General features: G+C 60.9%; 49 protein-coding genes (1 of these 49 running past the window's edge). 18 read left to right on the top strand and 31 right to left on the bottom strand.

Annotation, left to right across the window (positions count from 1 at the left end):
• The 4 genes from G4923_RS12485 to G4923_RS12470 all read right to left on the bottom strand — a co-directional run.
• A protein-coding gene (locus G4923_RS12485) for an MFS transporter (RefSeq protein ID WP_163137250.1) crosses the window boundary here: on the bottom strand, nt 1–984 show its 5' portion. Its footprint begins 342 nt before the window's first position; only the first 984 of its 1,326 coding nucleotides appear in the window; the start codon lies at nt 982–984; its stop codon lies off the left edge, out of view.
• Nucleotides 985–1,174: 190 nt separating this feature from the next.
• Complete coding sequence (locus G4923_RS12480; RefSeq protein WP_163137249.1) at nt 1,175–2,227, bottom strand: beta-keto acid cleavage family enzyme; 1,053 nt, start codon at nt 2,225–2,227, stop codon at nt 1,175–1,177.
• An 81-nt stretch (nt 2,228–2,308) separates the two neighbouring features.
• A complete protein-coding gene (locus G4923_RS12475) occupies nt 2,309–3,157 on the bottom strand; it encodes a TauD/TfdA dioxygenase family protein (RefSeq protein ID WP_163137248.1) in 849 nt (282 codons plus the stop codon).
• Nucleotides 3,158–3,230: 73 nt separating this feature from the next.
• The gene (locus tag G4923_RS12470) at nt 3,231–4,211 is read right to left on the bottom strand and encodes a quinone oxidoreductase family protein (protein WP_111911516.1); all 981 of its coding nucleotides are present in this window, start codon (nt 4,209–4,211) and stop codon (nt 3,231–3,233) included.
• A gap of 368 nt (nt 4,212–4,579) precedes the next feature.
• Between G4923_RS12470 and prpB the strand changes: the two genes are divergently transcribed.
• The 5 genes from prpB to prpF all read left to right on the top strand — a co-directional run bounded on the left by prpB (nt 4,580) and on the right by prpF (nt 10,843).
• Nucleotides 4,580–5,479 carry a methylisocitrate lyase gene (prpB, locus tag G4923_RS12465; protein WP_163137247.1) on the top strand — a complete coding sequence of 300 codons (900 nt, stop codon included), beginning with the start codon at nt 4,580–4,582 and terminating at the stop codon, nt 5,477–5,479.
• Between the two features lie 64 nt (nt 5,480–5,543).
• Nucleotides 5,544–6,704 (top strand): bifunctional 2-methylcitrate synthase/citrate synthase, encoded by a 1,161-nt coding sequence (prpC, locus tag G4923_RS12460; protein WP_111911520.1) that lies wholly within the window; start codon nt 5,544–5,546, stop codon nt 6,702–6,704.
• Nucleotides 6,704–6,856, top strand: coding sequence for a hypothetical protein (locus G4923_RS12455; protein ID WP_163137246.1), 153 nt, complete (start codon nt 6,704–6,706; stop codon nt 6,854–6,856). Before prpC ends, G4923_RS12455 begins: the two co-directional genes overlap by 1 nt.
• Nucleotides 6,856–9,486 carry a Fe/S-dependent 2-methylisocitrate dehydratase AcnD gene (acnD, locus tag G4923_RS12450; RefSeq protein ID WP_163137245.1) on the top strand — a complete coding sequence of 877 codons (2,631 nt, stop codon included), beginning with the start codon at nt 6,856–6,858 and terminating at the stop codon, nt 9,484–9,486. Before G4923_RS12455 ends, acnD begins: the two co-directional genes overlap by 1 nt.
• 154 nt (nt 9,487–9,640) lie before the next feature.
• On the top strand, nt 9,641–10,843 hold the full coding sequence (gene prpF, locus G4923_RS12445; RefSeq protein WP_163137244.1) for a 2-methylaconitate cis-trans isomerase PrpF: 1,203 nt from the start codon (nt 9,641–9,643) through the stop codon (nt 10,841–10,843).
• Nucleotides 10,844–10,976: 133 nt separating this feature from the next.
• Here the strand turns inward: prpF and G4923_RS12440 are convergent, their stop codons facing one another.
• From G4923_RS12440 to G4923_RS21150, 11 genes are all read right to left on the bottom strand, one after another.
• Complete coding sequence (locus tag G4923_RS12440) at nt 10,977–11,231, bottom strand: DUF6719 family protein (RefSeq protein WP_163137243.1); 255 nt, start codon at nt 11,229–11,231, stop codon at nt 10,977–10,979.
• 365 nt (nt 11,232–11,596) lie between these two features.
• Entirely contained in the window at nt 11,597–14,956 is a 3,360-nt protein-coding gene (locus G4923_RS12435; RefSeq protein ID WP_163137242.1) for an Ig-like domain-containing protein, read from the bottom strand.
• A 276-nt stretch (nt 14,957–15,232) separates the two neighbouring features.
• A complete protein-coding gene (locus G4923_RS12430) occupies nt 15,233–15,754 on the bottom strand; it encodes a fimbrial protein (RefSeq protein ID WP_106886499.1) in 522 nt (173 codons plus the stop codon).
• Nucleotides 15,755–15,764: 10 nt separating this feature from the next.
• On the bottom strand, nt 15,765–16,874 hold the full coding sequence (locus tag G4923_RS12425) for a fimbrial protein (RefSeq protein ID WP_163137241.1): 1,110 nt from the start codon (nt 16,872–16,874) through the stop codon (nt 15,765–15,767).
• 68 nt (nt 16,875–16,942) lie between these two features.
• Nucleotides 16,943–19,504: a fimbrial biogenesis usher protein gene (locus G4923_RS12420; protein ID WP_205597079.1), complete on the bottom strand. Its 2,562-nt coding sequence runs from the start codon at nt 19,502–19,504 to the stop codon at nt 16,943–16,945.
• 12 nt (nt 19,505–19,516) lie between these two features.
• Complete coding sequence (locus G4923_RS12415; RefSeq protein ID WP_204356796.1) at nt 19,517–20,209, bottom strand: fimbrial biogenesis chaperone; 693 nt, start codon at nt 20,207–20,209, stop codon at nt 19,517–19,519.
• 9 nt (nt 20,210–20,218) lie between these two features.
• Complete coding sequence (locus G4923_RS12410; protein ID WP_111911534.1) at nt 20,219–20,713, bottom strand: fimbrial protein; 495 nt, start codon at nt 20,711–20,713, stop codon at nt 20,219–20,221.
• A gap of 358 nt (nt 20,714–21,071) precedes the next feature.
• Nucleotides 21,072–21,626 (bottom strand): fimbrial protein, encoded by a 555-nt coding sequence (locus G4923_RS12405; RefSeq protein WP_111911536.1) that lies wholly within the window; start codon nt 21,624–21,626, stop codon nt 21,072–21,074.
• 331 nt (nt 21,627–21,957) lie between these two features.
• On the bottom strand, nt 21,958–22,248 hold the full coding sequence (locus G4923_RS12400) for a FaeA/PapI family transcriptional regulator (protein ID WP_204356798.1): 291 nt from the start codon (nt 22,246–22,248) through the stop codon (nt 21,958–21,960).
• A gap of 85 nt (nt 22,249–22,333) precedes the next feature.
• On the bottom strand, nt 22,334–22,837 hold the full coding sequence (locus tag G4923_RS21460) for a transcription termination/antitermination NusG family protein (protein WP_163137239.1): 504 nt from the start codon (nt 22,835–22,837) through the stop codon (nt 22,334–22,336).
• Nucleotides 22,838–23,925: 1,088 nt separating this feature from the next.
• Nucleotides 23,926–24,474: a hypothetical protein gene (locus tag G4923_RS21150; RefSeq protein ID WP_240455330.1), complete on the bottom strand. Its 549-nt coding sequence runs from the start codon at nt 24,472–24,474 to the stop codon at nt 23,926–23,928.
• Here G4923_RS21150 and G4923_RS21275 point away from each other — a divergent pair.
• The 5 genes from G4923_RS21275 to G4923_RS12370 all read left to right on the top strand — a co-directional run bounded on the left by G4923_RS21275 (nt 24,433) and on the right by G4923_RS12370 (nt 28,425).
• Complete coding sequence (locus G4923_RS21275) at nt 24,433–24,561, top strand: helix-turn-helix domain-containing protein (protein ID WP_338120463.1); 129 nt, start codon at nt 24,433–24,435, stop codon at nt 24,559–24,561. The two genes, G4923_RS21150 and G4923_RS21275, sit on opposite strands and share 42 nt — an antisense overlap.
• Nucleotides 24,562–24,788: 227 nt before the next feature.
• Nucleotides 24,789–25,445: a Bax inhibitor-1/YccA family protein gene (locus tag G4923_RS12385; protein WP_111911540.1), complete on the top strand. Its 657-nt coding sequence runs from the start codon at nt 24,789–24,791 to the stop codon at nt 25,443–25,445.
• Nucleotides 25,446–25,609: 164 nt separating this feature from the next.
• Nucleotides 25,610–25,777, top strand: coding sequence for a hypothetical protein (locus tag G4923_RS12380; RefSeq protein ID WP_163137237.1), 168 nt, complete (start codon nt 25,610–25,612; stop codon nt 25,775–25,777).
• Nucleotide 25,778: 1 nt separating this feature from the next.
• Complete coding sequence (gene yccS, locus G4923_RS12375; protein WP_163137236.1) at nt 25,779–27,914, top strand: YccS family putative transporter; 2,136 nt, start codon at nt 25,779–25,781, stop codon at nt 27,912–27,914.
• Between the two features lie 154 nt (nt 27,915–28,068).
• Complete coding sequence (locus tag G4923_RS12370) at nt 28,069–28,425, top strand: TusE/DsrC/DsvC family sulfur relay protein (RefSeq protein ID WP_043132186.1); 357 nt, start codon at nt 28,069–28,071, stop codon at nt 28,423–28,425.
• Between the two features lie 111 nt (nt 28,426–28,536).
• Here G4923_RS12370 and dedD read toward each other — a convergent pair whose 3' ends face one another.
• From dedD to G4923_RS12335, 7 genes are all read right to left on the bottom strand, one after another.
• Nucleotides 28,537–29,304 (bottom strand): cell division protein DedD, encoded by a 768-nt coding sequence (gene dedD, locus G4923_RS12365; RefSeq protein WP_163137235.1) that lies wholly within the window; start codon nt 29,302–29,304, stop codon nt 28,537–28,539.
• Nucleotides 29,305–29,481: 177 nt separating this feature from the next.
• Nucleotides 29,482–30,738 (bottom strand): bifunctional tetrahydrofolate synthase/dihydrofolate synthase, encoded by a 1,257-nt coding sequence (gene folC / locus G4923_RS12360; RefSeq protein ID WP_163137234.1) that lies wholly within the window; start codon nt 30,736–30,738, stop codon nt 29,482–29,484.
• A 2-nt stretch (nt 30,739–30,740) separates the two neighbouring features.
• Nucleotides 30,741–31,604 (bottom strand): acetyl-CoA carboxylase, carboxyltransferase subunit beta, encoded by an 864-nt coding sequence (gene accD, locus G4923_RS12355; RefSeq protein WP_025327347.1) that lies wholly within the window; start codon nt 31,602–31,604, stop codon nt 30,741–30,743.
• A 118-nt stretch (nt 31,605–31,722) separates the two neighbouring features.
• Nucleotides 31,723–32,532 (bottom strand): tRNA pseudouridine(38-40) synthase TruA, encoded by an 810-nt coding sequence (gene truA, locus G4923_RS12350; RefSeq protein WP_163137233.1) that lies wholly within the window; start codon nt 32,530–32,532, stop codon nt 31,723–31,725.
• A 148-nt stretch (nt 32,533–32,680) separates the two neighbouring features.
• A complete protein-coding gene (locus tag G4923_RS12345) occupies nt 32,681–34,780 on the bottom strand; it encodes a FimV/HubP family polar landmark protein (RefSeq protein WP_163137232.1) in 2,100 nt (699 codons plus the stop codon).
• Between the two features lie 315 nt (nt 34,781–35,095).
• A complete protein-coding gene (locus tag G4923_RS12340; RefSeq protein ID WP_111911552.1) occupies nt 35,096–36,112 on the bottom strand; it encodes an aspartate-semialdehyde dehydrogenase in 1,017 nt (338 codons plus the stop codon).
• A gap of 153 nt (nt 36,113–36,265) precedes the next feature.
• Nucleotides 36,266–37,387: a 4-phosphoerythronate dehydrogenase gene (locus G4923_RS12335; RefSeq protein ID WP_163137231.1), complete on the bottom strand. Its 1,122-nt coding sequence runs from the start codon at nt 37,385–37,387 to the stop codon at nt 36,266–36,268.
• A 292-nt stretch (nt 37,388–37,679) separates the two neighbouring features.
• Between G4923_RS12335 and G4923_RS12330 the strand changes: the two genes are divergently transcribed.
• Nucleotides 37,680–38,402 (top strand): phosphatase PAP2 family protein, encoded by a 723-nt coding sequence (locus G4923_RS12330; RefSeq protein WP_163137230.1) that lies wholly within the window; start codon nt 37,680–37,682, stop codon nt 38,400–38,402.
• A gap of 83 nt (nt 38,403–38,485) precedes the next feature.
• On the opposite strand, the gene G4923_RS12325 is transcribed toward G4923_RS12330, so the two are convergent.
• Entirely contained in the window at nt 38,486–39,307 is an 822-nt protein-coding gene (locus G4923_RS12325) for a MetQ/NlpA family ABC transporter substrate-binding protein (RefSeq protein ID WP_163137229.1), read from the bottom strand.
• A gap of 336 nt (nt 39,308–39,643) precedes the next feature.
• Here G4923_RS12325 and G4923_RS12320 point away from each other — a divergent pair, with 336 nt between their 5' ends.
• The 3 genes from G4923_RS12320 (at nt 39,644) to G4923_RS12310 (ending at nt 40,860) form a co-directional block, all read left to right on the top strand.
• Nucleotides 39,644–40,030, top strand: a complete 387-nt coding sequence (locus tag G4923_RS12320; protein WP_163137228.1) for a VOC family protein — start codon at nt 39,644–39,646, stop codon at nt 40,028–40,030.
• An 84-nt stretch (nt 40,031–40,114) separates the two neighbouring features.
• Nucleotides 40,115–40,654, top strand: a complete 540-nt coding sequence (locus G4923_RS12315; protein ID WP_163137227.1) for an isochorismatase family protein — start codon at nt 40,115–40,117, stop codon at nt 40,652–40,654.
• Nucleotides 40,655–40,716: 62 nt separating this feature from the next.
• Nucleotides 40,717–40,860, top strand: a complete 144-nt coding sequence (locus tag G4923_RS12310) for a hypothetical protein (protein ID WP_240455322.1) — start codon at nt 40,717–40,719, stop codon at nt 40,858–40,860.
• 22 nt (nt 40,861–40,882) lie between these two features.
• On the opposite strand, the gene modF is transcribed toward G4923_RS12310, so the two are convergent.
• On the bottom strand, nt 40,883–42,349 hold the full coding sequence (gene modF, locus G4923_RS12305; RefSeq protein ID WP_163137225.1) for a molybdate ABC transporter ATP-binding protein ModF: 1,467 nt from the start codon (nt 42,347–42,349) through the stop codon (nt 40,883–40,885).
• Between the two features lie 303 nt (nt 42,350–42,652).
• On the opposite strand from modF, the gene asp reads away from it, so the two are divergent.
• Together asp and G4923_RS12295 are read left to right on the top strand one after the other, a co-directional pair.
• Entirely contained in the window at nt 42,653–44,530 is a 1,878-nt protein-coding gene (asp, locus tag G4923_RS12300) for a serine protease Asp (RefSeq protein ID WP_163137224.1), read from the top strand.
• 18 nt (nt 44,531–44,548) lie between these two features.
• The gene (locus tag G4923_RS12295; protein WP_163137223.1) at nt 44,549–45,010 is read left to right on the top strand and encodes a serine protease chaperone; all 462 of its coding nucleotides are present in this window, start codon (nt 44,549–44,551) and stop codon (nt 45,008–45,010) included.
• A gap of 167 nt (nt 45,011–45,177) precedes the next feature.
• Here G4923_RS12295 and G4923_RS12290 read toward each other — a convergent pair whose 3' ends face one another.
• From G4923_RS12290 to ppsA, 3 genes are all read right to left on the bottom strand, one after another.
• Entirely contained in the window at nt 45,178–45,873 is a 696-nt protein-coding gene (locus tag G4923_RS12290) for an EAL domain-containing protein (protein WP_163137222.1), read from the bottom strand.
• Nucleotides 45,863–46,264, bottom strand: a complete 402-nt coding sequence (locus G4923_RS12285) for a winged helix-turn-helix domain-containing protein (protein ID WP_163137221.1) — start codon at nt 46,262–46,264, stop codon at nt 45,863–45,865. Before G4923_RS12285 ends, G4923_RS12290 begins: the two co-directional genes overlap by 11 nt.
• Before the next feature lie 793 nt (nt 46,265–47,057).
• Nucleotides 47,058–49,430: a phosphoenolpyruvate synthase gene (ppsA, locus tag G4923_RS12280; RefSeq protein WP_163137220.1), complete on the bottom strand. Its 2,373-nt coding sequence runs from the start codon at nt 49,428–49,430 to the stop codon at nt 47,058–47,060.
• A 308-nt stretch (nt 49,431–49,738) separates the two neighbouring features.
• On the opposite strand from ppsA, the gene ppsR reads away from it, so the two are divergent.
• Nucleotides 49,739–50,551 carry a posphoenolpyruvate synthetase regulatory kinase/phosphorylase PpsR gene (gene ppsR / locus G4923_RS12275; RefSeq protein ID WP_042649732.1) on the top strand — a complete coding sequence of 271 codons (813 nt, stop codon included), beginning with the start codon at nt 49,739–49,741 and terminating at the stop codon, nt 50,549–50,551.
• Nucleotides 50,552–50,660: 109 nt separating this feature from the next.
• Here the strand turns inward: ppsR and G4923_RS12270 are convergent, their stop codons facing one another.
• Entirely contained in the window at nt 50,661–50,951 is a 291-nt protein-coding gene (locus tag G4923_RS12270; RefSeq protein ID WP_162627291.1) for a hypothetical protein, read from the bottom strand.
• A 358-nt stretch (nt 50,952–51,309) separates the two neighbouring features.
• Here G4923_RS12270 and G4923_RS12265 point away from each other — a divergent pair, with 358 nt between their 5' ends.
• On the top strand, nt 51,310–52,686 hold the full coding sequence (locus G4923_RS12265) for an amino acid permease (protein WP_163137219.1): 1,377 nt from the start codon (nt 51,310–51,312) through the stop codon (nt 52,684–52,686).
• A 227-nt stretch (nt 52,687–52,913) separates the two neighbouring features.
• Here G4923_RS12265 and G4923_RS12260 read toward each other — a convergent pair whose 3' ends face one another.
• From G4923_RS12260 to G4923_RS21365, 3 genes are all read right to left on the bottom strand, one after another.
• Entirely contained in the window at nt 52,914–53,615 is a 702-nt protein-coding gene (locus G4923_RS12260) for an SIMPL domain-containing protein (RefSeq protein WP_163137218.1), read from the bottom strand.
• Nucleotides 53,616–53,671: 56 nt separating this feature from the next.
• Nucleotides 53,672–54,229, bottom strand: coding sequence for a hypothetical protein (locus G4923_RS12255; RefSeq protein WP_139744669.1), 558 nt, complete (start codon nt 54,227–54,229; stop codon nt 53,672–53,674).
• Between the two features lie 87 nt (nt 54,230–54,316).
• Nucleotides 54,317–57,637, bottom strand: coding sequence for a type I secretion C-terminal target domain-containing protein (locus G4923_RS21365; protein WP_205600437.1), 3,321 nt, complete (start codon nt 57,635–57,637; stop codon nt 54,317–54,319).
• Nucleotides 57,638–57,671 lie beyond the last annotated feature (34 nt).

The raw sequence follows: 57,671 nt of genomic DNA, 5'->3' as shown, positions 1-57,671 counted from the left end.
CAACTGGGGCAGACCGAATGGCAGGGCAAACGCCAGCGACAGCAGGGCGCAGCTCCCCAGGCAATAGCCGATGGCCAGGCTTATCTTGCGATCCGGCCGGTTGCGGCACAGCCGATCGCTCAGCATGCCGCAGAGGATCATGCCGGCGCCGCTGCACAGCACTATGATGGCGGCCATGAGCCCCGCCTTGTCCGTGTCCAGCCCGTAGTAGCGGTTGAAATAGCTCGGCATCCAGACGATGACGGTGCCGCCGACGAACAGTTGCAGGCCGCTGCCCACATAGGCCGAGATCACCGAGCGGCTGGAGTAGAGGCTGCGCAGGGGATTGCGGCCCGCCTCCGTGCTCCCCCGTGCCGCCCGGCTGGTCTGGGAGATCCGCGCCTCCTTGACGATGAGGGGATAGATGGCCGCCAGCACCAGGCCGAACAGGGCCATGCCGGCGAAGGCCCAGCGCCAGCCGAGGAAGTGCGCCAGCACGCCCCCGGTGGCCATGCCGAGCACAGAGCCGAACATGCCGCCGGAGATGAAGGCGCCGGATAGGGTGGCCCGCATCTCCCGCGGGAACACTGAGACCACCACGGCGATGCCGACGCTGCCGTAGGCCGCCTCCCCCACCCCCACCAGGAAGCGGGCGACGAACATCTGCTCATAGTCCTGGGCCAGGGCGCAGCCCAGGGTCGCCAGGCTCCAGAGCGCGGCCATCATGGCCAGGCTCTTGACCCGGCCGAAACGATCGGCGAGCAGGGAGAGCGGAAAGGTCAAGAGCCCGACCATGAGTGCCACTATGCCGCTGAGCAGGCCCAGCTGGGTGTCGGATAGCGCCCACTCCCCCTTGAGCATGGGGAAGACGGCGTTGAGCACCTGACGCGACATGTAATCGGAGATGAGCAGACCGAAGGTCAGCGCAAACACTATCCAGGCATAACGACGGGGCACGGCAACCTTGCCGGCCTCTGGGTCGTCATCGATATGATACGTAGCCATACAATCCCTCGCGCTACTGCAAATTGGGTTGGGTTTTTCGGTCAACGGACCGGCGGCAGACGCCCCCGGCCAGACAATATTGATTCATCACTCAGTTACCCTGCGTGCTGCATAGTGCAAGGCGCAAGGCCGTTTGGCAAACAGTGTTGGGGGGTCGCCGCCCCGCTATTTTTGCGGCGACCCATCTGGCTCAGGACCGTTGTGGCACTCCTTTTTGGCCAGGGGTCCGGTTCGGCGCCATGCCGTTGGCCAGCAGCGTCTCCTCCACGCTGTCGTACTGCACGCCGATGCGGTAGATGGCGCGCGCCTCCTTGCCGTTGGCTACCTCGCGACCCAGCTCGTGGGCGACCCGCACGCACTGGCGGATCTGCTCCACCGAGCTCATGCGCTGGCCGTGCTGACCTATGATGGTGTCCTCTATGCCGCAGCGGGGGTGCAGCCCCATGGCCATGGCCATCATGTTGAAGGGCAGCACGTTTTTCAGCAGCGACTCGGCGGTGACGCAGGCACCGTCCGGCGCACGGTGGACGAAGTTCATGAAGTTGAACGGGTTGGGACCGTCAAAGCCGCCGCCGATGCCGATCCAGGTGAGGTTGAGCGGCCCCATGTAGACACCCCGGCGCACCAGCCGCTCCAGGGTCTCGAGGGCGTGCATGCCGGTCAGCTGGAAGTGGGGCTGGATGCCATTCGCCATCAGTCGCTTGAGGTGTTCCGCCACCCAGGCCGGGCCGGCCGGCACCGTCATCTCGCTATAGGCCGCCTGGTAGGCGGGGTTCGCCAGCGAGGTGCCCGACAGGTACTCGGGGTAGAGCAGCTCCATGATGTTCATCTGGGTGGTGTTGATGGCCACAGTGACCTGATCCGGCTTCGGGGTCAGCTCGGCCAGCATGTGACGGGTGTCATCGGAGAGCCACTTGGCCGCCTCCCCCTCCCCTTCCGGGGCGAAGGAGATGGAGCCCCCCACCTGGATGATCATGTCGGGCACCGCCTTGCGCACCCCGGCGATCAGCTCGTTGAACTTGGACAGCCGCTTGGAGCCGGTACCGTCCAGCTCGCGCACGTGCAGGTGCAGCACTGTGGCGCCGGCATCAAAGCACTCCACCGCCTTCTGGACTTGCTCCTCCATGGTCACCGGAATGTCTTCCGGGAAGTCGCCAGGGGCCCACTCTGGGCCGTAGGGGGCCACTGTGATGACCACCTTTTCCATGTTTTCCGGGTGCAGGGAATCGTCAAAAAATTGCATCTGTTCATTCCTTAAATTGGCTGGCCTTCCATGAAGAGCCGGGCGTGGTGATCTCTCCCGGGCGCGGGGCCCGGGGTTTGATCAGAAGGGGGTATCTCCCATGATCCCGGCCCGCTCCATCTTGCGATGGCTGGGGGGGTAGTCCATGGCGGCATAGTGCTGGGTGCTGCGATTGTCCCAGATGGCGATGCTGCCCGGCTGCCAGCGCCAGCGCACCTGATACTCGGGGATATAGGCCTGGCTTATCAGGTAGCGCAGCAGATCGCTGCCCCCCATGCTGTAGTCCTGGCCGACACGCACGTGGGCCGGGGTGTGGAAATTGGTGAGATGGGTGGCGAAGGCGTTGACGAAGAGGATCTTCTCGTCTGTCTCCGGGTGGGTGCGCACCACGGGGTGCTCCGCATCCGGGAACTGGGCCTTCAAGGCCAACCGCTTCTCGATGGGCATGGCCGCCCCGAAGCTCGCCTCTATGCTGTGACGGGCACGCAGGCCGGCGATCTTCTCCTTGATCTCCCCCGGCAGCTGCTCGTAGGCCACCACCATGTTGGCCCAGAGGGTGTCGCCCCCCACGGGCGGACACTCCACGCAGCGCAGCACGCACCCCATGGGCGGTTGGGTGCGCCAGGTGGCGTCGGTGTGCCAGGCATTCTCGTAGCGATCGTTGGGTACCTCCGGGGACTTGTAGATGCGCACCAGGCCGGGATTCTCCGGGTCGCTGCCCGCCACCGGGTGATCCTCCAGCTCGCCGAAGCGGCGGGCGAAGGCCACGTGATCGGCGCGGCTGATATCCTGCTTGCGCAAAAACAGCACCCTGTGCCTGAGCAAGAGGGTACGGATCTCGGCGAACAGCCCCTCATCGTGAACGGCGTCCGCCAGGTTGACACTGCTCAATTCGGCGCCTATGTGGCAGGTCAGTTGTTCTACACGCATGTCTCTCTCCCTGAATGACAAGTCAGTGCTGCAGGCGCCGCCCTCCAGTGCGGGCTGGCCTGGGATCCTTGGCCTAGATGATGAACACGGAGGAGCCCGTGGTCTGGCGCGACTCGAGATCGCGGTGAGCCTGCGCTGCGTCCTGCAGCGCGTAACGCTGATTGATCTCTATCTTGATCCGACCGCTGGCCACGTGATCGAACAGCTCGCCGGCCAGGGCCTCCTTCTCGGCGGGATCGGCGATGTAGTCGGCGAGCGCCGGGCGGGTCAGATAGAGGGAGCCCTTCATGGCCAGCAATTGCGGGTTGAAGCCCTCGATGGGACCGGAGGCGGTGCCGACGCAGACCATGAGGCCGCGGCGTTTGAGGGAATCAAGCGAGCCCATGAAGGTGCTCTTGCCGACGCTGTCAAACACCACGTCGACCCCGGCGCCGCCAGTCAGGGCACGCACCCGGGTGGCCACATCTTCGCGGCTGTAGTCGATGGTGAAGTCGCAGCCGTGGGCACGGGCCAGCTCGGCCTTGGCGTCGCTCGAAACGGTGCCTATCACCGTCAGCCCCAGCAGCTTGGCCCACTGGGCGACGATGAGTCCGACGCCCCCCGCCGCCGCGTGCAGCAAGATGCTGTCACCGGGCTTGAAGTCATGGATGCGGCGCATCAGGTAGGCAGACGTCAGGCCCCGCATTGTCATGGCGGCGGCGGTCTCGCAGCTGATGCTGTCCGGCAGTCTGATGAGGGGGGCGGCCGGGATCAGGCGCTCGGTAGAATAAGCGCCGAGGGTGTTGATAAAGCCGGTGTAGGTGACGCGATCGCCCACCGCCACGTTGCTGACCCCCTCGCCCACCGCCTCCACCACCCCGGCTGCCTCGACACCGAGGCCATTGGGCATGGGGATGGGGTAGGTGCCATTGCGAAAATAGGTGTCGGCATAGTTCAGGCCGACCGCGGCATGGCGCAGGCGCACCTGGCCGGGACCGGGCTCGCCCACCGCCACCTCTTCGTAGCGCAGCACGTCCGGGCCCCCGGTTTCATAAAAGCGTATGGCGTTGGCCATCTCTGTTCTCCAATCCGTTCGTGAATGAAATGCATCGTCCGGATTGAATCTAGGGGGTTGGGTGAATGGCCGCTTTTCATCGGGCGACAGCCACTTTTCATCTCATGACACCCCCCTTCGAATTCGTTGCCCGCCCTCGGGGAAGACGACAGAATCGGCCCTGTTCCCCCATGACGGCGAGGCGACATGGCCGGGCAAGTGTTGGAGCCTGAAGGTATTTAATTGAATTACAGGGATTTATCCAGGAAGCAGCCGCCTTTGCCCGCTCAGTGACGGGCCTTGGACCTAAGCATAATTGACGTTAACGTCAACGTAGTGTGAGATGGTTCTATTCACAGCAAAACATGAGCAGCATGAAAGGAGTCACTATGTCTAACTTGTCCCCCTCGGCCGGGGTGCGTTTTCGCACCGCGCTGGCCAATGAGAAACCCCTGCAGATCGTCGGCACCATCAACGCCTACATGGCGCTGATGGCCGAACGCAGCGGCTTCAAGGCCCTCTATCTGTCCGGTGCCGGGGTGGCCAACGCCTCCTACGGTCTGCCGGATCTCGGCATGACCTCCATGAACGACGTGCTCATCGATGCCGAGCGCATCACCGCCGCCACCCAGGTGCCACTGCTGGTGGACATCGACACCGGCTGGGGCGGCGCCTTCAACATAGCCCGCACCGTCCGTGCCTTCGAGCGCGGCGGGGTCGCTGCCGTTCACATGGAGGATCAGGTCGCCCAGAAACGTTGCGGCCACAGGCCCAACAAGGCGGTGGTGAGCATGGCCGAGATGGTGGATCGCATCAAGGCGGCGGTGGATGCCCGCCAGGACGAGAGCTTCGTCATCATGGCCCGCACCGACGCCCTGGCGGTGGAAGGGCTGGGCTCGGCCCTGGAGCGCGCAGCGGCCTACGCCGCCGCCGGAGCCGACATGATCTTCGCCGAGGCGGTCACCGAACTTCACCAGTACGACAGCTTCAAGCAGGCGGCTGGCGTCCCCATCCTCGCCAACATGACCGAATTCGGCAAGACGGAGCTGTTTGACAAGGAGGCCCTCGCTGCCCACGGCGTCGACATGGTGCTCTACCCCCTGAGCGCCGCCCGCGCCGCCAACCAGGCCGCCCTCAACGTCTATCAGCAGCTTCGCCGCGACGGCCACCAGCGTGCCGTGGTCGACACCATGCAGACCCGAGAGTCCCTCTACGACTTCCTCGGCTACCACCACTACGAGCAGACCCTGGACAGGCTGTTCACCAAGGACCTGTCTACCAAGGAATAACATGCCGACCGGCCGCCTCATGCTGGCCGCCGGCGCTTCAACGGACTGAATGAGGAAACCTGTGATGAGCGCACTTGTGGAAACCACCCCCGGCTTCAAGCCGAAGAAATCCGTCGCCCTCTCCGGCACCGCCGCCGGCAACACCGCCCTCTGTACAGTGGGCCTCTCCGGCAACGATCTGCACTACCGTGGCTATGACATCCTGGATGTGGCCACCAGCTGCGAATTCGAGGAGATTGCCCACCTGCTGGTGCACGGCAAGCTGCCCAATGCCGCAGAGTTAGCCGGCTACAAGGCCAAGCTCAAGTCCCTGCGCGGCCTGCCCGCCGGGGTCAAGGTGGCGCTGGAGCAATTGCCCCCAAGCGCCCATCCCATGGATGTGATGCGCACCGCCACCTCGGTGCTGGGGTGTCTGTCGCCGGAGAAGGAGGATCACAACCACCCGGGGGCCCGGGACATCGCCGACAAGCTGATGGCCTGCCTCGGCTCGGTGCTGCTCTACTGGTACCACTTCAGCCACAACGGCAAGCGCATCCATGTGGAGACCGACGACGACTCCATCGGCGGCCACTTCCTGCACCTGCTGCACGGTGAGAAGCCCCGCGACTCCTGGGTGCGCGCCATGCACACCTCCCTCATTCTCTATGCCGAGCACGAGTTCAACGCCTCCACCTTCACCGGCCGCGTCATCGCCGGCACCGGCTCCGACATGTTCTCCTGCATCACAGGTGCCATAGGTGCCCTGCGCGGGCCCAAGCACGGCGGCGCCAACGAGGTAGCCTTCGAGATCCAGAAGCGTTACGACAATCCGGACGAGGCCGAGGCCGACATCCGCGCCCGCATCGAGAAGAAGGAGGTGGTCATCGGCTTCGGCCACCCCGTCTACACCGTCTCGGATCCCCGCAACAAGGTGATTAAAGAGGTGGCTCGCGAGCTCAGCCTGGAGCAGCACAACACCAAGATGTTCGACATCGCCGAGCGCCTGGAGTCCACCATGTGGGAAGCCAAGAAGATGTTCCCCAACCTCGACTGGTTCAGCGCCGTCAGCTACCACATGATGGGGGTGCCCACCGCCATGTTCACCCCGCTGTTCGTGATCGCCCGCACCTCCGGCTGGTCGGCCCACGTCATCGAGCAGCGCATCGACGGCAAGATCATCCGCCCGAGCGCCAACTACGTGGGCCCGGAGGATCTCAAGTTCGTGCCGCTCAAGGAGCGCAAGTGATGACCAACGCACAATATCGCAAGCCCCTGCCCGGCACTCAGCTTGACTACTTCGACGCCCGGGAGGCGGTCGAGGCCATCGCCCCCGGCGCCTGGGACAGGCTCTCCTGCACAGCCCGCGTCCATGCCGAGCAGAATCAGGAGCACAAGTGATGACCAACGCACAATACCGCAAGCCCCTGCCCGGCACTCAGCTTGACTACTTCGACGCCCGGGAAGCGGTGAACGCCATCGCCCCCGGCGCCTGGGACAGACTCTCCTACACAGCCCGCGTCCACGCCGAAAACCTGGTTCGCAAGTGCGATCCGGCCATCCTCACCGAGTGCCTCGGCCAGATCGCCTTGAATAAGCGCGATCGCGACTTCCCCTGGTTCCCGGCCCGGGTGGTGTGCCACGACATCCTGGGCCAGACCGCCCTGGTGGACTTGGCCGGTCTGCGCGATGCCATCGCCGATCAGGGCGGTGACCCCGCCCAGGTGAACCCTGTGGTGCCGGTGCAGCTCATCGTCGATCATTCCCTGGCCGTGGAGTGCGGCGGCTTCGATCCCGATGCCTTTGCCAAGAACCGCGCCATCGAGGATCGCCGCAACGAGGATCGCTTCCACTTCATCAACTGGACCAAGCAGGCGTTCAAGAACATAGAGGTGATCCAGCCGGGCAACGGCATCATGCACCAGATCAACCTGGAGAAGATGTCGCCGGTCATTCACAGCGACAGGGGCCTCGCCTACCCGGACACCTGTGTCGGCACAGACAGCCACACCCCCCACGTGGACGCCCTCGGGGTGATAGCGGTGGGGGTGGGTGGGCTCGAAGCGGAGAACGTGATGCTGGGGCGCGCCTCCTGGATGCGCCTGCCGGAGATCGTCGGCGTGGAGCTCAGTGGCAAGCCGCAAGCCGGCATCACCGCCACGGATCTGGTGCTGTCGCTGACCGAGTTCCTGCGTCAGCAGAAAGTGGTCGGCGCCTACCTGGAGTTTCATGGGGAAGGCGCCGCCGCCCTCACCCTCGGCGATCGCGCCACCATCTCCAACATGGCGCCTGAGTACGGCGCCACCGCGGCCATGTTCTTCATCGACCAGCAGACCATCGACTACCTGCGCCTCACCGGCCGTGATAGTGAGCAGGTCAAGCTGGTGGAGACCTATGCCAAGGAGGCGGGCCTCTGGGCCGACTGCCTGGCGAGCGCCCAGTACGAACGTGTGCTGCACTTCGATCTCTCAACCGTGGTACGCACCCTGGCGGGCCCCTCCAACCCGCACCGCCGCCTGCCGGTGGCCGATCTTGCCGCGCGCGGCATAGCGGTGGATCTGGACAAGGCCCGCGCCCAGGAGGCCGACGGCCTGCTGCCGGATGGGGCCGTCATCATCGCCGCCATCACCAGCTGCACCAACACCAGCAACCCGCGCAACGTGATTGCGGCAGGTCTCCTGGCGCGCAACGCCAACCAGCTCGGCCTGACCCGCAAACCCTGGGTCAAGTCGTCCCTGGCACCGGGCTCCAAGACGGTGGCCTTGTACCTGAAAGAGGCGGGACTGGACAGCGAGCTGGAGCGGCTGGGCTTTGGCATAGTGGCCTTCGCCTGCACCACCTGCAACGGCATGTCAGGCGCACTGGATCCCGCCATCCAGCAGGAGATCATCGATCGTGATCTCTATGCCACCGCCGTGCTGTCGGGCAACCGCAACTTCGACGGTCGCATCCACCCCTACGCCAAGCAGGCCTTCCTCGCCTCGCCGCCGCTGGTGGTGGCCTACGCCATCGCGGGCACCATGCGCTTCGACATAGAGAAGGATGTGCTGGGAGTGGTGAACGGTAAGGAAATTCGCCTGAAAGACATCTGGCCGTCGGATGACGAGATTGATGCCGTGGTCAGGGCCTCGGTGAAGCCGGAGCAGTTCCGCCAAGTCTATATCCCCATGTTCACCATAGAGGAAGACCATGGCCCCAAAGTGGCGCCCCTGTACGACTGGCGTCCCATGAGCACCTATATCCGTCGCCCGCCTTATTGGGATAAAGAGGGGGAAGGGGCGCTGGCGGGGGAACGAACCCTCAAGGGCATGAGGCCGCTGGCGCTGTTGCCGGACAACATCACCACCGATCACCTCTCCCCCTCCAACGCCATCATGCGCAGCAGCGCGGCCGGTGAGTACCTGCACAAGATGGGCCTGCCGGAAGAGGACTTCAATTCCTACGCCACCCACCGCGGCGATCACCTGACCGCCCAGCGCGCCACCTTCGCCAACCCTCAGCTGGTGAACGAGATGGCGGTGGTGAACGGCGCAGTGAAGAAGGGCTCCCTCGCCCGGGTCGAGCCGGAGGGCCGGGTCATGCGGATGTGGGAAGCCATCGAAACCTACATGGCCCGCAAGCAGCCGCTGATCATAGTGGCGGGCGCCGACTACGGCCAGGGCTCGTCCCGTGACTGGGCGGCGAAAGGCGTGCGACTGGCGGGGGTGGAGGTGATAGCGGCGGAAGGCTTCGAGCGCATTCACCGCACCAACCTGATCGGCATGGGGGTGCTGCCGCTGGAGTTCAAACCGGGCACCAGCCGTTTGACCTTGGGGCTGGATGGCACCGAGACCTATGACGTCAAGGGGGCGCGCACCCCGCGCACCGATCTCGTGCTGGTCATTCACAGGCGCAACGGCGAGACGCTCGAGGTGCCCATGACCTGCCGTCTCGACACCGCCGAGGAGGTCTCGGTCTATGAGGCCGGCGGCGTGCTGCAGCGCTTCGCCCAGGACTTCCTGGAAGCGACCACCCACAAGGCCGCCAGCTGATATATGGTATTCCCCTCCCCTTCACCGGGAGAGGCATGATGTGCTCCCTCTCCCTTTGGGAGAGGGTTGGGGTGAGGGGATCTCCCCTCATCCGCCCTTAGGGCACCTTCTCCCCGAGGAAGAAGGAACCGTCACTCTTTTCAGGACAAGATTCATGGCCCCACTCTCTTCGACTCACACACCTCAAGTCAGGATCCCGGCCACCTATATGCGCGGCGGCACCAGCAAGGGCGTCTTCTTTCGCTTAGGTGATCTGCCAGAACGCTGCCAGCAACCGGGCCCAGCCCGCGACGCGCTCTTCATGCGCGTCATCGGCAGCCCCGATCCCTACTCGGCCCACATGGACGGCATGGGGGGCGCCACCTCCTCCACCTCCAAGTGCGTGATCCTCTCCAAAAGCCAGCAGCCCGATCACGACGTGGACTACCTGTACGGCCAGGTTGCCATCGACAAGCCGTTCGTGGACTGGAGCGGCAACTGCGGCAACCTCTCCACCGCCGCCGGCGCCTTCGCCATCCACGCCGGGCTGGTGGACCCCGCCCGCATTCCCCAAGACGGCACCTGCGTGGTGCGGATCTGGCAGGCCAACATCAGCAAGACCATCATCGCCCATGTGCAGGTGAGCAACGGTCAGGTGCAGGAGACAGGTGACTTCGAGCTGGACGGGGTCAGCTTCCCCGCCGCCGAGGTCGTGCTGGAGTTTCTCGATCCGTCCGACGATGGGGAGGAGGGCGGCGCCCTCTTCCCCACCGGCAACCTCATCGACGATCTCGAGGTGCCAGGCATAGGAAACATCAAGGCCACCCTGATCAGCGCCGGCATCCCCACCGTCTTCGTCAATGCCGAGGAGATCGGTTATCAGGGCACCGAGCTGCGCGAGGCAATCAACACAGACCCCGAGGCACTGGCCCGCTTCGAGGCCATCCGGGTTGCCGGCGCCCTGCGCATGGGGCTCATCAAGACGCCCGCCGAGGCGGCCACCCGCCAGCACACCCCCAAGGTCGCCTTCATCGCGCCGGCCAGGGAGTACCGCACCTCCAGCGGTAAGCAGGTGAAGGCCGATGAGGTCGATCTGCTGGTGCGGGCCCTCTCCATGGGCAAGCTGCACCACGCCATGATGGGCACCTGCGCCGTGGCCATAGGCACAGCGGCGGCCATCCCCGGCACCCTGGTGAACCTGGCGGCCGGTGGCGGCGAGCGCGAGGCGGTGCGCTTCGGCCATCCGTCCGGCACCCTGCGGGTGGGTGCCGAGGCGCGGCAGGTGAATGGCGAGTGGACTGTCACCAAGGCGGTGATGTCGCGCTCCGCCCGCATCCTGATGGAGGGTTGGGTGCGGGTACCTGGGGATGCCTTCTAGCCCGCAGCAAGCCTGCACACCACCAAAATGAAAAGGCCCGGGCAATTGCCCGGGCCTTCTTATGGTGACCTTCGTATTGGGGGCTGACCTCCCCCTCCTCGCACGCAAGGCTACTCCTCTGCTTATCCACCCGTTATTTCGGGCGCGCCACGCACTCCACATGGCGCGGTATGCTCTTCTTCGCATCGCCACCGATCAGCCGCTTCACCTGACCATCCGGGCATTGGCCGTCGTCCACATAGGCAAGCTTCCCATAAGGGAGCTTGCCCGGCGCGGGATCCTGACTCAGATAACTGATGGGGGCCGGCGCGAAATAGGTGCACCCCGACACCAGGCCCACCAGCAGCAACCCCCCTGACAACAGCGCGCTCTTCCATATGACAGCCATAGGCCACTCCCCTGTGTGCGGCGGAATCTGCACCAAGCTGTGCATCCCCTAGTACCGACCCAGGCAGTGTAGTCACCCTTCATGGCTGCCCGATAGCCTCCCCGGGCGGCGCACCGACGGATCCAGACACAACAAAAAGCCCAAGTGACAGGGTCACTCGGGCTTTGTACTCCATTACGTCATAAAGGCAGACAAGCAGGATGCTACCTGTCACATCCTGTCAGGATCTGCGGCTGACACCGTTATGGCACCGAGGCGGACAGCCCATATACCCAGGCTGTCCGCACGCCGGCTGCCGCCAGACTCGCTATCCCTCCTCGCCATGCCCCCTGCGCTTGAGGGTGAGCGTTGGTCACCAGCACAAATTACTCTGCTGCCCGCCGGCACGACACAAAATGGTAGTAAGCGTCGGGAATCGAACTATGGCCGCCATACATAGTGCTGAACGCATAGTGATTGCTGCCACTGCTATAATCGCCCGTCCAGTGATAGGAGCTAGTCGGCCAACCGGCAGCTATCGACAAGTCACCGAACTCCGCAAAGAGTCCCTGGTACTCAGCCAGGGTTGGCAGGCGAAAACCTTGCCCCAGGTAAGTGCAATAGTTGTTTCCGTTAGGCCATGTCATCGTGACGTAGGTCTTTCCATTGTGTTTAATTGTGCCGTCATATGGGATCCCCGCGGCATCCACCTCGCTTTGCAGCGGCGGACAAGTCCATTCGGCACCAAAACTGTCGACCAATATGCCTATAACACAGCCAGTACCATAAGCTGGCAGGGGGTAATACACGGTTAGCTGCGTAGTGGCACTGACCCCTGAACTATCCTGCATCGTCGCAGCAATGGTGGTGGCACCACCAGCAATCCCCGTGGCCAGGCCGTCGCCATTGATGGTGGCAATGGCGCTGTTGCCGCTGCTCCAGGCGACGCTGGCACTCGCATCCACGACGCTCCCATCGGACAGAGTAGCCATGGCGGTGAACTGCTTGGTTTCCCCTATCAGGAACGAGCTATCAGCCGGCGTCACGACCAGGGAGACCGTTGTCGGAGGCAACTTAGCACAGGTCACGTTATCGTAGTTGTTGGCATCGTGTGCCGTACCACCGCTGGTGCCATTCCCCAAATAGAAGCGATAGTGGGAGCCCGCATTAGTCCCCATGGTCGACGACCAGTAGGCTCTCTCGCCCGGCCAGCCCGCATGGTTTTCCAGGCTACCAAACTCGTCGTACAGTCCCTGCAACTCATTCTGGCTCGGCAGGTAATACCCATCCCCCAGGCCGGTGCAGTAGGCGTCTGCCTGCGGCCAATTCAACAGGGCATAGATAATGCCGTTCTCGCTATAGGTCATACCGTAAGCAATACCCTCGGCATCGGCCTTCGACTGGGTCAGCGGACAGGTCCAGGTCTTGCCTGCCCCATCGACCAGAGTATCCGTGGCACAACCGGCCCCCGTCACCGTCAGCTCGGCCGTGTCGCTAAGCGAGGAGCCATCCAGCGTCATCGCCGTGATGGTGCTGCTGCCCACCGCCACCCCGGTCGCCAGGCCGGTGTTGCTGCCGATGGAGGCGAGGGCGAGATCGCCGCTGCTCCAGCTGACCGAGCTGGTCATATCCTGGCTGCTGCCATCGGACAGGGTCGCCGTGGCATCAAACTGCTGATCTTGCCCCACCGAGACGGTCGCTGTCTTGGGGGTCACGGCCAGCGCTGTCATGACGGCACTGGTCACCGTCAGGGCCGCGCTGCCGGACTGGCCGCTGACCATGTCGGTGGCCGTGATAATGGCCTCCCCCACGCTCACCCCGGTCGTCAAGCCACCGATGACGGTAGCGACCCCCGCGGCGTCACTGCCCCAGCTGGCGGAACTGGTGATGTCCTGGGTGCTGTTGTCGGACATCTGGGCGGTGGCGGTGAGCTGCATGCTGAGCCCGGCTGGCACAGTAGCCGGATCCGGCGTGACCTCCACCCCCATCACGGTGGCATCGCCCACCGCCAACGAGGCGCTGTCGCTCAGGAAGCGGCCGTTGACACTGCCTGCGGCGCTGATATAGGCCGAGCCCAACGCCACCCCGGTGGCCAATCCGCTGGTGCCGTCGACTGTGGCCACGCCACTGTCGCTGCTGCTCCAGCTGATATTGCCGTTGCCTGTCATCTCCTGGCTGGAGCCATCCGACAGCCAGGCACGCACAGTGAACGGCTTGCTCAGACCCATAGGTACCGCCTCTATGCCAGGCCTCACCTCCAGGCTGGTCACATCGGCACCGCTCACCGTCAGGGAGGCGCTGTTGCTGACGGTGACGCCATTGACGACGGCGGTGGCACTGATGTCCGTCGTACCCGCCCCCGTCCCGGTGGCCGTGCTTCCATTGAGGATGGCAACAAGGGGATCGCTCACCCAGCTGGCGCTGCTGCTCATCGGCAAACTGGTGCCGTCCGACATCAGTGCCGTGGCTTCATAACGCTGGCTAGTGCCAATAGATACCGAGCCCCTGGCCGGGGTCACCTGCAAGGCGGTGACTGTGGCGTCTGTCACTGTCAGTTGCGCGCTGCCGCTGAAGATCTGGCCGTTGACGCTGGTGCTGGCGTTGAGGGTGGCGGTGCCGGCGTTGGCCCCCGTGGCCAAGCCGGTGACACTGATGGTAGCCATGCCGGGATCGCTGCTGCTCCAGCTGGCATCCAGCACAGGCTGGCTGCTGCCATCAGACAGCATGGCGGTCGCGCTGTACTGCTGGGGCAAACCTATCGGCGCCCTCAGGCTGGGGGGCGTCAGCTGCAGTGCTGTCACTGTGGCATCGCTCACCTTCAACTGAGCCGAGCCAGCGATGGGCTGACCATTGAAGGTGCCAACGGCCGTGATGGTCGTGGTGCCGGCACTCACCCCCTTCGCCAGCCCCCAGAGATCCTGCTCATTGCTGACGGTGGCGGTGGCGCTGTCACCACTGCTCCAGCTCACTATGTCCGTCACCACCTGACTGGTGCCATCTGAGAGCACAGCGGTGGCGATCAGAGGCTGTGCCAGGCCGATCGCCGTCGTGCTCGCTGCCGGGGTCACCTGCAAGGCGGTGACTGTGGCGTCGCTCACCGTGAGCTGCGCCGCGCTACTGACGCTCTTGCCCTGGAAGAGACCGCTCGCACTCAGGCTGGCCACGCCCGACCCTATCCCGGTCGCCAACCCTTGCGCGACTGTGGCGGTGCCCGCATCATCGCTGGCCCAGCTCACCTCAGGGGTCACATCCAGGGTGGTACCGTCGGAGAGCTGCAGGGTGGCGGTAAAGCGCTTGCTCAAGCCCGACGCCACCAGGGTGGCAGGGGGCGCCACCTGCAACCCTATGGCCTGGGCATTGCTGACCTCCAGCTGCGCCCTCGCCTCGACAGGAGTGCCATTGGCCCCCACTCCTGACGCCGTGATGGTGACCTTGCCCGGCGCCACTCCGGTCGCCAGCCCTGTGCTCGTGATGGTCGCGATGGCGCTGTCGCTGCTGCGCCACTGAAGATCGCCGAGCGCCGTCACATCCTGCACCTTGCCATCGCTCATCAGCGCCTGCGCCACATATTGCAGCCCCAGCGCCACAGGTATGCGTCCCTGGGGCGGGGTTACCTGCAGCGAGACTATGGCCGTCGCGCCGCTCCCGGACTCCGGCTGTGATGACGAGTCCTCATCTCCCCCGCCACAGGCGGTCAGCAACAAGGCCGCCATGGACGCGCATATCCACATGAATAGTTGTTTCATCGTATGTCCTAATAAGCTGTTCAACTTGTATACCTTGCCCCCCTGCCCTGTCGTTTTTGCGGCTGGGCAAGCGCCCTATTGCGACCCAGCAGAGGCCAGCCAGAATCACCGGGATCAGGTCATCACAAGGGCACATTAAAACGAGAGAACCGGATTCACCGGGCTATCGAGCAGGGCGAGCTGTGGCTGCCAACGCGGGCATGGGGTCAGACAGAGACCATCAGAGGGCGCGCCATCGCCAGGATTCCTCTGGCCGGATCCGGGCAGCCACCGGGGTTATGGGTATTCCACATTCAAGACGGCCTGGGCGCTGAACACCCCGGGTTGTGGCAGGGCGCCTGTACCCACAGGGGCCGCATAGAAGAGCACTGTCCCCTCCCCATTGAGCAGAGGCACCGACAGTTTTCCGGTATTGGGCACTATCCAGTCACCGCTGTCGGCCACGTCACTCTGGGTCGAGAGAGCCACCCCCAGCCCCGCCTTGCCGGTCTCTATCAGCGCGGGGTTTTCCGCAGAGGCCGCCGCGTTGACACTCAGCGTCACTCCTGTGCCCATGTCCACACAGCTGATGGGCATAGAAACCGTCTGGATCAAACCAGGTTGAGAGGGGGGCGCCCCCAGTCTGATGCTGCTGGACGGGAAGGTGCCGAAGTCCACGATTTCGGCCGCATTGTTGTTGATGACGCAACCCGGCTGGATCAGGGTAGCGCGCACCTCAATAGTCACATCCGCCGCCCCGGCGAAGAAGACGGCGCCGCACAGGGCAAGGCCGATGCTCGCGGCTATCTTGCTGTTCATCACGTCCGCCTCATTGATAGGATAAAGTGACACCCACTAGGGCCGTCGCCGTACCGGCCGTCATCTCCCCGGTCCGGATATAGCGAAAGCCGAGGGGGAAGTTGAATGTGCCACCCTGGGGACCACTCTGCCCCAGCCAGACTTGATTGATGCCGTGGTTGCTGGCGTCATCGGGCCCCAGCGAATAGAACTTGCCGCTCCCTGGATTGACCACTTGAACCCCCAACCCACGGGCGGTACTGTCGGCAGTCAGCTCTACGATGCTGGTTCTGTTGCTCGGGTTGGTCTGATCCGAGAGTGTGAAGTGGATCTCGACATTGGGATCGCACTGCAAGCTGATCATGGTGGGGATAGTGCTGGTGGTACTGCCAACGGCGGAGAAATCACGGGAACTCAGCTCGCCGAAGTCGATGTAGGTATGCGCCGGAGAGGTCACGTCGCACCCCCGGGCGGCGACATTGACAGTAAAGGCCCGCTGCCCGACGCGATCCTGATATGTCCTCCCTTCCTCATCTCGGCAATCAACACCCAAAAACGCCTCCATTTGCGGGATCACATAACTGCCTGCTGGCAACTCACCGGGCATGGCATACAAGACATAACGAAATCTTGCATCAATGGCATCGGTGCCAGGTACTCGTGTTGAATTAGGGGTCGGATACCAGGTCGTGAACGTCCAGGCAAGGGGGACGGCATCACTGTCTGGGGCTGAGGTATCCCTGGTCGGGACTATGACCCCGAAATAGGGATTACCCGTTGACATGAGGGTATGTACTTTTCCATTAAATTCGACGGTATGAGCCGTGGCCGCGGTATAGCTGAAAAAACTCCCCTCTCTATCTTTGACCGTGGGATCACTTGGGTGGCAGACATTGGCGGCTGTCAATCCTGCATTCGCCACCAGATAAGCCTCGGAATTATTCTCTGGTGCCGTTATGGTTATTTGACCACTGGGTGGCCCCAGATATGTCTTGGCCGAGACGGCGGATGCATGAAATACACTCGCCATCATGCTTCCCCATATTCCAGAAATCATGGCCAAACGTATCAACCCGGTGAATGCACTCTTGCCACCCATATAGGCCCACTGGTCACCTGAAAAATAATGACACACCCTCATTACTCACACCTTTCATTTAAATAACAGGAATATTTATCAAGCATTCAGGAGAAACACTGACGATGCGTCTATTTATTCTGATGACAGGCTATGGCTAACCGGGTGATGGGTGCCTGCTTCGCCGGTTCCGGCAGCAGGTAATCAGCCTCGCAGCGCTGATCCTGCCCGGCACCCCATCGGATATCCAGGGATCCTGTGGGAGCCAGACCAGCCAGGTACACCACCCCCTCCTCACTCACAATGCCCGATACGCCCTCCTGCTCGCTGACAACACGCGCGCCAAAGGGAACGGGGTTGCCATCGAAAGTCAGCGCAAACAGCGCTCTGATCCCTTTCCTGGTCTCAAGCGTTGCACGCACCAGGGCGCCATCGGTCGGCACCACCATGGCGACGGCTTCATCCACCTCCACGTCGTCCTGCAACGAATTCACATCCAGCGCGACGCGGTTCAGGCGATAGCTAGAGGCATAAGGGATGACGGCATAGCCATCGGTGTCGGTGACAGTGCCTATGGTGTTCTCAATCTCGACCCCCTCGGCACCCGGTGCCGCCACCAGAATATTGGTGTTGCCAAGTGGCTGGCTGAAGGTCACGCCGCCCGCATGCACCACAACACCGCCAGTTCCGCCATAGGTCACCTGCTGCTTGTCCTCGCTGTAGTTATATCCGAGCTCAATATCGCCTCTGGCGCCTTGATACTGGATCTGTGCATTGCCACTGGATCCCACGTCCTGGTTGGTATATCCCTGCTGAACGCTGTAATTCAGGTTCTTATTTTCCAAGGCGGTCCCGCTCAGCCCAATCCGGTTCGTCGTCCGTCCATCCGCATCGTAGCTGACACCATAATCAGCGTAGGCAGAGGCGTAATCATCCGAGGTTGCCAGCCATCGCCCGACGGGGAGGGAAATATTCAGCGAGATGACCTTGTCTTCTTCAGGTTCAAAGGCGCTCTGGTTATAGCTGTATGCGAGTGAGTAAGTGATGTCTTTCCACACACCGGAATAACCGAGTTGCAGATATCTGTCCTCTTCATCGGTTTCCCAATAATTTTGCACTCGCGCACTCAAATAGACCGACTCGGCATCCCCTATCTGCTGGGATATGCTGCCCTCCAACCTGCCGCGCTTGGCATAATTGAGGTCATAGCGGCTGACTGGCTCATCATCATGGCCAGAATCGTCCGACTCATTATTACCGTCATCCAGATCACCAGACATGGATTTATAGGTGCTATCGGCGAAGGTGTAATATCCCTGCGTAGAATAATGGGCCCCCAGTAGCTGCACATCAGTGCCAAGGTCCACCAGTGATTTGGCATAAAGCAGGCTGAAGGATTGTCCTTGTGTCTCGCTTTCATCCGGCAGTACCGTATTTGCATAGGATAACTCGGCCGAGATGGCACCGAAGTCCCCCATGTTTTTGCCAATCCCCACCGCAAAGGAGTAATAATCCGACGATAATTGTGTTCCGCCAAAGAGCGTCACCGTTTCCTGAACCCCCATGGCGAGGGAACCCTGAATAAACTCAGGCTCTTCCTGCATATCGCTGCCAGAACGATATTTCCCTAACGTCACGTCATATTTCACCCGACCTTCACGGAGCAAGGTTGGAATGGATGCAAAAGGCACAACATAATGGCTGATGCTGCCATCATTCTCCTTCACTTCCACATCAAGGTCGCCGTTGGCCGAGGTCGCAAACAGATCCTCAATCAGAAATGGACCCGGAGGAACATGGGTCTGGTAAATCACATAGCCATTCTGCTTGATGGTGACGCTGGCATTGCTCTTCGCAATGCCATGTACCGTGGGTGCATATCCCTGCAAGCTGCTGGGGTACATCTGTTCATCTGATGCCAGCTGCACGCCACGAAAACCCACGCTGTCAAATATGTCGGACAGGGTGCTGCTATCACCTATGACGAGTTCACTCTTCAATGGGATGATGGCCCGCGTAATATGATTGCTCACACTCTGCAATTCGCTCGATTCATCACCCTTGTTCCAGGTCGAGTAATTTCTAAACCGCCACGCCCCCATATTGATACCGGTGTTGAGTGCAACAAAGCTGTCATCACCTATATCTTCCTTGCCTACGCTGTTGCTGCCACTGAACATGTAGTTCAGCATCAGCGCGTTGATACCTTCATCCCACAGCTCTTCCGAGACTTCACCCAGCACGCGCCGACTCATGGCAGCCTGCGGAATACTCACATCGAGCCGCAAACGCTCAAAGTAGAAGACATAATCGGCACCGGGGATCAGCGCCCGAATATCGACAGGCCCGGCCATCTCCTCCCCCACGGCGGGCTGCCCCTCTGACAGCGCTTGCGCATCGACGCCGAAGGCAACCAGATCATCGACGGAGAGCACTGGCCGCAAACCATCGCCATCCTTTTTGGATGTGCTGACGGCGAACACCACATCTCTGGTATCCACAAACTGATCGTTCAGAAATATATCGACCCGGTAGGTTCCCGGTAGCTGTTCGTTTTGTTCAAATGCAGCCAGATCCGCCACCGAGGACGGATCACCTGACAAGAATGCAGGATTAAACTGGACATCGGCCTGAGCATCAGAGAGCAGGCCCCATCCCGCCAATAATACGGCCAGTGACTTCGAATACGACATGGCTTGCATCCATTACGATTTAGGGCAAATGGACGGCTTGGTTTGAGAACCGTAATCATTGATTGATTGAAATGTCACATCCCCCGTCAAGTTGTCGACGTCGACACGCTCAGTCGCCAATGGTGGGACCATCATGTTGGCGACTCTTGTCTTTCCTACCTGCAGATTGACCATGGTGACAAAATAGGGCGACGGGTTGCGAACCGTCAGCATGCTGCCCTCGAGATTGCAACGCAGCATGGCGGGCGCCTCTATCGGTGGCACGGCCAGCCCTTGGGGTCGATAAAACAACTTGATGACACTCTGGGTGGCAATTTGCAGGGTATTACTATTCTGAGCCGCCTCTGAAACAGCAGGGATGGCCTTGGCATTGAGATAATAAACACTTTCACGATCGGCGGGCAGCGGATTTGCCCCCACATAAATAATTCTTAAGGTGTTCTCTTTTTTCGGCATCAATTTAAACAATGGTGGCGTGACCACAAAGTCATTGCTTTTTTTCCCCTCACTATCCGTGAACCAGGACTGAATCAAAAAAAGCGCCTTCTCATCGGTGTTGGTCACGGCCAACGACACCTGTTTATTGCCTTGAGGATATATAACGCGAGTGGCACCCAGCACCACACCACCCGCATGAATGGCAGTGCTGATGAAATAGAGGGCAGCCCCTATAAAAAGTGAATGCATGCTTTTGTGCGCTATCATAAATACCTCTCAAGGATAGGCGACTAAAAAATATACTGGAACGCTGACCGGTGACTCACTGGACATGGGCACCAAAAATTTGAATTTGGAGTGGAACCGGAATACGGGACCATTTACGAAACGCAAGAGTGTTGGATCATGGGCAACCTGAATGACCACCCGACCATCGGACCAATTCCAGGCCCCCTCTTCAACCTCATTCGATCTCCCGACATCATCTGTGCCCTCATCCTCGACACCGCTAAAACGGACACTCACATTCTGACTGACCGCAGAGGTGCATTCGCTCAGCCGAATATCAAACAACTTGGCATCGGTCCACTCTGTGGACGTGATTCGCCCCTCTTGCCACGATATCAGCTGCGCTGTTTCGGGTGCGCCAATGGCACAGGTTGAATAAACGACGCGCCCCTCAAGGTTCACATCGCCGGCAGTTCGTACTCGCTTGCCCCCCTCTGCCGCGACACCCAATGGCGTCATGGCGACCAGAATGGACAGCGACATCCCTTGCAATGCTCTTAGCACCGACGGCCCCTTCGAAACGATCGATAACAAGGCGATGACCCAATAGATTGCAGAGCCCTACTCACCAAAAAGGTGCCTCGACTCCTGCACCCGGCTCTCTCGACCCCAGACCGTCAACCGACCATGGGCATTCATCAGTCAAGAAGGCTGCCGGTGATACCAGTACCCCATTGCCTTCTCCGAAGACGGAAGTACCGCGGGTAAACAAAAAGAGGAGTGTCATTGCGTGACAGCAAGTGCCTGTACGACTGACCCCCGATACCGAGACACCCTGCAATCTAACGTTGGGACATAACGGAATGGGTGGCTCCGACAAGGAGCCACCCAGCCAATTCCCTTACTCGTAATGCACGTTGAAATTGGCCACGCTGCTGACGGGGCCCGGTGTGACCACAGTGCTGGTGGAGATATAGTCGACCGACAACGGTATGACTGTGGTGCCATCTACGAGGGTCACCTTGCTGGAGGGTACACCGGTATTGATCTCCAGCACCTCGCTGTCCGGCCCCATCAGCACCAGACCCACCCCTTGTGCAGCACCAGAACCCGCCGAGTTGGCCAGCACAGAGGTCTTGCCAGGGGCTGTGGTGCCCGTGAATGACACTGCGGCCGTGGCCTGTACACTCGTATCGCAGTCAACCAGTTTGATTTCGAAATTTTCCGGTTGATTTGCAGGCGCATCCGCCGCGCCGTTAAAGGCGGCAGTGCGTACCTGATCCAGATAAACAGTTTGATCCAGGGAGTCGGAGCTCACCGCGCAGGCCGCATTGACAACCTCACCGTTGAAATAAACGGTACCACCGGTCACGATTGTCGCCGGTTCGGCAGCGAATGCATTCAGGCTCATACCAGAGGAGAGCACAACGGCCATGGCCAACAGGGACTTTTTCATAAAAACCTCAAATGAATGTGTAAATTAATAAGCGCCAAAGTCTATCTCTCAGAAAAATACATCCTGAGCATTGATATACATCTGGCAAGTACCTAGCAGTAAATAAACGTCTATGTCACTGACAAAAGTCACCCTGAAAATATATCTCCCTGATATATCTTGTTTTATTAAACTGTAATCATTATTTTGCTCCATGGCGCCATTAATCAGCGCCACGGCAGTAGGTTATCAATACCAGCAAGAAGCCTCCCTCTCGGGGGGAGAATGAACATATAATGGAGAGTAGAGACATCATCACGGCATCCACATATTGGATGCTGTCATATATGGATCATGCTAGTGGCGTTAGAATGACAGGCTCTATATCAGGCAGTTCGTCCTTGCACAATCTAGGATACCAGCGCAGGGAGTTATTCACGTTTTGATATGAACAATAAACTGCCCCCTCATCTGCCAGTGCCAGCAAGTAGAGCCTCGCTGAATAGATGGTCTCATTGCACGCATCTGCAATTTCCCGCGTCTTGGGCCAGTCATCATAAGGCGGGATATTTCCTTCCACCGCAGGGCATAACGCCAGCAACGCACCATAAATCTTCTGTTTTTTGACGTCACTCTTTTTCACAATATGCTCGATTACCAGGTTCTTGATGGCTGATGTTCTGGGTATAAAATACAGACTCACCTAATCAGCTATATAACTTCAATTGTCAGGGGCAGCATCGACTCGCCTCGACAAATGCATAAAAAAGTGCCGAACGTGTCACCCCATTTTTTTCCGCCATCACCCGCCTTATCTGCCTGCGTTGTGACTCCGTCAAGGCTGGTGCTTTTTGAGCCTGGGGCTCAGGGCTCACGAGCTGCTTTATCGACTCGTCTGCCTCCACATTTACCGTCAACACCAACTGCAGGACCTCATCGACCACGGCCTCGTGCAGAGGATTTATCACCCCGCCAAACCGCACAAGGTGGCTCAAGCCAGGGCAAGCCGACACTTTCGACGTATGGTGTGTCTCAGGATCGAAGTGAATGAAAAGATAGCCTGGAAATAATGGCTCCCAAACGGACCTTATTTGACCAGGGCGATCCAGCCTCGGCTGATGCATGCGAATCTGGGGTATCAGCACCTCAATATTCAGATGTGCCAGAAATGCTTTAACCCTGAGTGCATTATGTTTCCCTGTCTTGTGACAGGCCAGATACCATCGTTCCACAGTGATTCATTCCCATACCCATTATCGATGGATGCGCACCGAAAACTGGCAACAAGGGGGTAAGCTCCGCCAAAATCGTACCCGGTAGCACAATCTAGACGACATGAATTCGGTGACAATATGAGAGTTCCAATTCATGCCCTCACCTCGATTGAAATAACTCCAATCGAGGCTCGTAAACAGCATTAAACTCTGACGTCCACATAATATCCATCAAATAGATGGATTAAAAGACAAGTACACAGATCAAAAAACCACAAGAGCATTAAAAACAGCATTAAAATCCAAATGCATCATTGGCGGCGACAGATAATCCGTTCATGGGAACGATCCCTCGATATATTCGATCGAGATTGGCCGATAAAAAAACGTTTGCGATTATAAAAAAAACTTTTTTTATCAGTAACAACTGAACCCTGACTTAATGAAATTTAAATTAAGATATTCAGAAGCTGGCTCATGGATATAATGATTGGTTTATTATTGATTTACATTTAAATAACACTTTTCCAATATAATTTATCGTTTCAGAATGAGGGAGCATTTGAGGCCTTAATTCGACAGACTCAATAACCTGCACCACCACCCATTTTCCTTTCTCCATCGCTTGCGGCTGTTCTTGTCCTCCATCTCCGGGGCCCGCTGGCGAGTTTCTTCCCAGCATGACGCCATACAGCGGTTCGTACTAAAACGGCTTCAGGCGACATCCACTGGGGGAGCGGTGAGGCGAGATTGGGCGATCGAACGAGCCCATGGCGTGAGAGAGCAGGACCCTCATCGCTCTGCATTTACACGTCGGTTGCACCTGGGTGATGGGCGCCGACAAGAAAAAGGTCCTTTGCGGGTCTGTCGGAGCAGCAGGCCAAGCGGCCTATGCGGGGAGCGGCCGACACAGCAACCTCGGGCAACCTCGGCCAGGTCTATGAGTGAAGCGGCGCCTGTCCTGGCGCCATCCGACAAGACAAGAAGGCCGGATCCCGCGCCCGGTTGCGTGCAAACGGCCACCCGAAAATGGCCGGGCCCAGCCCCGCAGAGCGTCGCTGTCCGCCTCCACTCTTCACCTTCACTCTTCGCCTTCACTCTCCACCTTAACTGCCCGCCTTCATTACCCTTATTGATTGCCCATCCCCTGCCCATTGCCCGTAATAGTGTTCCAGCAGCGCGTCGGCGTCGGCCACGGAGAGCTGCATCTGGGGCCAGCGCTCGCCCTTCTCCCTGATAGTCAGCAGGCTCTCCTTCTGGGGGCGAAGCTGGCTGCCAAGCCGCCGGTTCAGGGCCTCGTAGTGGGCGATGACAGCCTGCCGGCTGAAGAGGCCCGGGGTCAGATCCAGCCGGTAGCCCCGAAACAGCTGCTGCAACCCCTGATAGACCGCCAGGTGATAGACAGAGTGGTGGTCTTCTTCCTCGAAGTAGCGGCTGGTGACGTGCAGGTTGTAACCGGGGCGCGCCGCCACGCTGCGGGCAAACTGCCGCAACTGATCCCGGTGAAACTCGGATCGACCAACTCCCGGCGTGAAGGGGTTGTTGGCCACAGCCACAAACAGCGAGGCGGGGTGCTTGAGCGGGGCAAGCAAGGCCCGCTCGATAAGCGCAGCATCTCCCTGCAGGAGGCCGCCGAGCACGCGGGTTACAGCCATGTCGCGAACTTCATCACGGCGTTTCGCAAGCTGTTTGGCTATTCGCCCAGACAGGTCACCCGGCACGGGCGGGCGCAAACTGAGTAGCCGCCGCAGCCAGCCGGCACCAAGGTCTGCAAATCCATCCGCCCCTTGCCGCTCGTGCTGCTTCATCCTCTTGTTCATGCGCAATACATCTTTGCTCTGGAATAGTAGAGGCCGACACAGTTGGGGGGCGCTTGAAATCAGCGCTCGTCATCCACACATTCAGTGCATACAATGCGTTAACGAAGCGGAATCTGCCGCCTCACCCCGGAAATCAAGAGGACACCAAGATGGATACCCGTTCTATCTACACTGGCACCCAGAGTGCCGCGCGTGACACCAACAAGGTGCTGCGCAACACCTATATGCTGCTCTCCCTCACTCTTGGCTTCTCTGCCGTGGTGGCCGGGGTCGCCACCGTGATGAACATGCCGCCCCTGCACTGGGCCGTGTTCCTCATCGGTGTCTATGGTCTGATGTTCCTGACCGAGAAGAACCGTGACAACGGCATGGGGCTGGTGTTCACCTTCGCCCTGACCGGCCTGCTGGGCTACAGCCTGGGCCCCATCATCAACATGTACATGAACAATGGTGGTGGCGAGATAGTGATGACCGCGCTCGGCGGCACGGCGCTCACCTTCTTCGGTCTGTCGGCCTATGCCCTGACCACCAAGCGTGACCTCTCCTTCATCGGCGGCATGCTGTTCGTCGGTTTCTGGGTGCTGCTGGTGGCCATGGTCGCCAACATCTTCCTGCAGATGAGCGCCCTGAGCCTGGCCCTGTCCGCCATGTTCATGCTGTTCTCCTCCGGTGCCATCCTGCTGACCACCCAGCAGATAGTGCGCGGCGGCGAGACCAACTACATCTCCGCCACCGTGACTCTGTATGTCTCCATCTACAACATCTTCCTGAGTCTGCTGAGCCTGCTTGGCGGCAACCGCAACTGATGAAAAACCCCGCTTCGGCGGGGTTTTTATTGACACCTCTTTCTGTCAGGATAAGTTGCAAATCAAGGATATGAAGCAAAGTGGCCCTGATCCAAATCAGGGCCACTTCGTTGTCGACGGGTTATGCTGTCGCTTTCGTTTCGCTCAAGGGTTGCGTCTATCCCATGCCCATGGATTTCTCCGGCCTGCTGCGCCGCTTGCTAGCCGACAGCCACATCGTTTCCACTTCGCTCAAGGGTGAGCCTGGCATGCCCATGGACTTCTCCAGTTTGCTGCGTCGCCTGCTGACCGACAGCCATATCCATTTCATTTCGCTCAAGGGTGGTGCCTAGCATGCCCATGGACTTCTCCAGTTTGCTGCGCCGTCTGCTGACCGACAGCCACATCTACTTCGCTCTCAAGGTGCTGCTGGCCATCCTGGGGCTGCTCGCCTTCGCCCTGGTCACAGGGGACATCCAGCTCACCGTGCTGCTCTCCCTCGGGGTAGTGGCGGGGGCCATCGCCGAGACAGATGACAGCCTGTGGGGCCGGGTCAAGAACCTCGCCATGACGCTGGTCTGTTTCCTGTTTGCCTCCCTGTGCGTGCAGTACCTCTTCCCCACCCCCTGGCTGTTTGCCCTTGGGCTCGCGGGTTCCACCTTCATCTTCGTGATGGTGGGGGCGCTGGGGCAGCGCTACGCCACCATCAGCTTCGGCTCCCTGCTTATCGCCATCTACACCATGCTGGGGGCCGCCAAGGCGCCGGATCTCTTCTACCAGCCGCTGGCGCTCGGTGCCGGCGCCCTCTGGTACGGCCTGGTGTCGCTGGTCTGGCTCTGGCTGCTGCCCTACAAGACACTGCACGAGCAGCTCGCCCAGAGCTATTTCGCCCTCGGCCGCTACCTGCTGGAAAAATCCCGCTTCTTCCCGGCGGACGAGCACGACGCCCAGGCCATTCGCCACAACCTGGCCCAGCTCAACATCAACCTGGTCAATGCCCTCAACCTGACCAAGACGGCGCTCAACGCCCGCCTCAGTACCCGCCATCAGGCGGCGCCCGAGCTCGCCGGCCTGCTGCGGCTCTACCTGCTGGCACTGGAGATCCAGGAGCGGGCCACCTCCAGCCACTACCCCTACAGCAAGCTGGAGGCCGAGCTCAAGCAGGGCATAGTCCTCGACGGCTTCCAGGAGGTGTTCCTGCAGCTCTCAGAGGCGTGCCAGCGGCTCGGTTACGCCATCCTGGTGCACAAGCCCTATGCCCATCACAAGCGCATCCACTGGACCCTGGAGGCCCTTGGCGACCAGCTGGAGTTCACCCATCTCAAGCAGCACTATCCCAAGACTCTGCTGACGCCGATGAAGTTCCTGCGCCGCAATCTCTCCAGCATCAACGAGCTGCTGGCCAGCGCCGAGGAGCTGCAAAACCCCGCCTCCCCTCCCACCAGCCTGCCGCCCCTGGCGAGGCCTGCCTCCTTGCCGCTGCTGGCCCTGCTCAAGCAGCACCTGACCCCGAACTCCATGGTGTTTCGCCACGCCCTGCGGCTGTCGCTGGGCCTGGTGGTGGGTTACGGCATCTTGCAGGCGTTCAGTCTGGACAAGGGCTACTGGATACTACTGACGGTGCTGTTCGTCTGTCAGCCCAGCTACAGCGCCACCCGGCGCCGTCTGGTGCAGCGGATGCTCGGCACCTTCGCCGGCATCTTGATAGGCGTGCCCGTGCTCTGGCTCTTCCCCGAGCTGCACCTGCAACTGGGGATCATGGGGCTGGCCGCCTTCCTGTTCTTCACCCAGGTGCGCAGTAACTACAGCGCCGCCGTCTGCTTCATCACCCTCTATGTGCTGATGGCGTTCAACCTGCTGGACGGCATCGGCTTCGCCATCCTGGGGCCGCGCCTGCTCGATACCCTGCTCGGCTGCCTGCTCTCCTACGCGCTGGTGGCCTGGCTCTGGCCGGACTGGCAATACAAGCGGCTGCCGACCCTGATTGCCAACTCCCTCTCCGCCAACGCCCGCTACCTGTCGGCTGTGCTCGCCAGCCTGCACCGCCAACGCGACGAGTCCCTCGACTACCGGGTGGCCCGCAAGTGTGCCCACCTGGCCGACAGCGAGCTGGCCATGGCCTGGCAGAGCATGCTGGTGGAGCCGAGCAAGCGCCGCCGCTTCCTCGATCTCTGCTTCACCCTCACCTGGCGCAACCATGCCCTGCTCTCCTACATCTCGGCCCTCGGGGCCCATCGCGACAAACTCGAGCCCATCCCCGAGCTCGACGAGATCAGCCGACACATCAGCCATACCCTGGAGCGGGCCGCCGGCCATTTGGCGGGGGAGATGCCGGCCCAGCTCGAAGGATCATGCCCGGCCATAGCCCCGGACAGCAGCGAGGAGCAGCTGATGCTGACCCAGCAGCTCAATCTCATCAGCCAGCTGGCGGATGAGTTGCTGATGCTGGCCAACGACGGCCAACTGCTCACCCGGCAAGGCAACGCCTGAGGGGTGAAGGAAGACAGCAGTCCAGATAGCGCTCTCCAGGCGGGGCGACGACCCTGCCCGGTGATTTGTGCGCCCAGGCGCGCCTTGGCCGGTTGCTCGCCGAAGATCAAGGCGCTACCATGCCCGCCCAATCCCGACAGCCCGAGGAGCCTCCATGTCCGAGCACCCGTCCGAACACCATCAGCTGCATTTCAACGGCCAACTCATCGAGACCGATGCCAAGGGCTATCTGCGCCACAGCGAAGAGTGGAGCGAGGCGCTGGCGCTGGTATTGGCCGAGCAGGAGGGCATAGTGCTGGAGGAGCCGCACTGGGAAGTGGTGCGCTTCGTGCGGGCCTTCTATCTGGAGTTCAACACCTCCCCCGCCATCCGCGCCCTGGTCAAGGCGATGGAGAAGCAGTACGGCCCCGAGAAGGGCAACAGCCGCTACCTCTACAAGCTGTTCCCCGAGGGGCCTGCCAAGCAGGCCACCAAGATTGCCGGCCTGCCCAAGCCGGTGAAGTGCATCTAAAAACCCGCCCCGCCTCTCACCGAGAGCCCCTGAACGGGTACCAAAAAAATACCGCGCCCATCTGTGAAATGAGGCGCGGTATTTTTTTGTTCGGCGTTCGTCAAACCCGCATCAGGGGTTGTAGGCCACCACTGAGCCGCTCAGCCCCGTCATCTGGCTTATCCTGCTCTGCATGCCCTGCAGCTTAGCCTTGGAGACATCCGGTCCAATAAAGACCCGGTTTATCTGCCCCTGCACCGGGGTTCTCGGCGAGGTCTGGGCCGAGTAGCCGGCCGCCCTCAGCTTGCCCACCAGGGCATTGACGCTGTCAGCATTCTTGAAGGCGCCGAGCTGCAGGATCCAGCTGCCCTGGGCCGGGGCTGCCGCCGCGGGTGCCGGGGTCGCCGCCTGGGTCGTCATCTTGCTCGCAATGAGATCGTCCATGGACTTGATCTGACCCACCTGCGGCTTGCTCTCCACCGGCTTGGGGGGCACCGGCTTGGGCTTGGGTTGCTCCACCGGTTTCTTGGCCACCACCTCGGGCTTGGGCAAGGGTTTGGGCTCAGGCTTGGCTGCAACCTGGGTCGCTGGCTGTGCCTGGGCGGCAGCAGTGGCCTGATTGGCGGCCAGGGTCACCGTATCCCCAATCTCTTCTACCTGCCACTGGGTGGCGGCAGAGGCCTGCTGCTGGCTCGCCAAGTGATCGGCCGGCAGGGTGCTGGCGGCAGAAACCTGCAAGGCGGGCTTGGCTGGCTCAAGCTCAGGGCGCAGTGGGATCTTGGCAAACGCCTCTTCCTTCTGCTCCAGCTTGTTGCCGTCCATCAGGTCCGGCAGAAAGATGACAACCAGGGCGACCAGGATGACGGTCCCCACTAATCTGTTTTGAAACTTCGAAGCCAAGTTAATTTCCACCCATGTTACTTAAACTCAACTGCAATCTTGCGGAGATCCACGATGAACGGTCCCCAGCAGCCATGCTGTTTTGCAACCTCGCAGCCAAGTTAATTTCCACCCATGTCACTTAAACTCAACTGCAATCTTGCGGACATCGACGATGCGAAGAGCAGGTCGGGCAGCTCAGGCGCTCGCCGCCAGCACGTCGGCGACAGTGTAAAACGAACCAAAGACGATGACCATATCATCAGGACTCGATGCGGCCAGGGCAGCCCGATAAGCCGCGCTCACGCCGTCAAAGGTCGCCGCCGGGCCCTGCCCGTCCCCGAGAGCGGCGACAAGCTGCTCTGCAGTGGCGGCGCGCGGACCAGTGAGGCTTGCCAGGAACCACTGGTCGATGAGGCCATCGAGTTCGGCGAGCGACCCCGCCATGTCCTTGTCTTTCAGCATGCCGACCACGGCGCGGCGCTTGCCCTTGCCGGGGATCTGGCGCAGCTGGCTCGCCAGATAAGCCGCCGAATGGGGATTGTGGGCCACATCGACGATGACCAGCGGCTCGTCTTGCAGCCGCTGCATCCGCCCCGCCAGCCGGGCATTGGCCAGCCCTTCACGGATGGCGGACTCCGCCAGCGGCAAACCGAGGGATTCCAGCGCCGCCAGCACGGTCACCGCGTTCATCAGCGGCAGGGCCGGTTTGGGCAGCCCCAGCCAGTGGTTCAGGCCGTGGTAATCCCAACCGGAATCCTGCTCATCGCCGTGGAAGTCGCGGCCGACCTGACGCAGACAGGCACCGAGGCGCTGCGCCTCTGAGGCTATGGTCGCTGGGGGATTGGGCTCGCCGCTGATGGCGGGTTTGCCTGCGCGGTAGACGCCGGCTTTTTCCACTGCCACAGCTTCTCGGGTATCCCCGAGCCAGTCGCAGTGATCGAGCGCAATGGAGGTGATCATGGCCACATCGGACTCCACCACATTGGTGGCGTCGAGACGGCCGCCCAGCCCCACTTCCAGCAGCAGCACGTCGGGGGCGGCGCGGCAGAAGAGCCACAGGCCCGCCAGGGTGGCGAACTCGAAGAAGGTGAGCGCTATCTCGCCGCGAGCGGCTTCCACCTCGGCAAAGGCGGCGCAGTGCTCGCTGTCAGAGAGCTCGGCCCCGTCGATACGCACCCGCTCGGTAAAGCGCAGCAGGTGCGGCGAGGAGTAGACCCCTACCTTGTAACCGGCGGCCATCAGTATGCTGGCGGCCATGGCACAGGAGGAGCCCTTGCCGTTGGTGCCCGCCACAGTGATCACCTTGAACGGCAACCTGGTGAGACCCATGCGCCGGGCGACGGCGCCGACCCGCTCCAGCCCCATGTCGATGTTGACCGGGTGGATCTGTTCCAAATAAGAAAGCCAGTCGACCAGCGACCGGCTTTGAGATTGTTGCATGTGCGAACTCATGTTCAGTCTTCGATGACCTGAGTGTTCATCAGCTTGGCCAGCAGGCCGGCCAGACGGTTGCGCATTTCGCGCCTGTCGATGATGAGATCGATGGCGCCCTTCTCCAGCAGGAACTCGGAGCGCTGGAAGCCTTCCGGCAGCTTCTCGCGCACTGTCTGCTCGATGACGCGGGGACCGGCGAAGCCGATCAGCGCCTTGGGCTCGCCCACGTTGATGTCACCCAGCATGGCCAGACTGGCGGAGACGCCCCCCATGGTGGGGTCGGTCAGCACAGAGATGAAGGGCAGGCCCGCCTTGGTGAGGCGATCGAGCGCCGCACTGGTCTTGGCCATCTGCATCAGGGAGAAGAGCGCCTCCTGCATCCGCGCCCCACCAGAGGTGGAGAAGCAGACCAGGCCGCGGCCTTCCTTGATGCACTCCTCGACGGCGCGCACGAAGCGGGCACCGACCACGGAGGACATGGAGCCACCGATGAAGGAGAACTCGAATGAACAGGCGACGACCGGCACCCCCTTGAGGGTCCCCTTCATCACCACCAGCGCATCTTTTTCTCCCGTCTCTTTCTGAGCGGCAGACAAACGATCCTTGTAGCGCTTGGAATCCTTGAATTTCAAGATGTCCTGCGGCTCCAGCTCGGCACCGACTTCGGTGCGGCCCTGCTCGTCGAGGAAGCTCTCGAGGCGGGCGCGGGCGCTGATCCGCATATGATGATCACACTTGGGGCACACTTCGAGATTGCGCTCCAGTTCTGCCCGGTAGAGCACCTGTTCGCAAGCGGTACACTTGGTCCACACCCCTTCCGGAATGTTGTGACGACGCGGTGTAGTGATCTTGCTCTTGGGAAGGATCTTCTCAAGCCAGCTCATGGAATTCCTTAATGCTTTTGTGCCTGACAAAACGCATCGGGCCTTGATTGTTCAATGACTTACGGCTCGATGGCAATAAATGACGGATCATTAAACCACAAATTTTCGGGCCCAGTTACTAAAAACTGGTCGTACCCGGTGCCGAGTCCGGCAGCCACAGCGGGCCGAGCGGCAACTGCGGCAGGCCAAACTCTGCCGGGTAATCCACGTCCACCAGATAGAGCCCCCCCGCCTTGGCGGTCGGCCCCGCCAGATTGCGATCCCTGGCCGCCAGCACCTCGGCTATCCACTCCACCGGTTTGAGGCCCTGCCCCACCAGCAGCAGGGAGCCGGTGATGTTGCGCACCATGTGGTGCAAGAAGGCGTTGGCCTTGATGTCGAGCACTATGTAGGGGCCGGAGCGGCTGACGCACAGGTGGGTCACATTGCGCCAGGGGGTGTTGGACTGGCAGGCGATGGCACGGAAGGTGCTGAAGTCGTGCTCCCCGAGCAGGCTCTGGCCCGCCTGGTGCATCAGGTCGGCGTCTATGGTCTCGTGGTAGTGGCTGACGCCGCTGCCGAGAATGGCCGGGCGGAAGTTATGGTTGTAGATCACATAACGGTAGCGACGGGCGGTGGCGCTGAAGCGGGCGTGGAAGCTCTCGTCCACCTCCTTGACCCAGCGCACGGCGATGTCAGGGGGCAGGTTGGAGTTGAGCCCCAGGGTCCAGGCGCCCTCGGCGCGGTTCGCCTCGGTATCGAAGTGGATCACCTGACCGGTGGCGTGCACCCCGGCATCGGTACGGCCGGCGCACTGGATGGAGACGGGATGGTTGGCGATGCGGCTGAGGGCTTTTTCCAGTTCGGCCTGCACGCTGATCACTTCGCGCTGACGCTGCCAGCCGAAGTACCGGCTGCCGTCGTATTCAATACCTAGGGCAATTCGCATGGATGAATCTTGTCTTGTGGGGAAGGGATGAAAGAAACGGGCCGGATTATACGCCCTTGGGCCCAAAAGTCCCAGTTCGTACCGGCGACCAAAATGAAAGAGGGCAGCCCGCGGGCTGCCCTCTGTGTTCATCAGCGGCAAAGGGAGATCACCCCAGGCGCCTGAGCAGCTTCTCGGCTTCGCTGCGCTGGTGCTCGCTGCCCTGGGCCGCCGCCTCTTGCAGCAGCTCGCGGGCGCTCTCCTTGTCGTCGATCTCGAGGTAGGCCCGGGCCAGATCCAGCTTGGCCCCCACGCCGCCGTCATCGGCATCCACATCGAACCCGGTGGACTCCGGCAACACCTCGGGGAAGCCATCCAGCCCCACATCCAGGGAGAAGCCCTGGTAGGGCTCCTGCTCGGTGCTGCTGGCGTTGGCCTCGGCCAGGAGCTTGTCTATCTCCACGTAGTCGTTCGCCTGCGCCTGTTCACGGGGTGTCAGATCGCCCTGATGGGACTCCACCTCGGTGAAGGCATCCTCGAAGTCGGCCAGGGCCAGCTCGTTGGGATCCCAGGCCGGCGGTTGGGCAGCGCCCTTGGCCTGCGTCGGTTCGAGTCCGAGCTCGGCCAGCATGTCATCGATATCATCCTTGCCATAGGCGTCGTCGCCTCGGGCGTCGGTGGCAGGCTCGTGGAAGTCGGTCTCGAGATCGCTGAGATCAAAGTTGGCGAGGGCCCCATCGCGCTGGCTTCTGCTCTGCGCCTGCGCCTGGCTGAGATCGGCCTCGAGGTCGGCATCCAGCTCGGCAAACAGGGCCGCTTGCAGCTCCTCCTCGCTCATGATCTCGTCGCTGGCCCGGGCCTTGGCCTCGGACTCGCCGGAGAGATCCAGCTCAGGGGCCAGGGGCAGACCGAAGTCTCCCTCGTGGGCCAAGTCGAGCTCGGGCACCAGATCCGGATCCCGGTTGGCCGTCGTCACCGCAGGCTCCACATCGAAGGCGGACAGGGCCATCTCATCATCGCTGAAGATGACGTCAGTCGGGGCCTTGGCCCCCTCCTGGCTGCCATTGCCACCCGGCTCATTGAGATCCGGCATGGGGTGCATGGGCTCGTCATCGGCGATGCCGACCGTCATCAGCTGGTCAAACTCGCTGCTCTCCTCCCCCATCACCATGGAGGTGGACTCCGACAGGCTCTTCTCCTGCTCTTCCAGCTCGCGGCGGGCGCGGGCCCGCAGCCAGAGCGTCACCAGCGCCAGCACCAGCAGCACAGGCAGCAAAATGATCATGGCGAGGTTCAGCGGCGAGGCGAGCAGCTCCATCACCCAGTTCTGCTTGGGTTCGGGGGCCACCACGGGCGGCACCGGCTTGGCCTTAAGCTCCGCCACCTCTTTTTGCAGCGCGGTCTGATCCTGCAACTGGGCCTTGAGGGTCTCCACCTCTTCGGTCAGGGACTGCAGCCGCAGCTTGAGCCTGTGGTTCATCTCGGTGACCTGACCGAGCTGCGCGTTGGCATCTTCCAGCGCCAGCGCCATCTCGGTGGAGGGTTTGCCCACCACGGTCGCGGCACTGACCGGCAAGGGGGCCGGGGCAGCGGTTGGCGCGGCAGTACTTGCCGCCGGGGCCGGCTCGACCGCCTTGGCGATCGCGGTCACCTCGGTGGCCGCCTGGGGTGCGCTCACCTTGGGAGCGGCCGTCGGAAGGGGGGCCGCCTTGGCCACGGCCTTGACCGGCGCGCTGGCCGCCGGCTTGGTCGCCACCGGATGGGGCTGCTTCTCGGCCAGGTATTTGGGGCTCAGCCCCTTCCAGCTGGCGTTGTCGCTGTTGAAGCGGCGACGAGCCTCTGCGTCCGTGATGCGGCCCGCCTCGGCGGCGCTGGGCAGCAGAATGCGGGATCCCACCAGGATGTGGTTGATGTTGCCGTCGGCAAAACTGCGGGGATTCTTGTCGTAGATCGCCACCATGGTCTGGTAGACGGTCACCCGGCTGGAGGGGCGATGCTTGCTCGCCAGACTCCAGAGGGTATCGGTAGAACGGACAGGGCCATAGCTGCCAGCCGCCGCACTGGGCGCCTGACGCACCATGGGCTGGGCCCTGGGAGCCGGCTGGGCCGGTGCCACGGGCTGGGCCTGAGGTTGAACGACAGGAGGCGCGGCACCGTCCGGGCCCTTGAGCTCGACAAAGAAAGGCTCTCGCCCCGCCTCATCGGCCTGAGCCGTGCCCAGAAGACCCAATGCGAGTAGCGTTGCCAGCGTTATGCGGGAATGTCCCATATTCGTTCCTTCGTATGATGGCCCTATCACATTGAAAAATCTGGATAGTTACCCCAAAACAATCGGCTCAATATAAATCAGCCGCCGGTCTCAAGCCAGCGATCCGACATATTTCCCGTCCGGCGCCTATCAGCTGCGAGCCCGATCCAGGCCAGACATGAGTCCCAGACCTGAACCCGAGTGTAGAAAAAAACCTAGCTCACTGATATCACGCGACATTCTTAAAACCGGAGAGTGCGCCCCCGGTCACATCCCTAGCCTCTCAGTCGCCTCCTAGGGCGGGGTTCCCTCCCCGCCACAGGCCGCAACAGGGCCTCAGAGGTAGTCGCGCACCAGCAGTTCGGCGATCTGCACGCTGTTGGTCGCCGCGCCCTTACGAACGTTATCGGCCACGATCCACATATTGATACCGCTCGGATGAGAAATATCCTGGCGTACCCGGCCGACCAGCACCTCGTCCTTGCCGGTGCCGTCGCGCACCGGGGTCGGGTAGTCGGCATCGTCTTCGAACAGGGTGACACCCGGGGCATTGCGCAGCAGCTCCTTGACCTGCTCGGCATCCAGCGGCTGGTGCAGCTCGACGTGGACCGCCTCGGCGTGACCGTAGAAGACGGGCACCCGCACGCAGGTGGGGTTCACGGCGATGCTGGCATCCCCCAGGATCTTCTGGGTCTCCCACACCATCTTCATCTCTTCACGGGTGTAACCGTTGTCGGTGAAGCTGTCGATCTGCGGGATCAGGTTGAAGGCGATCTGCTGCGGGTAGAGGGTCGGCTCCACCGGACGGCCGTTGAGCAGATGGGCAGTCTGACCGGCCAGCTCGCTCACCCCTTCCTTGCCGGAGCCGGAGACGGACTGGTAGGTCGCCACGTTGATGCGGGCTATGCCCACCTCGTCCTGCAGGGGCTTGAGGGCAACCAGCATCTGTATGGTGGAGCAGTTGGGGTTGGCGATGATGTTGCGATTGCGAAAATCCGCCAGGGCATCCGGGTTCACTTCCGGGATCACCAGGGGGATGTCTTCGTCGTAACGGAAGCAGGAGGTGTTGTCGATGACGATGCAGCCCTGCTCGGCCGCGATGGGCGCCCACTTGGCAGAGACCTCGGCCCCGGCGGAGAAGAGGGCGATCTGCACCTGGCTCCAGTCAAACTCCTCGACATCCTTGATCTCGATGTTCTTGCCGCCAAAGCGCACGGTATCACCGGCGCTGCGGCTGGAGGCCAGGGGATAGAGGGTGGCGACCGGGAAGGCACGCTCTTCCAGGATCTCGATCATGGCCTGACCCACGGCGCCGCTCGCGCCCAGTACAGCTACGTTGAATTGTTGACTCACTGATGTTCTCTCCTGTGATATTGCCCGCCGATGAGGCCGACCGGGTCGGCATCAGGGGTGGCAAGTGTGATCTGTCTGATGGTCGGCCGGCAGGGTGCCGGGCCGAAACGGATGGCCCCGATCTGGTGATCGGAGCCCCGCATGAATTCCGGTTTATTTTTGCGAGATGGCAAAGCCCAGCCGGGCCAGCCTGTCGCAGGCGAAGGGGCCGCTGACCTGCAAGGAGGAGAGCTCGCGCCGCTCCGGATAGTCCTTGCGCTGCCCATCGAAGCTGCCAGGCACCCCAATCCGGTTGCGAAAGCGGGCATCGTCCCGGCGCACGTCATAGATGAGGTGGACCATCTGCTTGATCAACCCCTGATCGGCGGGCTGACCCGGCGTCAGCTCACGCACCTCGGGGGCGGGCAGCAGGGATTGCAGATCCTGGCGCGGCATACGGCCAAGCTGCTGGCAGAGCGCCTGATAGAGCATCCAGGTGCCGCGGGCCTTGCCCTCCAGGCTGTAGCCGGCGATGTGCGGGGTGGCAAGCTCGGTATGGGGCACCAGGGCCTTGAGCGGCTCAGGCTCCCCTTCCCACACATCCATCACCAGCCGCAATGGCTGATCGCTCTGCTGGCGCGCCAGCAGGGCCTGGTTGTCCCACACCTCCCCCCGGGAGGCATTGATAAGGAACTGGCCCCCGGGCAGCGCCGCGATCTCGCGCTCCCCCAGCAAGTGGAAGGTCGGCTCCGGCCCCTCGCGGGTCAGGGGCACATGGAAGCTGACGATGTCGGCGCCGAGCGCCGTGGGGTAGTCAACGAAGCCGGCGGCGTCTTCCAGGCGGGCCCGCGGCGGATCGCAGCGCAGCACCCGCATACCGAGCGCCTCTGCCTTGCCCGCCACGCACTCCCCTGTGTTGCCGGCGCCGATGACGGCGAGGCTCATCTGATCGAGGCTGAGCTCATGGCGCTCCGCCAGCACCAGCAGGGCCGAGAGCACATAGTCGCCGACCGAATACTTGTTGCAGCCGGGGGCACTGAAGAAGGGGATGCCCCGCTCGGCCAGGAGCGCGGTGTCGATGTGATCCGTGCCTATGGTGGCGGTGCCGACGAAACCGAGCCGCGGGCAGTCGGCGAGCAGCCCGGCATCGACCCGGGTCACCGAGCGCACCAGCAGCACGTCGGCATCCTGCAGATCCGCCGCCCCTATCTGCCGCCCGGGCAGGGGGACGACCTCGCCAAATTCGGCAAACAGCTCGCAGGCATGGGGCATATTTTCATCAACGACGATCTTCATCGGCTCTCTTCTCATCCACAACCGGCCACAGGCGCGCCATTCTAGCCCAAGCGGGCCGAATTTTCAGAGACTTGTTCTCGGGCTGCCATAGATGAAGGAAGCACGCTTTCTTAAGGCCACAGGTTGCCAGGGCGTCGAAGCGGGTTCCCGGGCATCCACAGTTGGGGCGCGGCACTCATATGTAACAACATGTTGCCCTCGCGCCCCCCGGCTTGACCAGGGGGGCCGGGCTGGCACAATGACGCCTCCTTATCATCCGCCCCAGTCATGCGCACCTGTTACGAGCCCTCTCATGCCGACTCATGCCTCTTCGTTGCCACGCCGTCAGGTGCTAGGTTTCAACGCCATATTGCTGCTGCCGCTGTTGCTGCTCGTCTGCCTGCCCTGGCAACCCTTCATGACGAGTGCCCTGCAATCGGACTGGCTCTGGTGGCCCTATGCCCTCACCCGCATGGTGGACCTGCCCGGCCTTGCCATCACCATCGCCGCACTCTTGCTGCTGACCCGACACAAGCTGACGCTCGGCCACACCGCCCTGCTGGCCCTCGCGGGCGCTCTCTTTGCCGCGCTCGCGAGCGACTGGATCATCAAGAGCCTCATCAAGCAGCTGACCGAGGAGCCAAGGCCCTACCTGCTCTGGCTGGAGAGCCAGGAGCTTATCCCCGCCATCCGACAGTTCTATGCCGGCAGCAGTACGCTTCGCAGTGAACAGGTCCACGCCGCGACCCAGTTGCTGGCGCTGCCAGCCTGGCTAGGCCACCACTGGCAGACGGAAGTGAACTACGCCTTCCCCTCCGGCCACAGCATAGCCGCCATGAGCCTGGCCCAGTTCTTTGGGCTGATCTGGCTGGCCCGGGCCCCCACCGGGGTCTGGCTGCTGCCGCTCTGGGCCATCGGCATCGGCCTGTCGCGCACCCTGATCGGCATGCACTGGCCCCTGGACGTGCTGGCGAGCGCCCTGCTTGGCAGCCTCACCGCCCTCGTCGCCGCCCGCTGGTGGCTGCACCACTACTGATTCTCCCAGATAAAAAACGGGCACCCTGGTGCCCGTTTTTTTATCGCAGGTGCTGCTTTCAGCCCTCAGCCCTGGCTCTACTCTCAGCCCTGGCTCTGCCAGCCCTGGGGGTACTTGTAGCCGACGAAGCGCTTGGCGGCATAGGCCTTGAACTCGGGGGAGTTATAGGCGGCCGCCACATCCTTGGCGAACGGCTTGTCCGCATCGGCCCCTTTGACCACCACCCAGTTGATGAAGTCATAGCTGCGCTCGAGGAAGAGCCCGGAGCTGAACGGGATCCCGCTCGAGGCGGCGAAGTTGCCGTTGATGACGGAGAAGTCCACGTCTTCACGGGAGCGGGGCAGTTGCGCCGCCTCCAGCAGCACCAGCTTGATGTCATGAGGGTTCTTCACCACATCGAATTCGCTCGCCTTGAGGGGGTTGATCCCCTCTTTCAGGGTGAGCCAGCCCAGGTCCTGCAGCATCAGCAGGGCCCGCGCCTGGTTGGTGGGGTCGTTGGGAATGGCGACTGTGCTGCCCTCTTTCAGGGCCTTGAGATCCCCCAGCTTGCCGGCGTAGAGCCCCATTGGGCCGGTCGGTACCTGAGTGATGGGGGCCAGGGAGAGGCCCCTGTCTTTGGAGAAGCTGTCCAGATAGGGCTTGTGCTGGAAACAGTTGACGTCCAGCGAGCCGTCCGCCAGGGCGATGTTGGGGGTCACGTAGTCGGTGAACTCCACCAGTTTGACCTTGTAGCCCTTGGCTTCGAGCTGCGGTTTGATGGAGTCGGTCACCATGTCGGCGAAGTCCCCGACAGTGGTGCCTATCACTATCTCTTTCTTCGCCTCATCGATGGCAAAGGCTGACAGCGGCAGGCTGCTGGCGAGCAGCGCAAGGGCGGAGAGGGTGAAAAAGGAACGACGCTGCATAGAAACTCCCTGTAGACATGATCAAAACGGTGGGTCGGGTGACCTGTCGAAGGCGAACACCACAACCATCTAGCCATCCAAACGGCTAATTAAAGACACCATAACAGAGCTTTTCCCCTTCGCCAAGCAACAAAACCGGGCAAGCTTGGCCAAAGAGAGGCAAAGCTTGCCCGGCCCCTGGATGAGAAATCTTTGACAGAGCACGCAGTTATGCTGCTTGCACTCTCCCCCCTTGACACACAACCGGCTTATTGTGGTCATTCGATACCCATCATCACGGGATCCGCTAACGGTGCCTAGAGCCTGCTCAGAACCCAGACAACACAAGGAGTGACAGTGTTCGATCATGTTGAAATCAAGGTGGTGTGCTTCGACGACTGCCGACGCTTCTACGGCACAGTGCTGGCGCCCCTCTTGATAGAACTCAAATGGGCAGACAAAGACGCCGCAGGTTTCGGCCTGGTTGGTCACGACAAGGTGGGCTTCCTGATAGAGCGGGGCGAACAGGGTACCCCCTGCCATCTCGCCTTCGCGGCAAGCACCGCTGCGCAGGTGGATGAGTTTCACCAGGCTGGCGTCAGGGCCGGCTTTGCCTGCAACGGGCAGCCGGGGCTGCGCCCCCACTATGCCCCCAATTACTACGCCGCCTTCCTGCTCGATCCGGACGGCAACAACATAGAGGCACTGGCCTACCTTGAACCCCCTGGCATGGCGAGCCCGTGAAGATGCGCCGTGCAGCTTGTCAGCAGAAGCCCGGCGTCGTTGACCTCGGTGCCAGAAAACTCGCCACAAACAAAGGAGAAAATCATGCTTGAACGCCGCGACACCGGCCTGCTGGTCGTCGATATCCAGGGCAAACTGGCCCGTCTGGTCGAGGGGAGCGAGGCCCTGATTGCCAATACGAGCAGGCTGGCAGAGGGCGCCCGGGTGCTGGGGTTGCCGGTTGTCTGGCTGGAGCAGAACCCGGACAAGCTCGGGGCCACAGTGCCCGAGTTGCAGCCGCAGCAGGCGGGCACCCTTGTGCTGCCGAAGTTCAGCTTCGGCGCCCTGGGGGAGCCGACGGTCGCCGCCGCCCTGGCCGGAACCGGGGTCAGTCACTGGCTGGTATGCGGCATTGAGGCCCATATCTGTGTCTACCAGAGCGTGCTGGGGCTTCTGGCCAGCGGCGCCCGGGTCTCTTTGGTGGTGGATGCAACGTCATCCCGCACCGCCGCCAACCGGGATCTCGCCATCAGCCAGCTGGCGGCCCGAGGCGCAGCCCTCACCTCGGTGGAGATGTGCCTCTTTGATCTGATGGGAGATTGCCGGCATCCGGCGTTTCGCCAGATCCTCTCCCTGGTGAAGTGACCGCCCTGATGGACAATATGGCGCCCTTTTTGTTTGCCCTAATGGCATTCGGGACGGCGTTCATGGTGACGGTGACGGGCATGGCGGCCACCCGTCACTCTCTGGCCTGGCTCTGGCTGGGGAGCCTGCTCTTCTACGCACTCTGGTGGATGCTGCTGGGCTACCCTCCACTCCTTCCCGAGTGCTGGCCAACGCCGTCCCAATAAAGAGCACCGAGGCCCGGGCCAATCAGGATGATTCCCCCTTCCCCAGCTTCTCCTGCAGATAGCGATAGCCCCCGGCGCCGTCCGGCAAGAAACTCAGGCGGTGGCTGAGGCCGGGGGGCGCATCCTCGGGGTGGTGGGAGACGAACAACAACTGGGTGCCTTCCCCTATGAGGCGCACCACCATCTCCCGCACCAGGTGGCGGTTCAAAGGATCCAGCCCCTGCAGGGGCTCATCCAAAATGAGCAGTGGCGGATGCTTGACCAGGGCTCGGGCAATCAGCACCAGGCGCTGCTGACCAAAGGAGAGGGCGTGGAAGGGCAGCGCCCCCTGCTCCTTTAGCCCCAGCAGGGCCAGCCACTGGTTGGCGAGCGCCAGCTGGCGATCCCCCGGGCGGGTATAGAGGCCGATGGAGTCATAAAAGCCGGAGAGGATCACCGCCTGCACCGAACAACTGACGCGATAGTCCAGGTGCAGGGCCGGGCTGACCAGGCCGATGTGGCGCTTGATCTCCCAGATGCTCTCGCCACTGCCCCGGCGCACCCCGAACAGGCGCAAATCATTGCTGTACCCCTGCGGATGATCCCCTGTGATAAGGGCGAGCAGGGTCGACTTGCCGGCGCCGTTGGGCCCCACCAGTTGCCAGTGCTCCCCCTCGGCAATGGTCCAGTCGAGCCCGTCGATGATGACTTGCTCCCCGTAGGCGACGCGCAAGGCGTGCATCTGCACCTGGGGGCCGGCGGGCAGGGGCGTGGGTGCCTGGAGCGGCGGGGGCAGCTGCGGACTCTGCCCCTCGGCCCGTGCCAGCTGGGCCACCTCCTGACTGCCGAGCACGGCGTCACGCTCCCCCGCCAGCAGCAGGCGGCGTTCCCCGAGCAGGCCGAGGTGACTGGCGAAGGGGGGGATCTCGTCGAAGCGGTTGACGATCACCACCAGACGTTGCCCCTGCGCCACCAATTGCGCCAGCAGCGACATCAGATCCCTGCGCGAGCCCTGATCCAGGCCATCGAAGGGCTCGTCCAGCACCAGCAGTTCAGGTTGCCCCAGCAGGGCGCGGGCCAGCAGCAGCTTGCGCCCCTCCCCGCTCGAGAGATGGCGATAGGGGCGATCCCACAGGGACTCGATGCCGAAGCGCACCAGCAACGAGCGGGCTTGCGCCTCCTCTCCCCCCTCCTCCAGCATCAGGGTCGACACCCGATAGCCCGCCTCCTCCTCTTCCCCCAGCATGTCGGTGTTGCGCCGCTGCCAGTCCAGCTCCCCCAGTCGCTGCTGCGACTCAAACGAGAGGCGCTCGGCCCTCACCCGGCCAGTCACCCCCCCTGCACGGACGGCCAGCTCGCCGCACAGGGCAGAAGCCAGCGCCGTCTTGCCGCTGCCGTTACTGCCGACGAAGGCCCAGCACGCCTGAGGCGCCAGGGTGAGGTCGGGGATGAAGAGGGTCTGGTCGCCGTGAAGAGCCAAGCTGGCTGATTGCCACTGCAAAAGAGTCATGGATCCGTCCTGAGTGCTGTTTTGCCCTTACCTTAACAGGGATAGCGACCAGCGGCAGCCTTGGCAGGTGGTGAGGGGCGCTTGACAACAGGCCCTTCTATCGACAAAAAGATCACTAGCGTTGAATGCGAATGACTCTCAATGAAACACGTAATCTGCCCTATTGATACCCCCATATGGGCTCGAGTGAGATTTCTTTGAGCCCCCTCTCAACTCCGAAATGAGAGCCTTTTGAATCGTCTTTTCTCATGTATAGATGCCCGTCGCACCTCGGACGGTGCGCCCTTAAGATGGAGTTTATCAATGAGAAAAACATCGTTAGCATTGGCAATCACGGCCCTGCTCTCGGCCCTGCCTGTCGTCTCGGCTCAGGCTGCCGAGAGTTGTACCCCCCTCACCGGCAGAGAAGTCGACATGGATACCGGCCGCACCAGCGCACAGCGCTGCCTGCCCGGCATCAACCCCTTGCAGGACCAGCAGTGGCACCTGCTCAACAGTGGCCAGCATGCCTTCAGTGCCCGTGGCGGCGTGGCGGGCAATGACCTCAACCTCTGGTGGGCCCACCGCACAGAGGTGCTCGGCCAGGGGATCAATGTGGCCGTCGTGGACGACGGCCTGGCCATAGCCCACCCGGATCTCGCCGACAACGTCCGCCCCGGTTCACGTAACGTGGTGACCGGCAGCGACGATCCGACGCCGACCGATCCGGACAGTGCCCACGGCACCTCTGTCTCCGGCATCATAGCCGCGGTCGACAACGCCATCGGCACCCGGGGCGTGGCCCCCCGTGCCCAGTTGCAAGGCTTCAACCTGCTCGACGACAATAGCCAGCAGTTGCAGCAAGACTGGCTCTATGCCCTCGGCAGCAGCCAGGCCAGCCGCGACAACCGCGTCTTCAACCAGAGCTACGGCATGAGCCTGGTCGACCCCCAGGGAGCCGGCGGGCTCAACCAGGTGCAACTGGATCGCCTGTTCGAGCAGATGACCCTGAAGGCGCAAGGGGCCGCTTACATCAAGGCCGCGGGCAACGGCTTCAGCCGCATTGCCGCCGGCAACTATGTGCTCAACCGCACCGGCGGCGAGCTCAGACTGCCGTTTGAAAACAGCAACATAGATCCTTCCAACAGCAACTTCTGGAACCTGGTGGTCAGTGCCAGCAACGCAGACGGCGTGCGCTCCTCCTACTCCAGCGTCGGCAGCAACGTCTTCCTGACGGCCCCGGGCGGCGAGTACGGCACCGCCTCACCGGCCATGGTCACCACGGATCTGCCCGGCTGCGACCTGGGCTACAACCGCACCGATCGTCAGAGCGTCAACCGGCTGCACGGCAACCCGGCACTGGATGCCGGCTGTGACTACAACGGCACCATGAACGGCACCTCTTCGGCCACCCCGAATACCGCTGGCGCCATGGCGCTGCTGATGTCAGCCTATCCGGACCTGTCGGTGCGGGATCTGCGGGATCTGCTGGCACGCAACGCCACCCGCATCGATGCCAATCAGGCAGCGGTCACGCTGAGCTACACGGCCGCCAATGGTCAGCAACGCAGAGTGACAGGGCTGGAAGGCTGGGAGCGCAATGCCGCCGGGATCTGGTTCAACCCGACCTATGGCTTTGGCCTCATCGATGTGAACAAGGCCCTGGCGAGCGCCGCCACTCACAATCCCTTACCGGCGCTGGTACAGCTGCCGTGGCAGAAGGTCACTGTGCAGGGCAATGCCCAGGGCGCCATCCCGGATCTGGGCAGCAGCCCGACCACCTCCAGCACCCGGGTCGAGCAGGCGTTGACGGTGGAAGCGGTGCAGGTGCAGGTCAGTCTGGATCACCAACGACTGCCCGATCTGCTGATCGAGCTGGTCTCCCCCTCCGGCACCCGCAGCGTGCTGCTCAACCCCAACAACAGCCTGGTGGGGCAATCCCTCGACCGGCAGCAACTGGGTTATGTGCGCACCAAGGGTCTGCGTGACATGCGCATGCTCTCCCACAAGTTCTACGGTGAATCGGCCCAGGGCGAGTGGCAACTGGCGGTGACCGACGTCGCCAGCGGCACTCGTCAGGTCTCGCTGCTCAATCGCAGCACCAACGCCCGCACGACCCTGACCGAGCGCAACAACAGCCAGCCGGGTCAACTGCTCAACTGGTCCCTGCGGGTGATCGGCCATGAAGCAGCTTCCCTCTAATCGCACAGGAGTCACAACATGAAACACAGCTTACTCAGCCTTGCCCTGGCAAGCCTGCTGGCCTCGGTTTCCGCTCAGGCCACGGCCGAAGAGTCGGTGGTTATCGAGGGCAAGCAGTACAGCACCATAGAGGTGAACGGCCAGACCTACCTCACGCCGGACAACGGCAGCAAGAAGCGCGTCGCCCGCAGCCTGGATGGCAAGGCGGCACAACCTGGCCTGCGCAGCGGTGACGTCTTGCTGCAAGGGGTCGCCAGCCCCGAGCTCACCGTCAGCGGAACCCTGCTGATCGAAGCCGACGAGCCTCAGGCCAGGGCACTGGCCAAGCGCCACGGTCTGAGCTTCAAGCAGAGCAGTGGCGGCATCGCCCTGCTGGAGGCCAAACCCGGCACCGATCTGAACGCCATCAGCGCCCGGCTCAAGCAGGAAGGCGTGAAGGTGCAGATCGAACTGGCCGGCGCCGAGCAGCAGCCCAGGTGAAGCACGCCTCGCACTGAAGGCGTCATCTCATCGAGGGGGCCATGGGCCCCCTCGTCTTTAGCCACTACGCCGCCGCAACCCCATCCTCCAATGCCCACCCGGCGATAACACTCCCATATAGAGCGTAAGAGATTAGGTTCTATTATTGGTTCGGCGTGCTCAGTTCATTAATGCCAGGTGGTATGGCGTAACAGCCTTGCTCGCCAATGAAAACCCTGCCCCTGAACAAGGCCCTGCGCTTTTACAAAAGAGAGATGATGTTTATTTTCGACACCCTCGACAATGACGCTTTCGCTACCCCATATGGCAGCCACATGTTCGATAAAGGTGGTATCATTGCGATTAAAACATTGCCAGAAGAAGCGCTTATTTATTTTGATGCCATCAAAAGCATTCTGCAGTTCATCTGCGAGACTACGCACTGCCTCATCTGCATTTTTTATCCAGAATTTCACTCCTAACTCTCTGAGTTGCGATACATTTTTTATCGTTTCGTCAGGGATGCCGTTGCTGACGGCCTCATTATCAAACTCAATGTTGATGTTGAACTGCAGCACGAATGGCAGAAAATCCTCCCATGAGATCAGCTCGTTGAATGCCGCGGGTTCTACATTGATAAATACCGTGTGATAGAGATGCTCGTCATGTCGGTTCAGTTTTTGGAAGAACTCCAGTTGACGTATGAAAAGAGAGACCAGGGCCCGGCGTTCTGCGTTGCAGAAATAATGCTCATCCAATACCATCCGGTTGGCAGTATAGGATACCATCTCGAATGACAGTATGTTGCCAGCATTGAGCTCAACGATAGGTTCCAGGGTGTGCTTTATATACTGATGGTTTTTATTATCTGTATTAAATGTCATTGCTATTCTCGATAGTGAATCCTGAACGATATGGATAAAATATGTACCCGGCGCGAGCAACGGTCACCAGGCAGCGGCAGTCTGGATCAACTCTTCTTAATAATTTCCTGATATTTGATAGCGCCACGGACACAGTATTTTCACATACTATCCTCCCATGCCAGACACTATTAAGAATTTCATCTTTTGATACCAGATAACCGCTATTACGGACCAGGTACCTTAAAACTCCAGCCTCTCGCGTCCCCATTTTTATAACTTGTGGCTGATCCGTTCCGGCAAAAAAAAGGAATGTGAATGTGCCATTGTCTAAATCCACAATGACGTTTCTATCTTTATTGATTAGGCATGTTGTTACCGCACGCCCTCTAATCATTTCTAACTCAAGCATGAGCAGCCTCCGTGTTAATCAGTAACTGATGACTCTACGCCCTCACTGAGAACTGTCATTACCAACCCAATTACTGTGGTTAGGCTGAATGACATCATTCTCACAGAACCAGCAGGTGAATTAATGATAATAAAATAATTTATCCACAAATAATTAAAACCGTTTAATTTCAATCTCATATGTAGAGATGAATCACAAAAAGCCCCGCATGAGTCGACATGATCAACCATAAAATCAACATGGAAAGCATAAGACACTATTTTTTTTAATTTTGTTGAGTTTTATGGTGGTGCAAACGCTCTAGGTTGCACGATGAATCTATATATTTCACTGATCGAGAAAATTGCTATATCAGCTGATTGGAAGTGTATTTTGGATAGTGAGTTAGGCTATCGGGCGACCTTATGATGGCAGCGCCCGGCTCATGTGAAGAGGGATTATTTTAAGTACTGCCATGAAGATAGACCATCGCAATAGATGAGCCAACCTGAGATCCCAAGCAAGATATGACATGACTCTAATTGTGGGCCTTCGTCACCGATAAGAACCCGTATTCTTTTTGAGCGACACAGCCTCTATTATCCATTGCAAATGGATAATAGAGGCTGTCACTGCTTGACCCGTTTACTGCCAGTGCTTACTTGAGCCAAGTCGTAATCAGACTTTCAGTTTCATCTGCATGAACGCATCATCAACACAGCACCATATTGGTAATAAAAAACGGCACCGAGAAGGTGCCGTCATGGATTATGGTAGGGAGCTGCCTGTGCTGGCTCAGCCAGCCTTATTCTACTCAGCTAGCCTTATTCTGCTCGGCCAGATAGAGCCAGGTGTCGACCACGGTATCGGGGTTGAGCGACACAGAGTCGATGCCCTGCTCGACCAGCCAGGCGGCGAAGTCCGGGTGATCGGACGGGCCCTGGCCGCAGATGCCGACGTACTTGCCCGCCTTGCGTGCGGCCTGGATGGCCATGGCCAGCAGCGCCTTGACCGCCTCGTTGCGCTCATCGAACAGGTGGGCGATGAGGCCCGAATCCCGATCCAGACCCAGGGTCAACTGGGTCATGTCATTGGAGCCGATGGAGAAGCCGTCGAAGTGTTGCAGGAACTGATCCGCCAGCAGGGCGTTGGAGGGCAGTTCGCACATCATGATGACCTTGAGGCCCCGCTCGCCGCGGCGCAGGCCGTTCTCCGCCAGGATATCCACCACCTGCTCCGCCTCGCCCACGGTGCGCACGAAGGGGATCATCACCTCGACGTTGGTCAGGCCCATGACGTCACGCACCCGTTTCATCGCCTCGCATTCGAGGGCGAAGCAGGGACGGAAGCTGTCGGCGATGTAGCGGGACGCGCCCCGGAAGCCGATCATGGGGTTCTCTTCATGTGGCTCGTAGCCACGGCCCCCCACCAGGTTGGCGTATTCGTTGGACTTGAAGTCCGACATCCGCACTATGACCCGCTCCGGCCAGAAGGCGGCGGCCAGGGTAGCGATCCCTTCACTCAGCTTGGCCACGTAGTATTCACGGGGGCTGTCGTAACCGGCGATCATCTTGGCTATGGTGGCCTGCAGCTCAGGGCTCTGCTTGTCAAACTCCAGCAGCGCCTTGGGGTGGACCCCAATCATGCGGTTGATGATGAACTCGAGGCGGGCCAGACCCACACCGGCGTTCGGCAACTGGGCGAAGTCGAAGGCCCTGTCCGGGTTGCCGACGTTCATCATCACTTTGATGGGCAGGCGCGGCATGTTGCCCACCTCGGTCACCGCCACCTCGAAGTCGAGCTCGCCGTCGTAGATGAAGCCGGTATCCCCTTCCGCGCAGGAGACGGTGATGAGCTGACCCGCCTCGATGCGGTCGGTGGCATCGCCACAACCGACCACGGCCGGGATGCCGAGCTCACGGGCTATGATGGCGGCGTGGCAGGTGCGGCCGCCCCGATTGGTGACGATGGCGGAGGCCCGCTTCATGATGGGCTCCCAGTCCGGATCCGTCATGTCGGTGACCAGCACATCGCCTGGCTGCACTTCGTCCATCTGGCTGATGGAGGAGATGACCCGCGCCGGGCCAGAGCCTATCTTGTGGCCAATGGCACGCCCCTCGATCAGCACCTTGCCGGATTGCTTGAGTGCAAAACGCTCGAGCGTATTCGCCTCCTGGCGACTGCGCACGGTTTCCGGACGGGCCTGGACTATGTAGAGCTGACCGTCCTGACCATCCTTGGCCCACTCGATGTCCATGGGGCGACCGTAGTGCTGTTCTATGATGAGGGCCTGCTTCGCCAGCGCCATCACTTCCTCATCCGTGATGCAGAAGCGGCTGCGCTCGGCATCCAAGGTGTCGACTATCTTCACCTGACGGCCATGACCGGCGTCCTCGGAGTAGGTCATCTTGATGAGCTTGGAGCCCAGCGTCTTGCGCACCACGGCGGGGCGGCCGGACTTGAGGGTCGGCTTGTGGACATAGAACTCGTCCGGGTTGACGGCCCCCTGCACCACCATCTCACCGAGACCCTGGGCGCCAGTGATGAAGACCACGTCGTTGAAGCCGGATTCGGTGTCCAGGGTGAACATGACGCCGGAGGCGGCCAAGTCCGAGCGCACCATGCGCTGCACCCCGGCGGAGAGCGCAACGCCCTTGTGGTCATAGCCCTGATGCACCCGGTAGGAGATGGCGCGATCGTTGAAGAGCGACGCAAACACATGCTTGATGGCGGTCATGACAGAGTCTATGCCGCGCACGTTGAGGAAAGTCTCCTGCTGACCGGCGAAGGAGGCGTCCGGCATGTCTTCGGCGGTGGCGGAGGATCGCACCGCAAAGGAAGCCTCGAGGCCAGCGCTCAGCTTGTCATAGGCCTCGCGCACCGCCTGCTCCAGCGCAGGCTGGAAGGGGGCGTCCACCACCCAGTCACGGATCTGCTGACCAGCCCGGTTGAGGGCGGCGATGTCGTCCACATCCAGGCTATCGAGCAGGTCGTGGATCTTGCCGTTGAGGCCGCTTAACTCCAGAAACTCGTTAAACGCAAAGGCGGTGGTCGCAAAGCCGCCCGGCACGGACACGCCGGCACCGGAGAGGTTGCTGATCATCTCGCCAAGGGATGCATTCTTGCCGCCGACGCGCTCTACGTCCTGCATACCGAGCTGTTCGTACCAGAGTACGTACTGTTGCATTTGCATGTCTCCAGGTTGGTGGGCCAGGGTGTCAACGCACCAGCTGTGCCAAGTCGTGTGTTTTTGTTAGTGTCTGTTGCCAACGACCATGAAAACGTTTTCTACTTATTGTCAAAAAAATCCCCGAGCAAGAGTTGGGGATGGCCGTTTGACACAGGCATTCTACAATACCGACACAAAAAGGTAACGACTCAGGTTTGCAAGCGAGTTCACAACTTGGGAATGGCAGACCTGTTGACAAAAGAGATATGGTTTCGAGAGATACTGATTGCTCGCAACCCCCCAGGAGCACACCACAGGAGTCCGCTGTGCACACCGTATTCTATGTATCCGACGGCACCGCCATCACCGCCGAGGTGTTCGGTCATGCCGTGTTGAGCCAGTTTCCGCTGGTCTTCGAACAGGTCACCATCCCCTTCGTGGAGACCCAGGAAAAGGCGCGCCAGGTGCGGGCCCGCATCGATGAACAATTTCGCCAGACCGGGGTGCGCCCCATACTGTTTCACACCATAGTCGACCCCCAGGTGCGGGAAGAGGTGCTCAAGGCCCAGGCCAGCAGCCACGATTTTCTTAACACCTTCGTGAGCCCCCTCGAGCAGGAGCTCGGGATCAAGGCCGAGCCCAGGCTCCATCGCACCCACGGCATGGAGAACCGCAAGCTCTATGACGATCGCATCGAGGCAGTCAACTTCGCCCTCAGCAACGACGACGGCATCACCACCAAGGAGTATGACGAAGCTGACATCATCCTCATCGGGGTCTCCCGCTGCGGCAAGACGCCGACCAGCCTCTATCTGGCACTGCAGTTTGGCATTCGTGCCGCCAACTACCCCTTCATCGAGCAGGACATGGGCTCGCTGGAGCTGCCCGCCCCGCTCAAGGCCAACCGCCACAAGCTGTTCGGTCTCACCATAGCCCCCCAACGGCTGCACGAGATCCGCAACCAGCGCCGCGCCAATAGTCGCTACTCCTCTCTCGAGCAGTGCGAGCAGGAGCTGGCGAGCGTGGAGCGGCTGTTCCGCCAGGAGGCGATCCGCTTCCTCGACACCAGTTCCCACTCGGTGGAGGAGATCAGCGCCAAGATCCTGGAGGCAACCGGCCTTCGCCGCCAACTCTGCTAGCCCGCATGAAAATAGCCATATCAAGCACTATCAGATTGGCAAGTGGCAAGATAATAAGACAGCAAGACAGGGAGAAATGACGCCGGCGGAACCGTCGGCGTCATGAGGATCAGGGGTGAGGACGGGAGCCGGGCTTGTTGAGCTCCCGGTTGTTCATCAAGATGCCATGAAAACGCAGCAAACCGTGGCGTTTGCGTACCCGCTCGCTCAACCAGCAGGCGGGTAGCAGGCCAAGCCCGGCGGCGAGCGTCAGCACCATGGCGACGTTGTTCACCAGATAATCCGCCCCCTGCCATCCCCAGATCATCAAGCAGGCTGCTGCCATGGTCAGCAACATGGGGGAGAGCCAGATCCCCAGCCAGAGCGTGGCGAGCAGCAAGCCACCGACAATACCTTCGATCATATGAGTCCTTCCTTGAAAAAGGCTACTAGCCCATCAAACCACCACCAGGTCAATAGCACCAAAACCAACTGACCACAAAACCAGCAATCACTTCCAGAACCCCTTCCCAGATCATGAAAAACCTGAAGATTGGCCACAAAGCAAACCAATGATGAGGAAAATAGGTGCACGAGCGGTCGATTATCACTATTCTGCTCGGGTTGGTAGCCGCCATAAAAAACAGTGCGCGGCAAACCGTAACGATATTAATACGGATTTCGTCACGTTTTCGGCACAAGATGCCGCGCCGGGTACAGGAAGTGCCATGGCAGACGAGACGCGAGACGAGTGAATTCAGCGACGTAAGGAAGGAAGAATGGATCTTCAACAAGACGGCGAAGAGCTCAAGCGCGGCCTGAAAAACCGCCACATCCAGCTCATCGCACTGGGCGGTGCCATAGGTACCGGCCTGTTCCTCGGCATTGCCGACACCATCAAGATGGCAGGCCCCTCGGTACTGCTTGGTTACGCCATCGGCGGCTTCATCGCCTTCCTCATCATGCGCCAGCTCGGCGAGATGGTGGTGGAAGAGCCGGTGGCCGGCTCGTTCAGTCACTTCGCCTACAAGTACTGGGGTGACTTCGCCGGTTTCGCCTCCGGCTGGAACTACTGGGTGCTCTATGTGCTGGTGAGCATGGCGGAGCTGACGGCAGTCGGCATCTACGTACAGTACTGGTGGCCCGAGATCCCGACCTGGATGTCGGCGGCCTTCTTCTTCGTGCTGATCAACGCCATCAACCTCTCCAACGTCAAGGCGTTTGGCGAGATGGAGTTCTGGTTCGCCATCATCAAGGTGGTGGCCATCCTCGGCATGATAGGCTTCGGTGGTTACCTGCTGTTCTCCGGCACCGGCGGTCCCGATGCCACAGTCAGCAACCTCTGGGCCCAGGGCGGCTTCTTCCCCAACGGGGTGGGCGGCCTGGTGATGGCCATGGCCTTCATCATGTTCTCCTTCGGTGGTCTGGAGCTGGTCGGCATCACGGCAGCAGAAGCGGACAATCCCGAGAAGAGCATTCCCAAGGCCACCAATCAGGTGATCTACCGCATCCTGATCTTCTACATCGGCGCCCTGACCGTGCTGCTCTCCCTCTACCCCTGGGGCAAGGTGGTCGAAGGCGGCAGCCCCTTCGTGATGATCTTCCATGCTCTCGACAGCAACCTGGTCGCCAACGTGCTCAACCTGGTGGTGCTGACTGCGGCGCTCTCCGTCTACAACAGCTGTGTCTACTGCAACAGCCGCATGCTGTTTGGCCTGGCCAAGCAAGGCAACGGGCCCAAGGCCCTGCTCAAGACTAACAAGAGCGGTGTTCCCCTGACCGCCATCACCATCTCGGCCGCTGCCACCTTGCTGTGCGTGCTGATCAACTACCTGATCCCGGGCAAGGCTTTCGGCCTCTTGATGTCGCTGGTGGTCTCCGCCCTGGTCATCAACTGGGCCATGATCAGCCTCGCCCACCTCAAGTTCCGCAAGGTCAAGGCTGCCGAAGGGGTGACTACCAAGTTCAAGGCGCTCTGGAGCCCCTTTGGCAACTACCTCTGCCTCGCCTTCATGGCCGCCATCCTGGTGATCATGTATATGAACGACGGCACCCGCATCTCGGTCGAGCTGATCCCGGCCTGGGTACTGGTGCTGGGTCTGGGCTATCTGTTCAAGCAGAAACGCCAGGAACGGGTCGCCGCCAATCTGGGCTAAGCCTCCCTGCTCCTCTTGCGAAAATGCCGGTCAGTGACCGGCATTTTTTTATGCGTCAGATCCCCTGGCATGGGCGAAGTCGTCCATCACTCCCCTGCCCCGGGCCTGCCCAGATAAGAGCGTCCTCTGGGCGTTGCCATTCAGCTTCCATGATCAGGGCATCCATAACGACAAACCCGAGGCAGAAGCCTCGGGTTTGGAGAGATCAGGGCCGGTTGAAGGGTCCATCATTCCAGCAGGAAGACGGCTTCCACGTTGTCCGTGATGCTGATCTGCTGCTGTTGGTAGCTGTTCTCCGCCATGTCGGCGGCAGGGGCCGCTGCAGCCTTCATGGCTCGGCTATAGACCGGCATGGGTGAGCTGTTGCGATACTCGACGCTGTACACCTTGCCAAGCTTCATGCCAAAGGCCTTGGCCAGGGATTCCGCCTTGCTGGTGGCATCTGCCACAGCACCAAGACGCGCCTGCTCCTTGATGACCAGTGGTGACTTGAGGCCGTACTCAATCTGGGAGACGGACTCCAGACCCGCCTTGAGTGCGGTGTCCATCAGCTGGCTCAACTTGTCGAGCTGGTAGAGTTTGACCGCCAGCTGGCGCTGGGCACGATAACCCACCATCTCGGGCTGCTTGTTCTGCGGATACTGGTACTCGGGGGAGATCACCAGATTGCCGGCCTCCACATCGCTGCGCTTGATGCCGAGGCTCTCCAGTTGACCAAAGAAGGCGGCAACCTTGGTATCCACCTGCTGCTTGGCCTTGATGCCCTGTTTCTCCAGGACGGTCACGGCGACGTTGAGCGTCAGCATATCGGGCTCTGCCTTCTGCTCCGCGTAGCCGCTGACCACCAGATGGGGAGCCTGGGGCACCTCGATGGCAAGCAGCGGGGCACTGACAACGAGCGCAGACAGGGTAAGAAGGGGACGCCACATAGAAAAAAACCTCCATCGATTAGATGGAGGTCATTATGCACGTCGTCGATTGGGATTCATATATCGTGCAATGGAGGGATCTGCTCCAGCACCTGATTGGTCATGTCGATATTGATGCTGATCTCTCCTCCAAGGGGATTGCCATGGCTCGCGATCACGGACGACGGAACTTCGGCCCCGAGCAGAGACTCATCCTCGAAATGGAATGAATCCCACGACAGAACGTGACCCTGGGATGGCATGCTCGGCTCGGAAGCCGTCACCACCGCCAGACTACTCCAGTCAAGCTCTTCACCATGGCTGAGCAGCCCCTGCAAGGAGCTGTCGCTCAAGCTCTGCAGCGAGTACTCCTGCTGCCCCCACTCATGGCCAACCAGCACCACCATGTGAGGCAAGGGAGCATCCTCTGCCGGCGTAAAGCTGATGCTGGAGGCGGCAAAGTCCACATTGAGCAGCCCCGCCACATCGCCATCCTCACTCTCCAGCTCCAGACCATTGAGCTTGTCACCCGTCATCGCGGCCTGATAGCCAAAGCGGCCGGAGCAGACAATGTTGTCCTGCCCATCCCAGCTATAGCGAATGCCATCGATGTCGACCCAGTTGAATGACTGCATGGTGACCCTCTCCTGATACTGCCGCTATCTTAGCCGTCAACTTCATCAAATAACAGGGGCCGGGCAAACCCGGCCCCCATGGTTTGATTAAGGATCGACCTTGAGATTGCCCTGGTTCAACAGGTCCTGAATGATTTGCAGATCGGTCCGTGTCGAATTGGCCGTCAGATCCACATTGTCAAAGAAGATACTGTGAGTCGTGGTACCACTTCCCGAACCATCCAGATCGATCGTCAAGGTCGATTTATTCACCCCCGGACCTGATGCAAAGTTCAGGTACTGATCCAAGGACGCTGCATTGGCGTGCTCGCCACTGAGCAGTTCGCTCAGATCCAGTACATCCCCATTGGCCCCTGTGGTGAAGTCCATGATGGTGTCGGTACCACCGGCATCTCCCGCCTGCCACTTGAAGGTATCCTTGCCAGCATTGCCTGTCAGGGTGTCACTGCCCATACCACCTATTAGCAAGTCGTCGCCACCGCCTCCTATCAAGGAGTCATTGCCGGCCAGACCGCTGAGGATGTTGGCACTGCCATCACCTGTCAGAGTGTCACCAAACATCGAGCCGACCAGGTTCTCCATGTTGCTCAGACTGTCGGCGCCGGCGCCACCGGTAGCCTGGTTGTTGCCATTGACTATCACAGTGACACCGACGCCACCTGTGATGTCGATGTAACTGGCAGTGTCGTTGCCAGCACCACCGTTCAAGGTATCGTTGCCTGCGCCGCCGACGAGGATGTCGTTGCCATCTCCACCGTTCAACCCATCGTTGCCGCCACCACCGAGCAGGATGTCGTTGCCGGCATTGCCGTTGAGCGTCTCATCACCAGATCCACCAATCAGGATCTCATCGAGATAGCTCCCGGTGAGCGTCCCGCCCTGCACATCCACAAACACCTTGGCAGTATCCGAGGTCGTGCTGTTGGTGTAGTTGAAGGACCCTTGGTAAGTGTTGGGTGTGATATTGCCCGAGGTATCATCGAAGGTCACCGAGCCCACATTGTCGGTTACCGTACCACTGACCGCGCCCGAGACCCCTATGATCGTCTGGGTAGCCGCCAGCGGCCCCGTATCGTTCACCAGCAGGGCCCAATCCGGGATGGTAGACGGATCCTGATTGGTGATGATGAAGTCATCACGCACCACGGTAGGACCTACCGCCGGATTGACGATGATGGACAAGGTGCTGGACGCAGTATCTCCATCGTTATCGATCACGCTGTAGCCAAAGCTCTGATTGATACCACCGACCGGTATGGATGATGGCGGAGTATAGGTATATACACCGTTGTCCATGTCAACCTTGAGGATGCCCCCGGCGACCGTGATTGACCATTCGTTGGTCGTCGTATTAAAGGTACCGGCTGAAGCCCCACCCGAAACGCCCGAAGTATCGGTCTTCTGGTTGTAGCTGTAAGTAACGCCCGCAACTGTGATGGAATTGATCCAGCCACCGTCAGCCCCGGTACTCGCTGTTATACCATCGATCAGTTGTCCGGACAGGGGGGGCGCCACAACTGTGCTGAGCAGCGTAGCTGCCAGCTGGCTGAAGTCCGTCACCACCACTGCAGTGGTGTTCGCCGGGCTTGCTCCGCTGACCCCGTTGTAGGCGATCGGATTAAGCGCCGATTGAGTAGCGCCAGACCCCATCCCGAGTGCAAAGGAGTTGATGTTGTTCGCCGTCAGGAAATCGGTCCAGTCTTTCTCGTTGGCGGCACTGATGCCATCACTATCCCCGAAGCTGTTTGAACCATCGGGAACAGTTGCGGAGTTGCTGACGTTGCTCGCGTTGGGCAAGCCATCCGACATGAAGTAGGAGACGTTTTGCGCTCCGACTATCTTGTTGCTCGCCGCAAAGGCATTGATGGCATCGTTCAGCGCATCATCGTAGTTTGTCGAATCTGTAGACGAGAGGCCAAGAATGATCGTCTTGGCCGCATCGACGCTCACCCAGGTCCCTGTGGGATTGGATGCCAAGGTAGCAAAGGTGATGATATTGACCATCACATTGCCATAGGCGCTGTATTTATCTAGCAGCTCCAGTGCCGACTTCTGCATGACCTGCAACCGACTCATGCCCTGATACCCAGATGATTCATCCATACTGCCGGAGATATCGAGGATCAGCATCAGGTTGGTGTTTTGCACCTGAGTAGCCTGACCGGCATTGGTCACTGCATTCGCCGTCGGGGCATCATCGCTGATGACCACCTGGAGATTACCGGTACCAACATCCCCCGTGGCATCCGTGGCTGACACCACGAACAGCGGGCCATTGACCGTGTCATCATCCCCTTGCACGCTGTGCGTGAGCACATTGTCCTTGAGCGTGTAGGTGTAGTTCACCGAGAACGGCCCACCGCTCGGACCGGTTACCCCGGTCACGACCAGCGTTCCCTGCGCGTTGTCTACCAGCGTCTGGCTGCCACCGCTGACCAGGTTGTAGACCCCACCACCAATGGTCAGTGCAGTGAGGTTCTCACCTTGCGTGTTGACGGTGAAACTGCCGGTGAATATCTCGGAATTGCCTACGGCCGCCGAACCGGCCGGCTCGCTGCCACGTACCGGCAGACCCTCTTCATCCACCGTTGCATTGCCGATGGTCAGCACTGGCGTGCGGGTATCCTGGCCGATGTTGATGGTCAGGGTCGCCGGGTCTGTGTCGTTGTCACCATCCTTGAGTGTGTAGGTGAACACGTCTGTTGCCCCGACCGGGACTGAGGTCGCGGTCAGCGTGTAGCTGTACTCGCCATCCGGGCCCATGGTCAGGTTGCCGTACTGGCCCGTGACCGTGAAGCCACCCGATGCGTTGCTGTCGGTGCTGCCATTGAAGCCGACGACCTGGCTGACCGCCGCGTCGTCTGCCCCCTTGACGTCAGCCCCCGCACCACCGGCACCGCCCGTGGTACCCAGCCCGGTGATGACGTTGCCGGTGACCGGGGTGAACACCCCTTCGACGGCGCTGTCCGCATCGTTGTTGGCTGTCGGGGCATCATCGCTGATGACCACCTGGAGATTACCGGTACCAACATCCCCCGTGGCATCCGTGGCTGACACCACGAACAGCGGGCCATTGACCGTGTCATCATCCCCTTGCACGCTGTGCGTGAGCACATTGTCCTTGAGCGTGTAGGTGTAGTTCACCGAGAACGGCCCACCGCTCGGACCGGTTACTCCGGTCACGACCAGCGTCCCCTGCGCGTTGTCTACCAGCGTCTGGCTGCCGCCGTTGACCAGGTTGTAGACCTGACCCCCGATGGTCAGCCCGGTGAGGTTTTCACCTTGCGTGTTGACGGTGAAACTGCCGGTGAATACGTCGGAAGTGCCGACGGCCGCCAAAAAGGCCGGCTCGCGGCCACGTACCGGCAAGCCCTCTTCATCCACCGTTGCATTGCCGATGTTCAGCACTGGCGTGCGGTTATCCTGGCCGATGTTGATGGTC

The sequence above is a fragment of the Aeromonas rivipollensis genome, assembly GCF_010974825.1.
In the GTDB taxonomy this organism is placed as follows: Bacteria; Pseudomonadota; Gammaproteobacteria; order Enterobacterales; family Aeromonadaceae; genus Aeromonas; species Aeromonas rivipollensis.
This window is presented reverse-complemented; position numbering and strand designations above follow the sequence as displayed.

Excerpts from the sequence above, each read along its gene's own strand:
- G4923_RS12480 (WP_163137249.1), bottom strand. The coding sequence starts at position 2,227 with ATGCAATTTTTTGACGATTCCCTGCACCCGGAAAACATGGAAAAGGTG.
- G4923_RS12475 (WP_163137248.1), bottom strand. The coding sequence starts at position 3,157 with ATGCGTGTAGAACAACTGACCTGCCACATAGGCGCCGAATTGAGCAGT.
- G4923_RS12470 (WP_111911516.1), bottom strand. The coding sequence starts at position 4,211 with ATGGCCAACGCCATACGCTTTTATGAAACCGGGGGCCCGGACGTGCTG.
- prpB (WP_163137247.1), top strand. The coding sequence starts at position 4,580 with ATGTCTAACTTGTCCCCCTCGGCCGGGGTGCGTTTTCGCACCGCGCTG.
- prpC (WP_111911520.1), top strand. The coding sequence starts at position 5,544 with ATGAGCGCACTTGTGGAAACCACCCCCGGCTTCAAGCCGAAGAAATCC.
- G4923_RS12455 (WP_163137246.1), top strand. The coding sequence starts at position 6,704 with ATGACCAACGCACAATATCGCAAGCCCCTGCCCGGCACTCAGCTTGAC.
- acnD (WP_163137245.1), top strand. The coding sequence starts at position 6,856 with ATGACCAACGCACAATACCGCAAGCCCCTGCCCGGCACTCAGCTTGAC.
- prpF (WP_163137244.1), top strand. The coding sequence starts at position 9,641 with ATGGCCCCACTCTCTTCGACTCACACACCTCAAGTCAGGATCCCGGCC.
- G4923_RS12440 (WP_163137243.1), bottom strand. The coding sequence starts at position 11,231 with ATGGCTGTCATATGGAAGAGCGCGCTGTTGTCAGGGGGGTTGCTGCTG.
- G4923_RS12435 (WP_163137242.1), bottom strand. The coding sequence starts at position 14,956 with ATGAAACAACTATTCATGTGGATATGCGCGTCCATGGCGGCCTTGTTG.
- G4923_RS12430 (WP_106886499.1), bottom strand. The coding sequence starts at position 15,754 with ATGAACAGCAAGATAGCCGCGAGCATCGGCCTTGCCCTGTGCGGCGCC.
- G4923_RS12425 (WP_163137241.1), bottom strand. The coding sequence starts at position 16,874 with ATGAGGGTGTGTCATTATTTTTCAGGTGACCAGTGGGCCTATATGGGT.
- G4923_RS12420 (WP_205597079.1), bottom strand. The coding sequence starts at position 19,504 with ATGTCGTATTCGAAGTCACTGGCCGTATTATTGGCGGGATGGGGCCTG.
- G4923_RS12415 (WP_204356796.1), bottom strand. The coding sequence starts at position 20,209 with ATGATAGCGCACAAAAGCATGCATTCACTTTTTATAGGGGCTGCCCTC.
- G4923_RS12410 (WP_111911534.1), bottom strand. The coding sequence starts at position 20,713 with ATGTCGCTGTCCATTCTGGTCGCCATGACGCCATTGGGTGTCGCGGCA.
- G4923_RS12405 (WP_111911536.1), bottom strand. The coding sequence starts at position 21,626 with ATGAAAAAGTCCCTGTTGGCCATGGCCGTTGTGCTCTCCTCTGGTATG.
- G4923_RS21150 (WP_240455330.1), bottom strand. The coding sequence starts at position 24,474 with ATGGCTGTAACCCGCGTGCTCGGCGGCCTCCTGCAGGGAGATGCTGCG.
- G4923_RS12385 (WP_111911540.1), top strand. The coding sequence starts at position 24,789 with ATGGATACCCGTTCTATCTACACTGGCACCCAGAGTGCCGCGCGTGAC.
- G4923_RS12380 (WP_163137237.1), top strand. The coding sequence starts at position 25,610 with ATGCCCATGGATTTCTCCGGCCTGCTGCGCCGCTTGCTAGCCGACAGC.
- yccS (WP_163137236.1), top strand. The coding sequence starts at position 25,779 with ATGCCCATGGACTTCTCCAGTTTGCTGCGCCGTCTGCTGACCGACAGC.
- G4923_RS12370 (WP_043132186.1), top strand. The coding sequence starts at position 28,069 with ATGTCCGAGCACCCGTCCGAACACCATCAGCTGCATTTCAACGGCCAA.
- folC (WP_163137234.1), bottom strand. The coding sequence starts at position 30,738 with ATGAGTTCGCACATGCAACAATCTCAAAGCCGGTCGCTGGTCGACTGG.
- accD (WP_025327347.1), bottom strand. The coding sequence starts at position 31,604 with ATGAGCTGGCTTGAGAAGATCCTTCCCAAGAGCAAGATCACTACACCG.
- truA (WP_163137233.1), bottom strand. The coding sequence starts at position 32,532 with ATGCGAATTGCCCTAGGTATTGAATACGACGGCAGCCGGTACTTCGGC.
- G4923_RS12345 (WP_163137232.1), bottom strand. The coding sequence starts at position 34,780 with ATGGGACATTCCCGCATAACGCTGGCAACGCTACTCGCATTGGGTCTT.
- G4923_RS12335 (WP_163137231.1), bottom strand. The coding sequence starts at position 37,387 with ATGAAGATCGTCGTTGATGAAAATATGCCCCATGCCTGCGAGCTGTTT.
- G4923_RS12330 (WP_163137230.1), top strand. The coding sequence starts at position 37,680 with ATGCCGACTCATGCCTCTTCGTTGCCACGCCGTCAGGTGCTAGGTTTC.
- G4923_RS12325 (WP_163137229.1), bottom strand. The coding sequence starts at position 39,307 with ATGCAGCGTCGTTCCTTTTTCACCCTCTCCGCCCTTGCGCTGCTCGCC.
- G4923_RS12315 (WP_163137227.1), top strand. The coding sequence starts at position 40,115 with ATGCTTGAACGCCGCGACACCGGCCTGCTGGTCGTCGATATCCAGGGC.
- G4923_RS12310 (WP_240455322.1), top strand. The coding sequence starts at position 40,717 with ATGGTGACGGTGACGGGCATGGCGGCCACCCGTCACTCTCTGGCCTGG.
- modF (WP_163137225.1), bottom strand. The coding sequence starts at position 42,349 with ATGACTCTTTTGCAGTGGCAATCAGCCAGCTTGGCTCTTCACGGCGAC.
- asp (WP_163137224.1), top strand. The coding sequence starts at position 42,653 with ATGAGAAAAACATCGTTAGCATTGGCAATCACGGCCCTGCTCTCGGCC.
- G4923_RS12295 (WP_163137223.1), top strand. The coding sequence starts at position 44,549 with ATGAAACACAGCTTACTCAGCCTTGCCCTGGCAAGCCTGCTGGCCTCG.
- G4923_RS12290 (WP_163137222.1), bottom strand. The coding sequence starts at position 45,873 with ATGACATTTAATACAGATAATAAAAACCATCAGTATATAAAGCACACC.
- G4923_RS12285 (WP_163137221.1), bottom strand. The coding sequence starts at position 46,264 with ATGCTTGAGTTAGAAATGATTAGAGGGCGTGCGGTAACAACATGCCTA.
- ppsA (WP_163137220.1), bottom strand. The coding sequence starts at position 49,430 with ATGCAACAGTACGTACTCTGGTACGAACAGCTCGGTATGCAGGACGTA.
- G4923_RS12265 (WP_163137219.1), top strand. The coding sequence starts at position 51,310 with ATGGATCTTCAACAAGACGGCGAAGAGCTCAAGCGCGGCCTGAAAAAC.
- G4923_RS12260 (WP_163137218.1), bottom strand. The coding sequence starts at position 53,615 with ATGTGGCGTCCCCTTCTTACCCTGTCTGCGCTCGTTGTCAGTGCCCCG.
- G4923_RS12255 (WP_139744669.1), bottom strand. The coding sequence starts at position 54,229 with ATGCAGTCATTCAACTGGGTCGACATCGATGGCATTCGCTATAGCTGG.